Raw genomic sequence first — 56,961 nt, forward strand, 5'->3', positions numbered from 1 at the left:
CACTGGTACGTAGGCATCGGGATTGGTGCGGTTAAAGAGCCTCTGCCTGAGTCCTCCAGAGCCGGTCAGGGGAGTGCCTTTTTAGCTGCCCGGCACGCAGTAGATCGAGCCAAAGCAGCGGCAAAAAATATTCCCCTCGCGGTAGTCTCCAATGCTGCGCCCCAGCAAGCTGCCCATGCCGAAGCAGTCCTGCGTTTGCTGGGCCAGCTCATCGAGCGCCGCACGGCTTCGCAGTGGAACGTTGTTGACGCCCTCGCTGAGGTACGTCGTGGCACACTGGGACACCACGGGGAACAAAAAGCTGTAGCGGAGGCCTTAGAGATGAGCGAACAAGCGGTGAGTACGGCACTGCGCCGTGCAGCACTTACTGAAGAACTAGCTGCTCGCCCAGCAGCAGCGGCGCTTCTAACAACGGCTGATCAATTCTCAGCGAGCCGGGAGGGGCAGCATAAATGACCGCATTATGGGTTGCCGTGGCTCTGATCGTGGCGGGGTTTGTGGGGTGGCCGGTGACGGCCCTGATCTTCAAGCTCGCCCGCACCATTGACACGCATACTGCCGCGCAGGAACTAACGGCAGAGGAGGTCCAACCAGGAGTACAAAACGACGACGGCGCTACGGTCGCCGCAGAATCGGCACCAGCTGTGGACTCCGAGCAGATTCTGCGTGGCGGGGCGATTATCGGCGTCTTGGAGCGGTTGGCAGTTAGCCTCGCAATCCTTGGTGGTCAGCCTGTGGCCATCGCTTACATTGTGGCGATCAAAGGCCTAGGTCGGTTCGCTGAACTCAAAGAAACCCCCGCCGCATCCGAGCGATTTATCATCGGAACACTGTCTTCCATGCTGTGGGCTGCTGGGACAACGGCACTGATCAAGGTGCTCTTCCTGAGCTAGTTGGGATAGGTGATACTGGTTAGCTTGCACGCCCCATGGCGCAATTGGTGGTGCAGCCCACGCCGAAGTTTTGAGGGTAGTGGCCCATGGTGGATATAGGCTAAGTGCATGACTGTTTTCGCCGTGGACTACCAGTACGATTCCGCCACCGCAGCACTGCGGGATGAACACCGGCCCGCACATCGCAACTGGCTCAGCGCCCAAGCGGACCAAGGTTTGTTGTTGGCTTCCGGGCCGTACACAGACGGTACTGGTGCGCTTTTGCTGTTCTCCGTGGAGGATCAACCGCAATTAGAAGAGCTGGTTCGTCAAGATCCCTTTCAGCAAGCTGGAGCTGTAGCCCGCACCTCATCGCGCGAGTGGAACCCGATTATTGGGCAGCTCGCCGCGAGCGCATCCTAAGGAACTCCACAGCAATAACTACTGGCCGCGCCAAGCTTAACAACGGCCGGTTCCCACGTTTTCTTCAACCCAAGGAGCCACAGTGACCTCGGTCAGCCTGGGAATGCCCGCAGCACCACCGCCCGTACTTGCGCCTCGCCGCAAAACCCGCCAGATCAAGGTTGGATCGGTAGGTGTTGGTTCGGATTCACCCATTAGCGTGCAGTCAATGACCACCACGCCCACCACTGACATCAATGCGACGCTCCAGCAGATCGCTGAGCTGACGGCCAGCGGTTGCGACATTGTGCGCGTTGCCTGCCCATCAGCCGATGATGCAGAGGCCCTTCCGATCATCGCCAAGAAGTCGCAGATCCCCGTTATTGCTGACATTCACTTCCAGCCCAAATACGTGTTTGCGGCCATCGAAGCTGGATGCGCAGCGGTTCGTGTGAACCCTGGAAACATTCGTAAATTTGATGACCAAGTCAAGGAAATTGCGCAGGCAGCCAAGGACCACGGAACCTCCATCCGCATCGGTGTCAATGCCGGTTCCTTGGAGCCGTCCATTATGAAGAAGTACGGCAAGGCCACGCCTGAGGCCTTGGTTGAATCCGCTGTTTGGGAAGCTTCTCTCTTTGAAGAGCACGGGTTCCACGACTTCAAAATTTCGGTCAAGCACAACGACCCTGTGGTGATGGTTGCCGCATACGAGATGCTCGCCGAGAAGGGTGATTGGCCCTTGCACTTGGGCGTCACCGAGGCTGGCCCCGCTTTCCAAGGCACCATCAAGTCCGCCACGGCGTTCGGAGCGCTGTTGGCTAAGGGCATTGGGGACACCATCCGTGTGTCCCTCTCAGCTCCTCCGGTTGAAGAAATCAAGGTGGGCAACCAGATTCTGCAGTCTTTGAACTTGCGTCCTCGCAAGCTGGAGATTGTCTCCTGCCCCTCTTGTGGGCGTGCTCAGGTTGATGTTTACACCTTGGCTGAGCAGGTTACGGCTGGCTTGGAAGGTATGGAAGTACCTTTGCGTGTTGCCGTAATGGGTTGCGTTGTGAACGGCCCAGGCGAGGCTCGAGAAGCTGACCTTGGTGTTGCCTCCGGTAACGGTAAGGGCCAGATTTTTGTTCGTGGCGAGGTGATCAAAACTGTTCCTGAGGATCAGATTGTTGAAACCTTGATCGAGGAAGCCATGCGCATTGCCGAGGAAATGGGGGATTCTGATGGCGAAAACACCGCCACGGGCAGCCCCGTGGTTTCCGTTTCCTAGGGATCCGGCACGCGGGGAGCTGTTCCGGTCCGGATGGAACCCTTCCCGCTTACGGCTCTTGGGGCGTGAGGACCGTGATGAGCTGCGCGCCCTTGCGCTGGAAGATCCGGTGGCAAATGTTTTTATCCTCACCCAGCTTGATGACGCTGTGACGCCCTGGCCCCTTTCCGGGGCCAGGATCTATGGAACGTTCGACGCCGGAAAACTCACCGGTGCCTGTTGGGCGGGCGCCAACATAGTTCCGCTGAATTTTGATCCCGCATTCGCTGCGCAGTTGGCTGATGAACTGGCTGCAACGGGGCGGCGTTATGCCTCAGTATTTGGGCCAGCGGGCGCAACCTTAGCCATTGGCGGTGAGCTGCAAGCGCGCGGACATTTGGTGAAGGAGATCCGCGATTGTCAGCCGCTTATGACGATTTCTGCAGAGACGGAAGTTACTCCTGACCCTCGTGTGCGTATGAGCCACCGTGACGACTTTTCGGTTCTTTTGCCAGCGAGCGTGGCCATGTTCGAGGAGGAAGTTGGCTACTCGCCACTCACTGGCGGCGACTTCTATTCCAGACGCGTGGCGTACTTGATTAACCAAGGCCATTCAATGTCGTTCATCAGCCCGGAGGGAACCGTAGTTTTCAAAGCGGAGATCGGCGCATTAGCCGCCAGTGTTGCCCAAATTCAGGGCGTGTGGCTCAACCCCACGTATCGCGGGCAGGGCCTTAGCGCGGCATTTATGGCCGGTGTGGTGCATCTCGCGCGGGAGCTGGCACCCGTAGTGAGTCTGTATGTGAATGACTACAACACCCGGGCACTAAAAACCTATCAGCGCGTGGGGTTCGCACAGCAAGGAACATTCGCCACAGTGCTGTTCACTGCGAACTGAGCAGACCAGGCAACTCTCCAGTCAGGTACCGCTGAACCGATGGCCCCACCATAGCGATCACCTGATCGGCCGGCGCTGAAGCCAACGGCTCGAGTCCCACCACGTAGCGGGCTACCATCAAACCGACAATCTGACCGGCTGCAAGATTGGACCGGAGCGCGCGCTCAGCGTCACTGCCCGGTGCGTCCTTTATCAACCGGCTCAGGACTGATTGCACCACAAATTGCCGCATCAGGGCCGTCCTAGCGCGGGAGCCTAGAGTTCCCCGTAAAAAAGCCACCAGTGAGTGCTGGGCTGGCCCGTCCCACAGCCGCAACACCGCCCTGACGGCAGCCTCGCCCCGCAACTCAAACGGCACCTCCACTATTACCGAGAACACTTGCTCGGGGTCTATGGGAAGTTTGATGCTGTGGGCAAAGAGCTGTTCTTTGCTCTCGAAATAGTGGTGAACCATCGCCGCATCTACACCGGCGTCCCGCGCCACAGCCCGAAGGCTGGTTCCCTCGAAGCCGTGCTCCGCGAACAAGCGCGCCGCGGACGCTGTGATCTTTTCGCGCGTATCGCCAACGCCCCGCCGTCGTCCTCTGCGCGCTGTAGATTCTGCTGTCATTTGCTGCTCCGGCGCAACGTCAGTGAGGCAAACAGTAAAACGCCGACGGCGATCGCGGCAAGGAGCCAGGTGTCCCGCCAGAGCAGTGCTGTGGCCTCAGTGTTGGCCGCAATCTCCTGCAGTGCCTCCACTGAGAAGGTCAAGGGAAGCACGTTGGCCACGGCTTCAAGGACGGAGTTCATCTGGTCGCGAGCCACAAATAGTCCGCACAAAAGGATCTGTGGTACGACCACAACTGGCATAAATTGAATGGCCTGAAACTCGGTCCTAGCAAACGCTGAACACAGCAGACCCAAAGCAACGCCGAGCATGGCATTGAGGACAGCCACCAGCACCACAAGTAGCGGACTGCCTTTAACATCTAGCGCGAAGACCCAATATGCCACGGCGGAGGCAACAAGTGATTGGAGTGCTGCCATCAAAGAGAACGCGATCCCGTAGCCGAAGAGGAGATCAGTTTTGTGGATAGGTGTGGTGAGGAGGCGTTCTAAGGTGCCAGTGGTCCGCTCCCGCAGCATCGTGATGGAGGTGACCAAGAACATCACCACAAATGGGAAAATTGCCAGCATCATCAATCCCACCCGATTAAAGGTTCGGGGGTGACCCGGTGGCAGGGTTTCGTTCTCGTACAGGAAGTACACAGTAGCCAAGAGGAGCGCTGGCACCACCAAAATTAGTGCGATGCTGCGCCTGTCATGCCGGAGTTGGTTGAGTACTCGTCCCGCCGTGGCCAGGGTCATTCGAATGTTCACGGCTGGGACTCCACATTCGGTTCTGCTTCGCGAATAATGCGTAAAAAGGCACGCTCCAGATCCTCGCTGTGGCCTCTCTGGGCCAGTTCGGCCGGGGTGAGTTGGGCAAGAAGCAGTCCGTCACGTAAGAGCAAAAGGTGCTGACAATGACTTGCCTCCTCCATCACGTGACTGGAAATCAGAAGTGTGGTTCCGGCGTCGGCCATGGCGGCAAAGCGTTCCCATAACTCCGCACGCAGCACCGGATCCAACCCCACGGTAGGTTCATCCAAAACCAATAGCTGCGGTTTAGAGACTAGAGCGCATGCGAGAGACACGCGGTTGAGTTGCCCGCCGGAGAGTGAAGCGGTGAGCTGCTTGCTATACGGCGCCAGTCCGACGGCGTTAATCGCCTCTGAGGCGTCCGTCTTGTTCTGGCCATGCATAGTGCCGAAGTACCGAACGTTGGCTTCAACGGAGATGTCCGGATACACACTGGCGGATTGGGTCACGTAGCCCACACTGTCCCGGAGGGTGGCGTCCCCGGCGGGCCGGCCCAGGACGGTGACTCTGCCGGAGGTGGGCCGTTGGACGCCAACAATGGTGCGCATCAGGGTGGTTTTGCCACTGCCCGAGGGGCCCAAGAGTCCTGTGATCTGCCCGGCTGGGACGTTGAAGGATAGGCCGCGCAAGATGTCCAGTTGGCTGGAGCCGAGGTGGTGGCCTTTTGCGACTTTTAGTTCGGTGACGTTGATTGCTGGCGCGCCGGAGGTGTGGGGGAGTTCTTGCGAATTCGGTGCGGGAATTGCTACATGTGCCATAGAAGGCTCCTTCGCCGAGGGCACCAGAAATAATTCATCAGATGATGAATTAAGAGTAATTCCCAGCAAATTGGCAGTCAAGGACTCTTCCGCCCAGGTTGTGGCTGACGTATTTTCAAGCTGACCGTACCGATGAGGCGTGGGTCCCTCTAGAAAGGAACACACAATGGCTGTCAGCGTAGATCTAGCTAAAGCACTCGATAAAGACTTCGAGGACAAGTTCTTCGCCGTGGCCGGTGTTCTGGTAGCGCTCGAAGGCAAAACGAAGTACTAGTAGTTCTCGCCGGACGCTGATGCCCGGCCTGATATCCAGCACTGCCCGGAGAGCAGCCGTAGGCGACTGTTCGCCGGGCTGTGCTGTTCCCGGTTGGGCGCGTCCGGAGTCCAGCCGATAGATTAGTACCGAAGTCAATGTGTCCGTGTAACGGGCAACTTTTCAGACCTGCCCTAAGAAACGGAATACTTGCTGTGATTCTTCGCCTTTCGTCCTTGTTCCTGCGAACACTTCGCGAAGACCCTGTGGATGCTGAGGTGGCCAGCCACAAGCTCTTGGTTCGCGCTGGCTATATCCGCCGAGCTGCACCGGGCATTTACACGTGGTTGCCCTTGGGCTTGGCCGTTTTGCGTAAAGTCGAGGCCATCATTCGCGAGGAAATGAACGCTATTGGTGCCCAAGAAGTACATTTCCCGGCTCTTTTGCCTCGCGAACCTTACGAGGTCACCAACCGTTGGACCGAATATGGTGAGGGGCTGTTCCGTCTCAAGGACCGCAAAGACGCTGACTACTTGCTGGCGCCCACCCACGAAGAGGTTTTTACCCTCCTGGTCAAGGACCTCTACAGCTCCTACAAGGACCTGCCGCTGAGCCTGTACCAGATTCAAAACAAGTACCGCGATGAGGCGCGTCCGCGTGCTGGCCTACTGCGCGGCCGCGAGTTCATTATGAAGGACTCCTACTCCTTCGACATCGACGACGCCGGACTGGACGCAAGCTACGCCGCCCACCGCGGCGCCTACTTGAAGATCTTCGAGCGTCTGGGACTTGAGGTGCTACCTGTGTTCGCCACGGCCGGCGCCATGGGTGGTTCCAAGAGCGAAGAGTTCTTGCACCCCACCGAGATCGGCGAGGACACCTTTGTGCGCTCCGCGGGAGGCTATGCAGCCAACGTTGAGGCAGTCACCACTGTGGTTCCAGACGCTATCGATTTCACCAATGCACCGGCAGCACAGGTTCGCGAAACCCCTGACACACCCACGATTGACACACTCGTGGCCGCTGCCAATGAATTGGCACCGCGTTCAGAGTCCGACGGCGGCGCCTGGACTGCCGCTGACACTTTGAAGAACGTAGTCCTTGCCGTCACGCTACCGACGGGCACTCGCCAGCTGGTGGTTATCGGTGTTCCGGGTGACCGCGCAGTGGATCTCAAGCGGGTTGAGGCCAACATCTCTCAGTTCCTCGAAGTTGGCGGGGAAGTAGGCATCGAAGCTGCTTCGGAGGAAGACCTCAAAAAGCAGGAGCTTTTGGTTAAGGGATACATTGGCCCGGGCCTGAGCCTAGATGCACCGTTGCTCGGTGCTGAAGCGGCCAGCAAACTCCTCTACTTGGTAGACCCACGGGTGGTTTCTGGAACCTCATGGATCACCGGTGCCAACGCGGCCGGTAAGCACGTCTTTGGTCTCGTAGCTGGCCGTGACTTCACATGGGACGGCGTTATTGAAGCCACTGAAGTGCGCGACGGTGACCCTGCTCCGGACGGATCCGGTCCGCTTGAAACAGCGCGCGGCATCGAAATGGGTCACATTTTCCAGCTGGGCCGCAAATACGCCGAGGCGCTTGAGCTCAAAGTCTTAGACCAAAACGGAAAGCAGCAAGTGGTCACCATGGGCTCTTACGGTGTGGGTGTCACCCGCGCGGTGGCAGCACTGGCCGAGTCTAACCACGACGATCGTGGCCTGATCTGGCCGCGTTCAGTGGCACCTGCCGATGTCCACGTTGTGGCTGTTGGCCGAGGCGAAGAAATCTTCAACACAGCTGAGCAGATTGCTACCGAGCTCAACGCAGCTGGCCTTGAAGTGATTTATGACGACCGCCCCAAGGTGTCTCCCGGGGTTAAGTTCGGCGATGCTGAGCTGGTTGGTGTGCCCACGATTCTTGCTGTGGGCAAGGGACTGGCAGACGGCGTTGTTGAGATCAAGGATCGTCGCAGTGGCGTAGTTGAGAACGTACCCGTTGCCGAAGCAGTGGAATACGTGATTCGCGCCGTCCGTAGCTAGTGCTTTCTGGACTCGAAACCCTCCAGCCGCTCACCCTGATCCTGATAATTCTGGCGGGGTTTGCGGCTGGTTGGGTCGACGCGGTGGTGGGCGGCGGCGGGCTCATCCAGTTACCTGTGATGTTGATGGTGCCAGGGATTAGCCCCGTTCAGGCTTTGGCCACTAACAAAATGGGCTCCATCTTCGGTACCACCACCAGCGCCATCACCTATTACCGGCGGGTCAAACCTGACCTTAAGACGGCTGTCCCCATGGCGCTAGTGGCCTTAGTGGGCAGCTTCGCTGGCGCGTCATTGGCTGCCAACCTGCCCTCGAGCGTTTTCAAACCGATCATTGTGGTGGCTCTGATCGCCGTCGCACTTTTTACTGCGCTAAAACCGCAGCTGGGGGAGCTGACCTCGCTCCGCCATACTGGACAACGGCACTACCTCACGGCGTGCCTGATTGGGGCGGCGATCGGTTTTTATGACGGTTTGATCGGACCGGGTACCGGCTCCTTTTTGGTGATCGCTTTGGTGACTGCGATGGGATACGCCTTTATGGAAGCCAGCGCCAAGGCAAAAATCGTCAACATGGCCACGAACGCGGGAGCACTGCTGTTCTTTTTGCCGCACGGCTCGCTCTTGTGGGGTTTAGGTTTGGTCCTTGGTGCCGCAAACATGACCGGGGGATACCTTGGTGCACGGACCGCCGTCAGTAAGGGCAGCCGCTTTATACGCGTGGTTTTTTTGCTGGTGGTTGCCGCGCTCATCATCAAGCTTGGCTATGACGTTTGGAACGAAAACTTTAGGCACTAGTGACCCATCTGGTGCCACCTGTACGAACTAGCCCCCCGGCAACTAACACCCCTGCAAGTAGCACCCCGGAAACTAGGCTTCGCCGGGCTCGGGCAGGGTTAGCGCGGCGGGCAGGCCTGGGACTTGCCGGCCAGCCATTGTCCCGGCCACCCAGAGGGATCGCTGAAAGTCGCCACGGTGCGCTGGCTGCGAGGCGTAGCTCAGGGCGTTTTCCACTTCGCGAACTATTGCCCATTGCCTGGAAACGTCAGGATCAAGCCCGGCAACCAGACTAAAAACTTCGCAGCGTTCCACTAGAGCAGCCTCGGGGCCAGCTGGGCTGAGGTCACCAATTCGATTCCACAAAAGCGGCGCCACGCCGAATTCTGCTTCACCGATCATCGCTTGGGGATCTATTGCGAGATAGTCCTCTACGGCCGGGCTGCCGGAGTCCTGAACCCGGGCCAGAATGTTCAAATAGTGGAAATCTGTATGGACTAGTACGTCTTTGCTGAAGCGCCTGCCCACGGCACCCCGGGTCTGACAAACCTCCAACGCCGCCTCGAGTAGCCAGCGCGGAAAAGGTCTGCCCAGCATCTCCCAATCGGCGGGGAGCTCGTCACTGAATCGCTCGGCTAAAGCGGCAATGTGCTCAAATTCGTTCCACTCAGGCCGGTGATCCGGCACCAGCGATAGCTGGCGTACCAAGCCGCCCCACACCTGAGCCGCCAGGTCCATCGGTGCTTTTTGGAGTGACCACTCGGCGCCAAGGCGTTCAAGGAGCAAGGTGCAGGACGCTGGGTCTTCGCGCAGCAAGCGCACGGATCCGTTGCCGCCCCACAAGCGCAAAGCTGCTGCCTCTACCGTGGCCTCAGCATGCGGGAAGGCGATCTTCAAAACTGCGGTGCCGTCGTCGTCGTTCCTTTTCTCTTTTACCGGAACCACCAACGCCCCGTGACCGTTCCACGGCAGCTGACCCGGAACCAAATCAAGCTCAAGGTCCCACTCGGTTAAGCGAGCCTCAACCAGTTCCGGTACCCGGGCAAGCCAGTCCCGTCCGCCGCTGATCCGGGAGATCCGGCGGGAGAAAGAATCGGGGATCGGGATGGTACTCAGGCCCATCGTGCGGCTTTTCCAGAGGCAGCCATCGCTATGGCCCAAAGCTTGGGAGAGCTGGCAAAGATTTGACATCTACATTCAGCCCGGGGAGTGCTTCTTGTGTGCCGGCCCAAGCACTGCTGCGCTGATAGCTCGCATACAAGATTGATTCCGCCCATTCCCGGGTGCTGCCCTCGGAGAGCGCCACAGCGTCGACGTAAGGCTCCAAAGCGGCTTTCTCTACTCCCGCCAAGCCCTGAACTGGGTCTGCAGTGAAGCCGGACGGCAAGGCGTAGCCCGGCTGAGTGGGGGAGGGGATAACACATTGCGCCGTGGCCAGAGCGAGTGCTTGCTGGAGCGTCTCTTGGTGTGCGGTCAAGCCTTTCTGGGCGTAATTCTGCATTTCTGATGCTAACCGGGTGAGTGCCACTTGGTATAGATAAATGCTGCGTTGTTCACTTTGCACCGCCGAAGCAATGGCAGCCGCGGCACCCGTAGCTGCAGGTGCCGCCACTGGGGTTCCGCTGCACGCCGGAACTTTAGTGAAGCCTGCAAAACGTGGGTCACTGACGTTTGAAAGTTTGGCCAGTTTCGCCAGCGTTAGCGAGGCATAAGATCTCGAAACACCGGCAGAAGCGAAGGTCCGCGCCATTCCTGGTTCTTGGCCCAATGATTCCTTGAGCAAATTGGCTCCGGAATTGCGGATGGCCACCACAAGTTCACCGGGGGTCTTGTATTTGGCGGCAAAAGCGGTGGGGCTTGGTGTGGACCCGTTGCTTTCTAATCCAGCGTCAAATCGTTCCTGATCAAACTCGGGACCATTGGGTTGGAGCAATGCGCGGGCCTGGACCTCGAGCAAATCTGCCATCTCTTGCCACGAGGAGCGCGTCAGGGCATCCAACGCCGTTGACTTGTCCTGCGCCCATGCGCGGCTCTCGAGGCTGAGTTCGCGGGACTCGTTCAAAGCCGCCAAACGTTGTGTTTCTGGAGTGGAAAGTGGCTCAACAAGAGGATGAGCCGGGCGGGTGAGGAAGGTGCCAACACTCACCGTAACCATGGCAACCGACGCAAAAAGAACAAGGCACTTCCATAGAGCGAAGCGGCGCTTGTTGCTTGCAGTGGTATTCACAAGAATCGATGATGCCATGAACGTCACACACCCGCTGACACTTTCCATGCACCATGTGGCCCAGATTCTCGATAGTGTATATACACAACTAATCAACATGGGAGGCGGCCGACCAATGAGCGACGCAGAATCCGGGGCAAACGGCACCACCGCTGCCGAATCACTCCGCCTCAGAGAATTGCTTGAGCCTTCCGTGCTGGCCCAGCGTCTTTTTCTTGAAGACGTCATCATCCACACCGGCGGAACCAATCGCACGGTTCACGTAGTGGTGGACTTGCCTGAAGAAGAGACCGGTGGCGTGAGCTTGGACGCTATCGCCGAGGTCTCTCGAGTTTTGTCCGAGGCACTAGACAATGACCCGCACGATGACGGCCAGCCCTATGACTTGGAAGTTTCTTCCCCGGGTGTGGGCCGTCCGCTGACCGAAGTTCGCCACTGGCGCCGAGCCAAGGGACGTATGGTGCGGATCAACCTAGTAGAGGGCGAGAAGTTGTTGGGCCGTATCGTTTCGGTCGCCGACAGCAACGTCACGGTTATCCCGGAAATTGAAGTCAAAAAAGGCATGAAAGCCAAACAAGGCGAAGCCACGAGTATCCCGTTTACGAACATTCGTAGCGGAAAAGTAGAAGTCGAATTCAGCCACCTCAACGAGGACGAGCTGATTGAAGAACCCAACCTTGCTTCTGAGGAGGCCTAATGGATATTGACATGAGCGCGTTGAGGCTCCTAGAGCGAGAACGCGAAATTCCGCTGGACATGCTCATCCCCACCATCGAACAAGCACTTTTGGTGGCCTATCACAAGACCTCCGGTGCCTTCGAACTAGCTCGCGCTGAGCTGGATCGCAAGACCGGTCACGTCACCATTTGGGCCGCTGAAATCGACGACGACGGCGAGAAAATCGGTGAGTTCGAGGACACTCCGGCTGGCTTCGGCCGTATTGCTGCGAGCACTGCTCGTCAGATCATTCTGCAGCGCTTGCGCGATGTAGAGGATGACAACGTTCTTGGCGAATTCAAGGGCCGCGAAGGTGAACTCGTTGCCGGTCAGATCCAGCAGGGGCACAACCCGCACATGGTGCAGGTTAACCTCGGTGTTGTTGAAGCCCTGTTGCCACCGCCCGAGCAGGTTCCTGGTGAAAAGTACATCCACGGTAACCGCTTGCGTGCGTTCGTTGTTGACGTTCGCCGTGGCCAAAAGGGTCCTTCCATCACCCTGTCACGCTCGCACCCTGGCTTGGTTCGCAAGCTTTTTGAATTGGAAGTTCCGGAAATTGCTGACAAGTCTGTAGAGATCGTTGCCTTGGCACGCGAAGCCGGACACCGAACCAAAATGGCTGTTAAAGCTAAGACCCCCGGCATCAATGCCAAGGGTGCTTGCATTGGCGAAATGGGTTCACGCGTCCGCGCAGTAATGACTGAGCTCAACGACGAGAAGATCGACATTGTTGACTTCAGCGACGACCCGGCAACATTCATTGCCAACTCGCTTTCACCTTCACATGTGAACTCCGTCACCATTATTGATGAGGCGGCTCGCTCTGCTCGAGTAGTAGTCCCGGACTACCAACTTTCCTTGGCGATCGGCAAAGAGGGGCAGAATGCCCGGCTGGCAGCCAAGTTGACCGGCTGGCGCATTGATATTGTCTCTGACGCCGCGGTGGCCAAGCCAGAGTAGTTACTAAAAACGGGTCCTAGTCCAGCGGCTAGGGCCCGTTTTTATCGCCCACGTCCTAATTCATCAATTCGGGCGCTAGTGCAACAAGCGCTAGACTGGTTGAGGCTGAGTTCCCCGGCCGGTATCCAATGTAGGGCCATTAGTGCCCAAGAGTTCGCGCAAGGCGGCAAGTGTGCCTGAAGAAGTGACATCGCCTGAACGGACTTGTATTGGTTGCCGTGGTCGCGAGGCTCAGCATCGGCTCATTCGACTTGTAGCCGTCAATAGTGATTCGGATTCTTCCGCGATCACTGTGGACGTCCGCCGTCGTATGTCCGGAAGGGGAGCATGGCTGCATCCCCGCCAAGAGTGTTTTGCTTTGGCAAACAAAAAACGAGCTTTCGCCCGGGCCCTTAATGGGGTTTCAGACGTCAAGGCCGTCCAAGAGTTCTTGGCACAAGAATTACTTGCAGACCCGGCACCTGCCGAGTCCGTAAGAACCGTCCAACCTGAAAGCGGGTCTGAAATCTGATGGAAACCCGATGAGTTCCCAGCGATGAGTAAGCAACGATGACAACTTTGTTGCGCTCTGCAAAGACCCTTTTTGCCAACAATTTGGTGAAGGGTCGCAGTAAGTATTAGACGGTTCGTGCCTGGCTCGGTGCGGACCGAGACAGGAGAAATGTGGCCAAGGTCCGCGTACACGAGCTCGCCAAAGAGCTCGGCATAACTTCCAAAGACGCAGTTGCTAAACTGCAAGAGTTGGGAGAATTCGTTCGTTCCGCCTCGTCAACAATCGAGGCACCCGTTGTGAAGAAACTTCGCGACGCATACCCGGGTGCAGCAGCTGCACCCGCCGCTGCAAAGGCAGCACCCAAGTCGGCGCCTTCACCGGCACGCCCGGCGACGCCGGCTGCAAGTGCGCCGGCAACCCCTGCGGCACCTGCTGCCTCCAGCCCTGCAGCGCCTGCCCCGGCAGCCTCCAGCAGCGCCCCAGCAGTATCGCCTAGCCCCGCAGCCCCCGCTGCGAGCACACCGGCCGCATCGGGCGCCAAGCCCGGCGCACGTCCGGCGCCGCGTCCGGCAGCAGAGGCTCCTAGCCGCAACGAAAACCCACGCAATTCCGAGTCCTCCCGTCAGGGTGGGGCTCCGCGTCCGGGCGGTCCCCGTCCCGGTAACAACCCCTTCGCAACCTCACAGGGCATGCCCCGTGGCGGCCGCGATTCCGAGCGTGCACCTCGTCCCGGTAACAACCCCTTCGCTCAGTCGCAGGGTATGCCGCGTCCGGGTGGCTCACGCAACGAAGGCGAACGCCCCGGTGGTCCCCGTCCCGCTGCTGGTGCCGGTGGACCTCGTCCAGGTGCACCGCGTCCGGCTGGTGCTCGTCCCGCCGCAGGCGCTGGTGGACCTCGTCCTGCTGGTGCCGGTGGAAACCGTCCCGGTGGAGCTGGCGGAAACCGTCCTACTCCGGGCATGATGCCGAACCGTACCGAGCGTCCGGCTCCGGCTGGCGCAGGCCGTCCGGGTGCACGCCCGGGTGGACCGGGCCGGCCAGGCGGAGCTCCGGGTGGAGCTCCCGGTGCCGGTGGCGGCGCTCCGGCAGGCGGTGGCTTCGGTAAGGGTGGTCGCGGTCGCGGCGGAACCCAGGGCGCCTTCGGTAAGGGTGGCGCAGGTCGCGGTAAGCAGCGCAAGTCCAAGCGCGCAAAGCGTCAGGAACTTGAGCAGATGAGTGCTCCGTCGCTGGGTGGAGTATCCGTACCCCGCGGCGATGGCAACACTGTGGTGCGTTTGCGCCGCGGTTCCTCGATCACTGACTTCGCTGACAAGATCGAGGCAAACCCCGCAGCATTGGTGACAGTGCTTTTCCACTTGGGCGAGATGGCAACTGCCACCCAGTCCTTGGACGAAGAGACCTTTGCCCTCTTGGGTGAAGAGCTCGGCTACAAGCTTCAGGTTGTTTCCCCTGAGGACGAAGAGCGCGAATTGCTCTCCGGCTTCGACATCGACTTCGATGCTGAGCTTGAGGCTGAAGGCGATGAAGAACTTGAGGCTCGTCCTCCAGTAGTTACCGTGATGGGTCACGTTGACCACGGTAAGACTCGCTTGCTTGATGCCATCCGCAACTCTGACGTTGTTGCAGACGAGCACGGTGGTATCACCCAGCACATCGGTGCCTACCAGATCACCACTCCTCACGAGGGTGTAGACCGTCAGATCACCTTCATCGATACTCCGGGTCACGAAGCGTTTACTGCTATGCGTGCTCGTGGTGCAAAGGTTACTGACATCGCCATTTTGGTGGTTGCAGCGGACGACGGCGTTATGCCTCAGACTGTTGAAGCCCTCAACCACGCGCAGGCAGCTAACGTGCCGATCGTTGTGGCAGTGAACAAGATCGATAAGGAAGGCGCTAACCCGGATAAGGTCCGTGGTCAGCTGACCGAATACGGTTTGGTTCCTGAAGAGTACGGTGGCGACACCATGTTCGTTGAGGTCTCTGCTCGCCAGAACCTGAACATCGACGAGCTGCTCGAAGCTGTTCTGCTCACCGCAGATGCCGCTTTGGACATGCGCGCCAACCCGGACAAGGACGCTCGCGGTATTGCTATCGAGGCGAACTTGGACAAGGGCCGCGGTGCTGTTGCAACCGTTCTGGTTCAGTCCGGTACCTTGCGCGTTGGTGACACGATCGTTGCGGGCACGGCTCACGGCCGCGTTCGTGCAATGTTCGACGACGACGGTAGCGCCATCTCCGAAGCCGGTCCTTCGCGTCCGGTGCAGGTTTTGGGTCTGTCCAATGTCCCGCGTGCAGGTGACACCTTCTTTGTGACCGGTGACGAGCGCACGGCACGTCAGATCGCTGAAAAGCGTGAAGCCGCTGACCGTAACGCAGCACTGGCCAAGCGTCGTAAGCGCATCAGCCTTGAAGACTTCGATCAGGCTGTTGCTGATGGCAAGATCGACACCCTTAACCTCATCCTCAAGGGTGACGTTTCCGGTGCCGTGGAAGCCTTGGAAGACGCATTGCTCAAGATCGACGTTGGAGAAGGCGTGCAGTTGCGCGTTATCCACCGCGGTGTTGGTGCCATCACGCAGAACGACGTCAACCTGGCAACAGTGGACAGCGCCGTTATCATCGGCTTCAACGTCAAGCCTGCTGAGCGTGTTGCTGACTTGGCTGACCGTGAAGGCGTTGACATGCGCTTCTATTCGGTCATCTACGCGGCCATCGATGACATTGAGCTTGCACTCAAGGGCATGCTCAAGCCTGAGTACGAGGAAGTTCAGCTCGGTACTGCCGAGGTGCGCGAGGTATTCCGCTCTTCCAAGTTCGGCAACATTGCCGGTTCCATCGTGCGTACGGGTGTTATCCGCCGTAACACGAAGGCCCGCATCAGCCGTGACGGCAAGATCATCGGTGACAACCTCACGGTGGAGACGCTCAAGCGCTTCAAGGACGACGCCACTGAGGTCCGCACGGACTTCGAGTGTGGTATCGGTCTTGGTTCGTTCAACGACATCAACGAGGGCGACATCATCGAGACCTTCGAGATGCGCGAAAAGCCGCGCGTCTAAAGGCTCTGGAGCCACAAGGGTGAACGGTAGTACCACGTGCGGGGCCGCGGGATTTTTCCTGCGGCCCCGCCGTGGCGTATCTCATTGAATTAGTTTTCCCAGGAGGAATCATGGCCGATCCGGCCCGCGCCGCGAAGCTGGCGCAACGTATCAAGGTTGTAGTTGCCGAGGCACTTCGCAAGGTGGTTAAGGACGAACGAGTTCTCAACGTCACCATCACGGACGCACGTGTGACCAATGACCTGCAGCACGCAACGGTTTACTACACGGCTTTCGGCGACGAAACAGCCCAACAGGACGCCTCAGCAGCATTGACCAAAGCAACCGGCATTTTGCGCCGCGAAGTAGGACGCAACATTACGGTTCGTCTCACCCCAACCCTTGAGTTTGTGGCTGACGAGATCCCGGTCAACGCATCCAACCTTGAAGCTCTACTCCGGGTTGCCAAGGAACGCGACGCCGAGCTGGCTCAACTAGCCGCTGGTGCCGTGCACGCAGGCGACGCAGACCCGTACAAGTCCGCCATCGATGACGCTGACTTTGACGACGAGGACGACGAGGACGACGAGGACGACGACGAGGACCAAGAAAGCGCAGAATCACCGCGCTCCTAGTTCTGCCTTAGTCGGTACATTCCTTCCAGGCTTATAGGTGCGCAGGCTCCCGGGCCTGTGCACCTATACTGGAAGGCGTGCTTTCTGGACTCGTAATCGTTGATAAACCGCAGGGCTTTACTAGCCATGACGTGGTGGCGAGGATGCGGCGGCTGGCCGGCACTCGCAAGGTGGGCCACGCCGGAACGCTAGACCCCATGGCCACCGGAGTCCTGGTGATTGGAGTCAACAAAGCAACTCGATTGTTGACCTACATCGTCGGCACTACCAAAACATATACCGCCACCATTCGTTTAGGGCAGAGCACCATCACGGACGACGCCGAGGGCGAGTTCACCTCCTCAGCCTCCACGGTGAATATCACCGAAGAAGCGGTCCGGGCGCAGATTGCCGTACTCAGTGGCGAGATCCAACAAGTACCCAGCAGCGTGAGTGCCATCAAAGTCAACGGCGAACGTTCATACGCACGCGTGCGTGCTGGCGAAGAAGTGCAACTGGCAGCCCGCCCGGTGACCATCCACCGATTTGAGCTCCATTCCTTCACCAGACCTGATGGAGAAGACGTTGTTGACCTGGATGTCACAGTTGAATGTTCTTCGGGAACCTATATCCGGGCTTTGGCCAGAGACTTGGGGCAGGCGCTGAACGTCGGCGGACACCTGACGGCACTACGCCGCACCCATGTTGGGCCGTACAGCATCGAGCAGGCAAGCACTCTTGAAGAGCTAGCAGAGGAGTTCAAGCTCCTTGATATGTCTGACGCTGCTCGTGCACTGATGCCTAACCGAATTCTCACTGCCGAGGAAGTCACGGAGCTCTCCTTTGGCCGCCGAATCGCAGCATCGGCTGATTTTAGTAGCTATGCAAAGGTGTCTACGGCGGAAGAGCCTGTGGCTGCTTTTGCACCGGACGGGACGCTCATTGCTTTGTTGGCTGATTCCGGCAAATATGCCAAGCCGGTACTTGTTTTTGAACCCGGCAACGGTGGTTCGTCCGCAACGGAGGAAAAAAACTAAGTGGACGGTTATTTTTATGCCATTCTCGCCGTCGGACTGTGCTCCACTCTGATTTGTCTTGGGGCGGGCATTATGCGCAAGGCCCCCAACGACGTCACGCTATTGTCTGTTGTGGCTGTAGAACTGAGCATGTTCGTTTATTTGGTGGGCTCAATTGTCCGTTCCATTGCGGGGGAGCACATCGCAGGGGAACAGTGGGAGTTCTGGGGTTACATGCTCACAGCACTGCTGGTTCCCGTTGCGGCTGTCTATTGGGCAGTCCTTGAACGCACCCGGTGGAGCAATTTTGTTTTGGCGGCGGTGGGTATCAACTCGCTGGTGATGGCCGCGCGTATGAATCAGATCTGGTACTAGGCATGCAGGAAGAACAAGCTATGGAGCACCACAACAGCGCCGCCAGCAAGCAAGAGAGCAACAAGCCGGAGACCAACAAGCCGGAGACCACCGAGCCGGAGACCAACAAGGCAGAGAGTGGTCAGGCAGTGTCTAACACCAGAAACACCGGACCTGGCCGTCTACTGATTGCCGTCTATGGGATTTTTGCCCTCGCCGCCACAGCGCGCGCCGGCTACCAAATCGCTACCAAGTTCAGCGAAGCTCCCGTGGCCTACTCGCTTTCGGCCTTCGCGGCGATTGTGTACATCGTTGCCACAATCTCCTTAGCCAAAGCCGGTACAAACTGGTTTAAAGTTTCGCTGGTGGCACTGATCGTCGAATTGCTCGGCGTCCTTGTTGTGGGTTTCTTGAGCATCGCCGACTCTGTGGCCTTCCCTCACCAAACTGTTTGGTCAGGCTTTGGTCAGGGCTACGGATACGTTCCGCTGCTCTTGCCGATTATTGGACTCATCTGGCTCTACCGCCGCAGGCCTGCAGCTCACTAAATTCTCGGCTATTGGCTGTTTAGATCTTTTGTCACGAGCACAAGTCGAGGCAAAAAACGCCCTTGCTGAAACCAGAACTTCTGGGTTTCAGCAAGGGCGTCTTTTATGGTTCCTAGTGCTATGTCATTCAGCGCCTGTTACCTCAGCGCCTGTGACTTCAGCGGCTATTTGTTGCCGAAAAGTCCGCCGAGCAAACCGCCAAGACCGCCCTGCTGGTTCTGCTGATCCTTAGTTGGCGCAGGATCGCCTTCGGGAAGATCAACGTTGATCACCTCACCCGGCTGTAGGTCTGCGCCATTGGGTGCCTCCGACTGCTCCGGGGTAGTCGGCGTCTGAGTGTCTTGATCGGAGAAGTTGGGGTCAACGGACGTGCTCTGGTCCTGGGCTTGTTGTGAGGAATCTTGCGCTTGGCCACCGCCAAGGATGTTGCCCAAAATATCCCCAAATCCGCCTTGGCTGGCCTGGCCCGGGGCAGCACTACCACTGCCACCGCCGAACATTCCGCCAAGGGATCCGAGGATGCTACCAAGCACACCACCGCCGGCGCCACTACCGGTGGAGGCACCCTGACCTCCGCCCAACAAGCCACCCAGAATGGAACCTAGGTCAGTTCCACCAGCCTGAGTTGTTCCGGCATCCGTGGTTTGACCCTGTTTCTGGCCCAAGTATTTAGACGCCAGCCATGACATCACAATCGGTGCCAGGATCGGAAGAACCTTGCTGATCAATGTTCCGCCCGCACCGCCGAGGTTGGCTGCGCCGGCTAGTTGGCTAGCCACCTGATCTTGCTGGCCCCCAAAAACGTGGCTCACAATCTTTTCGCCGTCTGTGGTGTCCACCTGTGCAGCGTCGATCTCACCGTCAGAAAGATCATTTTGGTGCTGAGTCAATGCTGACTCCAGGTTCGCTGCAGCAGAGGGATCCTGGGCATTGTTTTGCATTCCAGCGAGCAAGGTAGGTACGGCGGCCTCTACGGCAGCCTGAGCACTAGCGGAGTCCGTCCCAAGCATCTGGGCGATCTGATCGATGGGAAGCTTTCCCAGAATGTCTTCAAGCGCAGTCATAGCTACTCCTTTGGCCAGCAGATGCCAGCATTGGCGAAAACTGAACGCTGCCGTACTGGCAGCCATTGCTCTTGCATCGTAGCCCCGGCAAAGTCGTGGCGGAAGTAACTCGGCACGGACAAACGGCTTAAAGGTGTGGTTGCCGCACCCGTCAATCGCGGTCCCTCCGCTGCGCTGCGCACATGGTTGCCAGCCACAGCGGGTAATCTTAGTGAGGTCCGCCGTCGGTCTCTGATCGGCACCGGTCTGTGCCAAAGGGTCACACCGTTGGCACATAGATGAGCTGTCACACGAGGAGCGCAGGGCACTATATATGGTTCAGATCTGGAGCGATCTCGCGGAAGTTCCCGAGGGCTACGGGCCATCGGTAGTAACCATAGGCAATTTTGACGGCGTCCATCAGGGCCATCAACAAGTCCTTGCCCAGTTAGTTGGGGTTGCTCGGGATGCGCACGCCAAGGCTGTAGCGGTAACTTTTGACCCGCATCCTTCGCAAGTGCACCGGCCGGAAAGTGCACCCGAGCTCATTATGGGTTTGGAAGACCGGCTCGAAGTACTTGCTGACAACGGACTCGACGGCGTACTGGTGATGCACTACACCCTTGAACTGGCGGCCTTAACGCCCAGTGATTTTGTTCGCTCTGTGCTCGTTGATACTTTGCACGTCTCCCATGTGGTGATTGGGCGAGACGTACGCTTTGGCAAAAATAACTCCGGTGATCTGAGCACCATGCAAGAGCTCGGAGCTGAATTCGGGTTCGACGTTGTTGTCACCACAGAATTCGGTTCCCCAGAGAGTCACGACATGCATGGGGAGGGGCGCCGCTGCTCCTCAACGTGGGTCCGCGAAGCACTTTCAGAGGGAGATGTGGCTACTGCCTCATCCGTCTTAGGACGACCGCACCGAATGCGCGGAGTGGTGGTGCACGGGGCAGCCCGCGGGCGTGAACTCGGTTTTCCCACGGCAAACCTTGCTACTGATGCGAGCGGCTACATTCCGGGTGACGGAATCTACGCGGGCTGGCTCACCGACGAGACCGGCAAAAAATGGCCGGCGGCCATATCGGTGGGTTCAAACCCCACCTTTGAAGGCGTGAGCCGGCAGGTGGAAGCTCACGTGATTGATCGTCCCGCAGAAGCGGTGGAGGACTTTAACCTCTACGGACAAGCAGTTGTCCTCGAATTCGTCACCCGGTTGCGCGGCATGGTGGCCTACCGCGGCCCTGAAGCGCTCGTGGAACAAATGCGCCTGGATGTCCAGCAGGCACGAACAGTTTTGGAGAACTGATGAGTGTCGAGAAAAATACTCGCGATTTGGACCAAGGAATCGTCAAGGATTTCAGCTCCACCATGAGCTACGGCTCCTACCTGCAACTAGGTACGCTGCTCTCAGCACAGCAACCAGTCAGCACTCCGGAGCACCATGATGAAATGCTGTTTATCATCCAGCACCAGACCACGGAGTTATGGCTCAAATTGGTTCTGCATGAATTACGCAGTGCCAAAGAACAACTGCGCCAGGACCACTTGGCCGGCGCGCTCAAGGGCATTGCCCGGGTTAAGCACATCCAAAAGACCCTGACTGAACAGTGGTCCGTCTTGGCCACGCTCACTCCCACCGAGTATTCGGAGTTCCGTGGTTTCTTGGGGAAGTCCTCGGGATTCCAGTCAGCCCAGTACCGGGCTGTTGAGTTCATTTTGGGCAACAAGAACCGGGCAATGCTAGAAGTCTTTGCTTCTGATCCGGACTCATACGCCATGCTTGAAGACCTTCTAAACTCGCCAAGCATCTATGACGAGTTTTTGGGGCACCTCCACCGCCAGGGTCACAGCATCCCTACCGCTCTGCTGGAGCGCGACGTCACCCAAGCCCATGTGTTCACGGCCGAGCTTGTCCCTGTTTTCAAAAAGATTTATGAAGACGCCAATACCTATTGGGCCGCCTACGAGGCTTGTGAAGAACTCGTGGACTTGGAAGATAACTTCCAGCTGTGGCGTTTCCGGCACTTGCGTACCGTGCAACGAACCATCGGGCTCAAAACCGGTACGGGTGGATCCAGCGGCGTCAGCTTTTTGCAAAAGGCCCTCGAACTAACCTTTTTCCCCGAGCTTTTTGCGGTCCGCACAGAGATTGGACGCTAGCCGTGAGCCAGGAACTTCAAAGCCTCAACCAAGCCGCACAGGAGTTGGATTCCGCTGACCCGCTAGCCGAGGTTCGCAAGGAGTTCATTGGCAGTGAGACGCCGTTGAGCTACCTCGACGGCAATTCCTTGGGCCGGCCCTTGCGCCGAACGGCCGAGGACATTAACGCCTTTATCCACCATTCTTGGGGCGGCAGGCTTATTCGTGGCTGGGACGAACAATGGCTCGAATTGCCTCAAGTCATTGGAGATCAGCTTGGCTCGGTGGCGCTCGGTGCAGCGCCGGGACAAACCGTCATTGCCGATTCCACCACGGTGATTTTGTACAAGCTAGTCAGGGCAGCTGTAGCGGCTACACAAAACCATGGAGCTGGAGGAGCGCCCTCGAGAACCGAGTTGGTTGTAGACACCGATAATTTCCCCACGGATCGCTATGTGATGGAAGGAATTGCCGAGGAACTCGGTATGACATTGCGGTGGATTCAAGCTGATCCGCTGAGCGGAGTGAGCCTTGAACAGGTGCAAGCGGTCGTCGGCGCCAGCACCGCCGTCGTCCTTCTTAGCCACGTTAGTTACCGTTCCGGATATATTGCTGACATGGCTGCGATCACCGCCGCCGTGCACGACGCCGGGGCACTAGTGGTGTGGGACCTATGCCATTCCGTGGGCGTACTAGAGCTTGCCCTGGACGAATGCGGGGTGGACTTCGCTGCTGGGTGCACGTACAAATACCTCAATGGTGGTCCAGGGTCGCCAGCCTTCGCGTACGTCAACCAGAGGCATTTGGCAACGCTGAAACAGCCAATCTGGGGTTGGATGGGACGCCGTGATGCCTTTGAGATGGCCCCTGGCTACCAAGCCGCCGACGGCATTCGAAGCTTCCTGAGCGGCACACCACCGGTATTTGGCATGCTTGCCGTCCGTGGAACCCTAGAGATCCTCGCTCAGGTGGGTATGCCAGCCGTGCGCGCCAAAGCCATAGAGCTGACCGAATTTGCGCTGCGCTGTTCTGAGCAGTTACTTGCCCCCTTGGGAGTTACCGTGGGCACACCCGGTGACCCAGCCCAGCGTGGTGGCCACATCACCATTAGCCACCAAGAATTTAGGGGCATGCTGGGTGGATTGTGGGAAGTCGATGTGATTCCGGATTTCCGTGCTCCGGATGCGCTGCGCATTGGACTATCACCGTTGAGCACTTCCTTTGCCGAAGTCTTGCGTGGAATGGTGGAAATCCGTGACCGACTGCACTTGCTGACTTCGACAACTTCGGGCCCCACCCTGTAAACTGGCATGTGGATCCGGCTGCAGTCCGTGGTTGCCTGATCCTGCATTTGCTATAAGCCGCTTTGGCGGTGGCAATGCAACCCGGCAGTGATCTACTGATCCGGGCCTCACGGCACAACTCTAGGAGTTATTGTGGCACTTGACGCCGCCATCAAGCAGCAGATCATGAAGGAATACGCAACGGGCGAAGCCGACACCGGCTCACCCGAGGTTCAGATTGCTGTGCTGTCCAAGCGCATCTCTGACCTGACGGAACACCTGAAGATGCACAAGCACGATCACCACACCCGCCGTGGCCTTATGGGCTTGGTAGGTCGTCGTAAGCGCATGCTGCGCTACCTGCACGACACTGACATCACGCGCTACCGTACGCTCATTGAGCGCCTCGGCCTGCGTCGCTAGTTAGACTGAGGGCGGTTCTTTCCCCATGGGGAAAGACCGCCTTCTTTCGCAGCACGGATAGCTTTCCGAGCTAGTAATTCAAAAAATCAATAGGAGTTTCAACCAGAAATCGCGCATTCGCGGTCCTCGGTAGTGATCTCCGGGAAGTGCTGGCCCGCTGGGCAGCACATAGGCCCGTGGATCTCGATCGAAGACCGGGTGTTGTACAGGCAGAACGTTCTGATCCTGGGCTGATTATGGTGGCTCCGCTAAGCAGAAACGGAGGTGACTCTCTTGGAGGGTCCCGAAATCCAGTTCTCAGAAGCCGTCATTGACAATGGCCGCTTCGGCAAGCGCGTTATTCGCTTTGAAACAGGCCGTCTTGCCAAGCAAGCAGCCGGTGCAGCAATGGTGTACATCGACGATGACACCGCGCTGCTTTCCGCAACCACCGCAGGCAAGTCCCCGCGCGAAGGGTTCGACTTCTTCCCGCTGACCGTGGACGTCGAGGAGCGTATGTACGCTGCTGGCCGTATCCCGGGCAGCTTCTTCCGCCGCGAAGGTCGCCCGTCCACGGAAGCCATTTTGGCTTGCCGTTTGATGGACCGCCCGTTGCGCCCGGCATTCGTCAAGGGCCTGCGCAACGAAGTACAGATCGTTGTTACCGTGTTGGCCATCAACCCGGACGAGCTCTACGACGTAGTAGCTATCAACGCATCCTCGATCTCCACCCAGCTCTCCGGTTTGCCGTTCTCGGGTCCCATCGGTGGTGTTCGTGTTGCACTCGTAGCTGACGAGCAGGGTTCACAGTGGGTCGCTTTCCCCAAGCACTCTCAGCTGGAGAACTCGGTCTTCAACATGGTTGTTGCCGGCCGCGTTGCCGGTGATGACATCGCCATCATGATGGTTGAAGCCGAAGCTACTGACAATGCTTGGAACCTCATCAAGGAACAGGGCGCAACTGCTCCTACCGAAGAAGTTGTTTCTGAGGGTCTCGAAGCTGCAAAGCCGTTCATCAAGGCGCTGTGTGAAGCACAGGCAGACTTGGCTGCTCGCGCTGCCAAGCCCACCGTTGAATTCCCGGTCTTCTTGGACTACGAAGATGACGTCTTCGCCGCTGTTGAGTCCGCTGCAGCCGAAAAGCTCGCCAGCGTCTTCCAGATCGCTGACAAGCAAGAGCGGGACAACGCCTCTGACGCGCTCAAGGACGAGGTCATTTCTGGCCTAGCCGCTGAGTTCGAAGGTCGCGAGAAGGAACTCTCCGCAGCATTCCGCTCGGTCACCAAGAAGGTTGTGCGCCAGCGCATCCTCAAGGACCAGATCCGTATTGACGGCCGCGGCTTGACGGACATCCGTCAGCTCACCGCCGAGGTTGAGGTTCTGCCGCGCGTACACGGTTCGGCAATCTTCGAGCGTGGCGAAACCCAGATTATGGGCGTCACCACCTTGAACATGCTCAAGATGGAACAGCAGATCGACTCGCTGTCTCCCGTCAAGACCAAGCGCTACATGCACAACTACAACTTCCCGCCGTACTCCACCGGTGAAACCGGCCGCGTTGGTTCCCCCAAGCGCCGCGAAATCGGTCACGGTGCCTTGGCAGAGCGTGCACTTGTGCCGGTATTGCCTTCACGTGAAGAATTCCCGTACGCCATCCGTCAGGTCTCCGAGGCACTCGGATCCAACGGTTCCACCTCCATGGGTTCGGTCTGCGCCTCAACGCTGTCCTTGCTCAACGCTGGCGTTCCGCTCAAGGCACCGGTTGCCGGTATCGCAATGGGCTTGGTTTCTGACCAGGTCGACGGCGAAACTCGCTACGCTGCTTTGACTGACATCCTCGGCGCCGAAGATGCCTTCGGTGACATGGACTTCAAGGTTGCCGGTACTTCTGAATTCGTTACGGCTATCCAGTTGGACACCAAGCTGGACGGTATCCCCGCTTCGGTTTTGGCCGCCGCACTCAAGCAGGCTCGTGAAGCCCGCTTGCACATCCTCGAGGTTCTCAACGCAGCGATCGATACCCCTGACGAGCTCTCTGAGTTCGCTCCTCGTGTTATCGCAGTGAAGATCCCCGTGGACAAGATCGGCGAGGTCATTGGCCCCAAGGGCAAGATGATCAACCAGATCCAGGAAGATACCGGCGCTGACATCTCGATCGAGGACGACGGAACCGTTTACATCGGTGCCACCAATGGTCCTTCGGCAGAGGCTGCACGCTCCGCTATCAACGCGATCGCCAACCCGCAGGTTCCGGAAATTGGCGAGCGTTACCTCGGTACGGTTGTCAAGACCACCACCTTCGGTGCATTCATCTCCTTGACCCCGGGCAAGGACGGCCTGCTGCACATCTCCGAACTGCGTAAGCTCGCCGGTGGCAAGCGCGTGGATAACGTGGATGACGTTGTTGGCGTTGGTCAGAAGATCCAAGTGGAAATCACCAAGATCGATGACCGCGGAAAGCTTTCGCTCTCTCCTGTTGTTGCTGAGGAAGAAGGCGCAGCGGTTGAGACCGAGCGCGTTCACTCCGAGGACGCTGCAGAAGGCGAAGACGCGTAATACATGACAATCATTCATTTGCCGCTGACCCCTGGCCACCACGGAGAAAGCACTGACGGCTCAGCCGTTCAAGGCCACTCCAGCCTGATCCACGGAGAAGCCGGTGGCGCACAAGTGCGTCGCTCGGTCCTCCCCGGTGGAGTGCGTGTCCTCACTGAGGCCATGCCAGGTCAGAGGTCAGCGACAATTGGATTTTGGGTTGGTGTTGGCTCGCGGGACGAAGCCGCGGGCCAACACGGCTCAACCCATTTCCTTGAGCACCTGCTGTTCAAGGGCACCAAAAAGCGCACAGCGCTAGAAATTGCCTCGGCTTTTGACGAGGTTGGTGGCGAATCAAACGCAGCCACCGCGAAGGAAAGTACCTGCTACTTTGCTCGCGTTTTGGATTCTGATCTGCCCATGGCCATTGATGTTATTGCGGACATGATCACCTCCGCGGTTTTGGATCCGGAAGAGCTTGAGCAAGAGCGCGACGTCATTCTTGAAGAGATCGCCATGGATAGTGACGATCCCACCGACGTTGCTCACGAAAATTTTGTTGCAGCAGTACTCGGTGCACACCCCCTAGGACGCCCCATTGGCGGAACGCCCGAGGCCATCAAAGCGGTTGGCCGCGAGGCTGTGTGGGAGCACTACCAGCGTTACTACCGGCCGGAAGAGCTAGTTATTACTGCTGCTGGTGGCCTAGACCATGATCAACTGTGTCAACAGGTCTTGGAAGCACTGCATCAAGCCGGTTGGAAGCTTGATCCTCAGGCTGCGCCAGTAGCCCGCCGCTCCACTGAGCCCGCTACTGTGACGGGTACCGAAGGTATGCACGTTATCAAGCGCCAAGTTGAGCAGGCCAACATCATTATGGGTTGCCCTTCAATTGTGGCCACTGACAGTCGCCGCTACGTGATGAGTGTGCTCAACGCTGTTCTGGGCGGCGGAATGTCTTCACGCCTTTTCCAAGAGATCCGCGAGAAGCGCGGTTTGGTTTACTCGACGTACTCCTTTGCGTCCGCTTACGCCGACGCTGGTTACTTTGGAATGTATGCGGGTTGCTCCCCAGCAAAAGTCCGCCAGGTGATTGAGCTTCTGGGCGTTGAGCTGGATAAGCTTGCCGAGCATGGCATTACTGGCGAGGAACTCCGCAAAGCTGTGGGGCAGCTCAGTGGCGGTATTGTTTTGGCCCTAGAAGATACCGGATCACGTATGTCCCGTTTGGGGCGCGCCGAGTTGGTTTCCGGTGAGTTCCAAGACATCGAAGAAACCCTCAGCCAGATCCGGGCCGTCACCGTTGAACAGGTGCAAGAGCTGGCGCAGTGGTTGGCTAAATCGCCGCGCACTGTCACTGTGGTTGGACCGTTCGAGGAAACTGAAGACTTCGGCCTCTAAGCCGAGTAGCCCTACTTTCGCTTAGCCGCCCGCAAAGGGCGGTAAAACATCAACCGTGTCATCGGCGTCGAGCATTATCTGATGGTGACGCGTTGCCACGCCGTTGAGCAAAAAACTGCTGCGCGCAAGCACCGTAGAAAGTGCCGGAGCGTTTGGGTCCTGAACGGAACGTTCGACGCCGAGGATCGCCTTCAAGAGGCCCTCCAAGGAGGTGCCACTAGGCAATTCCAGACGTTCTTCATCCGTGCCGGCGGCAGCGCTGGCCGCGGCAAAGTATCGAATCAGCACGTGCTAACCACCAATCGCGCTCATCGAGCGGTCAGGTTGTACAAATTCAGTGTCCCCAAGGCCCGTGTGACCCATACCGTGAGCCTTGGGTTTGGACCACATAGCGTTTTGCCACACGGCAGCTACGTCCTCATCCGAGGCACCAGAACGCAAGTGGGCCATCAGGTCGGTTTCCTCGCGGGAAAACAGGCAGCTCATGATTTTCCCTTCGGCAGTGACCCGAGTGCGTCGACAATCGGCGCAGAACGGTTCGGTAACCGAGGCAATAATCCCAACGGTCCCTAGAAGATCACCACCGGTGGTATCACTAGCACCTCGACGATGCCGTACCTCATACCGTTCGGCGGGGGCGCCGTCGCGCTCTCTTGGGTCCGGGCTCAAAACAAAGTCTTGTTCTAGTCCGCCACGGATTTCAGCGGCCGTAATCATGTCCGTCCGTGTCCAGCCGTGATCTGCATCCAGAGGCATCTGCTCAATAAAACGAAGTTCATAACCACGCTCCAGTGACCACTGCAGTAGCTCAGGGGCTTGAGCGTCGTTGATCCCGCGCATCAGCACTGCATTGATTTTGATCGGGCCCAATCCTGCGTCGCTGGCAGCCTCAATCCCCGCTAATACCCGGTCCAGAACGGGCCTGCGGGTGAGTTCAGCAAAGGTTTCGGCATGAATTGAATCTAAGGAGACGTTGATTCGGCTCAGGCCAGCGGCTTTGAGCGCTACTGCTTTGCGGTCCAAACCCACAGCATTGGTAGTCAGAGAGATCGGCAACTCCGGGTGAGCGTTCCGTAAACGCGTGATAATTTCCACGAGGTCAGCGCGCACCAGCGGCTCCCCACCGGTGAGGCGCAATTCGCGCACACCCAGCATCTCCACACCGATCCGGACAAGGCGCACAATCTCATCCGCGCTGAGAACGGCCTCGCGTTTGAGCCAATCTAGGCCTTCCGCGGGCATGCAGTAGGTGCAGCGCAAATTGCATTTATCCGTGAGCGAGAGGCGCATATCAGTGGCCTTGCGGCCAAAGCGGTCAATGAGACCGGCGGAAAGCTCTCCCGCAGTGCGCTGTATGTTCATCACTTCAGGCTACGCCACTTGCTGCCAAGGTGACCGGTGTGACGAGTTCTACCGGAAACTGCCATCACAGATTCACATCCTCCCATCAGCTAGACGGAGCATAGTGTTGTTTTATGCACAAGATCCCAACCGCCCGGCTGAAAAGGTGGGCCGCCGTGTCCGGAGTGGTAGCAGTGGGTGGGGGTGTTGCCGTTGGAGAGCTCGTGGCGGCGATTTTTTCGCCGTCACTCTCGCCGATCACAGCCGTAGGTGGGGCAGTGATCGATTCTTTTCCTCCTGGGGTTAAAGACTGGGCTGTTGGGCTTTTTGGCACCGCTGACAAACTTGTTTTTATTATGGTTCTTTGCGCTGTGCTGCTGGGGATGGCAGTTATCGCGGGGGTGGCCGAGTTCTCGCGCCGGTGGGCGGGGGTGGCCATTGTGGCCGTTTTTGGGGCCATTGGAATCGCGGGTGTTGCTTCACGGTCAGGAAGTAGCGCGCCCAGCCTGCTGCTACCAGTGCTCGACGCCGTGCTTGCAGCAGTGCTATTAACCTACTTTTCTCGTGCGGCACAACGGTCGGGAATGGCTCTGGGTGACGGCTCCGCTCCTGCCGTTTCTGCAGCACCAGCTCCCGCGGCAGCTACTGCTGCACGGCGGAAGTTCCTTGGTTCGCTCGCGTTTGCAACGGCAGCGGGTGCTGTGGCGGCTATTGCGGCGGGGACTGTCCGTTCAGCTGGGGCTGTAACAACATCTGCCAGAAACCTCATCCGGCTCCCTAAGCCGGCAGTAGCCGCGAAAGCACCGGCGGTGAGCGCAAATATTAACCTCCCCGGGTTAACTCCTTTGGTGACTGACAACGCTAATTTCTACCGGATAGACACTGCCTTGGTAGTGCCGTTTGTGAATCCTGATGGGTGGAAATTGCGCATCACCGGGATGGTTGATCATCAATTGGAGTTCACCCTGGACCAGATTTTGGCCATGCCGATGATCGAGCAGTACATCACTATCGCGTGTGTCTCCAACGAGGTGGGTGGGGACTTGATTGGCAATGCGCGCTGGTTAGGTGTTCCCGTTAAGAGTTTGTTGGCACAGGCCGGAGTGCAGCCGGGCGCAAACATGATTTTTTCCACGAGTGTTGACGGTTTTACAGCCAGTACTCCGCTCGAAGCTATGACGGATGGACGCGCGGCTGTCCTGGCGGTGGGCATGAATGGGGAGCCATTGCCAGCGGAGCATGGGTTTCCAGCCCGACTTATTGTGCCGGGTCTTTACGGCTTTGTCTCAGCCACCAAATGGATCAGTGAGATCAAGGTCAGTAGCTTTGGCAAAGATGTGGCCTATTGGTCCACACGTGGTTGGTCAGATCACGGGCCCATCAAAATGTCCTCGCGGATTGACACACCACGCCCGGGAGCTGTTGTTACTGCCGGGGAACTAGTCCTAGGCGGGATGGCGTGGGCTCAAGGAGACGGCGTATCTGCTGTGCAAGTCCGGGTGGATGGCGGCGAATGGATCGATGCGGTTCTTGCTACCGGCATCTCCAAAAACACTTGGGTTCAGTGGAGAGCCACCGTAACCTTGGCTGTTGGTGCACATAACGTTCAAGCGAGGGCAAAAAACGTCAGTGGGCAGTGGCAGATTGAAGCTGAGACGCCGGTAGCACCAGACGGTTCAACTGGCCTCCATACTGTCAACGTCACAGCAAAATAGAGCACAACAAGTTAGACCACCAGCAAATTTGATCATTCGAGCTGCCGGCACCCCGGCTACAGTGGAATCGAAATTATGGTGCTGAATATTTGAGAGGCTCGGTCCATGCGCACAGTCCTAGAGCACAGCACCGCCGTGCTTGAGCTTTTGAGTTCCCTTCCCAACAAGCTGGGGACTCAACAGTTACCGCTGGTTCAGGCTTTGGGACGTGCGCTGGCAAACGACGTCCACGCGCCAGTGTCCTTGCCACCTTTTGATAACTCACAAATGGATGGGTACGCCATCCGGGCCGCGGATCTGGGCCCCGATGGTGGCCCTTTGCCCCTAGTTGCCACCATTGCGGCAGGGACGGCAGCGTCAGATTTGCCGGCAGGTTACGCGGCACCGATTATGACTGGTGCCATGATGCCACCAGGTGCTGATGCGGTGATCCCCGTGGAAGCGGCCGCCCCCAATACCTTCGATTTCCTGAACGGGACTAATGAGGGCCTCACGGTAAGCCTGCCTCCTGTTACACGTGGTGCTTTTGTGCGCGAGCGCGGTGGTGACATCTTGGCGGGGGATGTGGCGTTGCGCGCCGGAACAGCTCTGGGCGCTGCCCAATTGGGGCTCCTCGCAGGTTTAGGTATTGCCACGGTTGAGGTCACAACCCTGCCCACAGCGCTGCTTTTGGCCACGGGAGATGAAGTTGTCCAGCCCGGCGGTGAACTCAATGCAGGTCAAATCTTTGACGCCAATTCAACCCTCTTGGCCGCGTCCATGGAGGCTGCTGGAGTGAAAGTTATCCAGTTGCGCGCTAGTGCGGATAACCCCGATGCCCTGCGAGCCCACTTGGATGAGGCCTTGGATGGTGTGGAGCTGATCGTCACAAGCGGTGGGATCAGCAAGGGTGCGTTTGAAGTGGTTCGCCAAGCGATGGCGGGGGATTCCGCCGTCGTAGACTTTGTCAGCGTGGCCATGCAGCCAGGCGGGCCGCAGGGCCTAGGCACGTACCGAGGGGTTCCGTTGCTGGCTTTCCCCGGCAACCCGGTGAGTTCTTTGCTTTCCTTCGAGATGTTTCTTCGCCCGGCCCTGACCTCACTCTTTGGCTCGCCAGCGCCGCGACCTGTGGTCCGCGCCAAACTTCGCGAACCGCTCAGCTCGCCCCGGGCAAAACACCAATTGCGGCGGGCCGTCTTGCACGCGGATGGCACAGTGGAAGTTATGGGCGGGCCGGGTTCACACCTGCTGAGCGCAGCCGCTGCATCCAATGCTGTGGTTCATGTCCCGGTGGATGTTCAGGAGCTTAAGACCGGCGCCGACGTGGAAGTATGGATGTTGTGAAGCCAGCAGATTCCTCCCGAACTCCAGCAACGCAGCCGTCGTTGACGCATCTGCGTGCCGACGGCAGCGCGCACATGGTTGATGTGAGCGCCAAAGCCGCCACAACGCGCCAGGCCACCGCGCAGGCAGTGGTGAACACTACCGTCGAAGTGTTGAGCCTGCTCACCAGCGGCGGGCTTCCCAAGGGGGATGCGTTGTCCGTGGCTCGGATCGCCGGCATTATGGCAGCGAAAAAGACTCCCGAGCTGGTTCCGCTGTGCCATCCTCTGCCATTGAGCAAAGTCACTGTGGACTTTGAAACCGGCGAAACCTCGGTGACTGTTTTGGCCACCGTCAAGACCTTGGGTGTGACAGGTGTTGAGATGGAAGCGTTGACGGCCGCTAGTGTTGCAGCGCTGAGCGTTTACGACATGATCAAGGCCGTGGATAAACATGCAGTGATCACCGACATTTTGGTCCAGGCAAAAAGCGGCGGCAAAAGCGGGGATTGGAAACTATGAACAGCACCATCAGGCGCGCTGGCGTTGTGATCGCCTCCACTCGAGCTGCGAGCGGTCAGTACCAGGATCTCACCGGGCCGGTGATTGTTGACTGGCTAGTTGAGCACGGTTTTGAGATCCACGCACCAGTTGTAGTGCCCGACGGCGGGGCGGTGGGTGCTGCTCTTCGCGGACTTTTGCTAACTAAACCCTCGGTGATTATCACCAGTGGCGGCACGGGCTTGAGCCCGGATGATCAAACCCCGGAGCAAACGTTGCCTCTCATTGACCGCCAGATCCCGGGCATTATGGAGGCGCTACGAGCTGCTGGGCGTGAGAACACACCGATGGCTATGTTGAGCCGCGGCTATGCCGGAATGGCGGGGAACTGTTTTGTAGTGAATCTGCCTGGCTCCCCGCACGCAGTAATGGATGGGCTCAGTCTGTTGGACCCCGTTTTAGCGCATTTGTGTGAGCAGGTGGACGGCAGTCATGAGCACTAACGTTGCACACGCTGTTTTGTCAGCAGAGCCCATTTCCGTTGATCAGGCTAGTGCCGCCGTCGCGCATTCCACGGCTGGTGCAGTGGTTGGTTTTTCGGGTGTGGTCCGCAACCACGACGGCGGCAAAGCCGTCACACGTCTGGCGTACAGCGCCCATCCCAGCGCCGAAGCCGTGCTTGCCAAGGTTCTGGCCGAAGTGGTTGCAGAAGCCGGAGATGGAGTCCGCATTTGGGCCGCCCACCGGGTGGGCGATCTGGAGATTGGTGACACTGCTCTGGCGTGTGCTGTCTCGGCGGCGCACCGTGGCGAGGCCTTCCGTTGGTGCTCCGAATTGGTTGATCGGATCAAGGCCGAAGTGCCCATTTGGAAGCAACAATTTTTTGCGGACGGCACCCAAGAGTGGGTAGGCGTAGGGGAGTAGTTGAGCTCGACGGTAGGCTTGGAACCATGAGCAAAACGATTTCCGTGGCCCTGCTTGGTGCCTCAGGACGAATGGGTGCTGAGGCCGTTAAGGCCATCGAAGCAGCACCGGATCTGAACTTAGTTGCAAGCTTGGGGCGCAACGATTCGCTGGAGTCTATTCTGGCCAGCGGCGCCACCCACGTGGTGGACCTTACCGTCCCGGAAAGCACTGAAGCTAACGTTCGCTTCGCTGTGGAGCACGGGCTCCACGCGGTGGTTGGCACCACGGGATGGGACGCCAAGCGCTGCGATGCCCTGCGTGAATTACTGGCAGAACACCCAGAGACCGGTGTGCTCATCGCCCCGAACTTTGCTCTTGGATCGGTGTTGGCTTCAGCATTTGCAGCCAAAGCCGCGCAATACTTCGAATCAGTTGAAGTGATTGAACTACATCACCCCAACAAGGTAGACGCACCTTCTGGCACAGCCGTGCGCACCGCTCAGTTGGTGGCTGCAGCGCGTGCCGAGGCGGGGGTGGCCAAGAGCCCCGATGCCACAACCAGTGACCCTGACGGCGCACGTGGGGCCGAAGTGGATGGTATTCGGGTCCACAGTGTTCGCTTGCGCGGACTCGTGGCCCACCAAGAGGTTCTTTTAGGTTCAGCCGGAGAACAACTGACCATTCGTCACGATTCCTTTGACCGTGCCTCATTTATGCCAGGCGTCCTGCTGGGGCTTCGTGAAGTCGCAGCTCACCCCGGTCTAACCGTGGGCCTAGATGGCTACTTGGATCTGGGCCTCTGAGGCGTGAGTACTATTCTGGAAACTTTTAAACGGAACCGCACCAAAATTTGGGTAGGAGCCATCACGCTCTTGCTCGCGTTCTATCTGGTGGTGACCTTCCAACGGGCTGTGCTGTTTTTGTTGGATCCTAGCTGGATCGCCAAAGCCATTGGTCTTGCGTACCTACTGTTACCCATTGTTGGCGTTTGGGCGTTGGCTCGTGAACTAATCTTCGGTGCCCGCACCGAGCAAATGGCTCGCATCCTTGAAACAGAGGGTGGGCTGCCGGTGGATAACTTGCCGCGTACCCCCGGTGGACGAATTGTGCGAGCAGCGGCAGACGCCGAATTTGCCAAATATCAGGCAGAAGCTGAAGCAGATCCAGACAACTGGCGCTCTTGGTTCCGGCTCTCGTGCGCGTACGACGCCGCAGGGGACCGTAAGCGTGCCCGTTCGGCGATGCGTGACGCCATCAAACTCTTCCGTAACTAGCACTACCCTCGGCAGGCTCAGAGAAGATCGGGCCGAACATCAGTAATATGACACATTCGGGCATGCTTTGACGTGGATCACGTGTGCCCCATTGCCGCATCTGAGCAGATTCAAGGTAACGTTTTTTACATGGCCGAATCTAATCTCCGCACCCACACCTTTGGAACCTTGGCGACCGCAATGGTCACCCCGTTTTCTGAGGACGGAACCGTTGATTACAAACAAGCCCAAGAGCTCGCCACCAAGCTTGTCGACGACGGCTGCGACGCCTTAGTGGTTACCGGAACTACGGGCGAGACGTCCACTCTGACGGATGAAGAAAACCTGGGTATGTTCCGGGCTGTTAAAGAAGCAGTTGGTTCTCGCGCCACCATTATTGCCGGTACAGGTACCAATGACACTGCACACTCCGTTCATTTGTCCCAAGAAGCGGCAAAGCTCGGTGTGGACGGTCTGCTCATTGTCACCCCTTACTACAACAAGCCCAGCCAAGCCGGTGTCAAAGCACACTTCGAGGCTGTGGCCTCGTCCACTGACCTTCCTGTGATGGTTTATGACATCCCGGGCCGTTCCTCCATTGCCATCGCTCCGGAAACAATGATCGCCTTGTCCAAGCACCAGAACATCGTGGCCGTCAAGGATGCCAAGGCTGACTTTGCCGCTGCTACCCGCGTGATGGCAGAAACGGATCTGGACTTTTACTCGGGCGACGACGGACTGACCCTGCAGTGGATGGCCCTAGGCGCCGTCGGCCTTATTGGTGTCACCACGCACGTAGCCACCGCGAAGTTCCGTCAGTTGATCGATGCGATCAACGCGAACGACCTTGCCACGGCCCGTACGCTAAATTTTGAACTGGAACCCGTGGTGCGTGCCACCATGACGCGAGTCCAGGGCGCTGTAGCCGCCAAACAGATTCTCAAGTGGCAGGGAGTCCTGCCCAACTCGGTTGTTCGATTGCCCCTCGTGGAGCCGGACGAGACTGAGACAGCAATCATCCGCGAGGACTTGGCAAGTGCCGGTTGGGTGTTGGGCGAATAGTCCAGCAGCTGGCCAGCTACTGCCTGGAAAGTAGCCAAATATGACTCAAACTGCCCTGCCTAGTCTGACGACCCCACCCAAACTCAAAAACGGCACTCTACGAATTGTGCCGCTGGGTGGTCTCGGCGAGATCGGCCGCAACATGGCTGTATTCGAGATCAACTCCAAGCTCCTGATTGTTGACTGCGGTGTGCTCTTCCCCGAGGAGACACAGCCCGGTGTTGACCTGATCCTGCCGGACTTCTCCTACATCGAAGACCGCCTCGATGACGTAGTGGGTGTTGTTCTGACTCACGGTCACGAGGACCACATCGGCGCTGTTCCGTACCTTTTGCGCCTTCGCAAAGACATCCCGCTCATCGGCTCGCAGCTGACCCTGGCCCTGATTGAGGCCAAGCTTCAAGAACACCGGATCAAGCCGTACACCTTGACCGTTGAAGAAGGCCAGATTGAACAGTTCGGTCCCTTTGAATGTGAGTTTGTAGCGGTTAACCACTCCATCCCGGATGCTCTCGCTGTGTTTATCCGCACCGAGGGTGGCACAGTGCTGCACACTGGCGACTTCAAGATGGACCAGTTGCCTCTTGATGGCCGCATCACCGATCTGCGTCACTTTGCCCGATTGGGTGAAGAAGGCGTTGACCTGTTTATGGCTGACTCCACCAACGCTGACGTTCCTGGTTTCACCACGGCCGAACGCGAGATTGGCCCCACCCTGGATCGTCTCTTCGGCGAGGCCAAAAAGCGGATCATTGTGGCATCGTTCTCTTCACACATTCACCGTGTGCAGCAAGTCCTTGACGCTGCTGCAAAGCACAACCGCTCGGTAGCCTTTGTGGGCCGTTCCATGGTCCGCAATATGCAGATCGCCGCCAAGCTGGGCTACTTGAACGTACCCAAGGGCATCTTGGTGGACCTCAAAAACGTGGACAACCTTCCAGACCACAAAGTGGTTCTGATGTCTACAGGTTCACAGGGTGAGCCCATGGCCGCACTCTCCCGTATGGCATCCGGTGAGCACCGCGTGAACGTTGGCGAGGGGGACACTGTCATCCTGGCCTCAAGCCTGATCCCGGGTAACGAGAACGCCGTCTACCGTGTTATCAACAGCCTGCTCAAGCTTGGTGCTGACGTTATTCACAAGGGCAACGCTAAGGTTCACGTCTCCGGCCACGCCGCCGCAGGAGAGCTCCTCTACTGCTACAACATCCTTGAACCGCTCAACGCTATGCCGGTCCACGGTGAAACCCGCCACCTGATTGCCAACGGCAAGATCGCCGAAGTGTCTGGTGTTCCTGCCGAGAGCGTGATCCTCGGCGACAACGGAACCGTTGTAGACCTTCGAGATCACGAGGCCAACATTGTTGGTCAGGTTGAAGTCGGGTTTGTCTACGTGGATGGATCCAGCGTTGGCGAAATCACTGATGCAGACCTCAAAGATCGTGTCATCCTCGGTGATGAAGGCTTCATTTCGGTGATCACGGTCATCAACCGGACCACCGGCCAAATCTTGTCCGGTCCGGAGATCCACGCCCGTGGTGTGGCAGAGGATGATTCGGTCTTTGACGAGATCATCCCCAAGATCAACCAGGCTCTGCAGGAGGCAGTACTCGCGCACAACGATCACACTGCGCACCAATTGCAGCAGGTTGTTCGCCGCGTTATTGGCACCTGGGTAAACCGCCGTTTGCGCCGCCGTCCGATGATCATCCCGGTGGTTCTCGAAGCATAAAACTACTCTGCGAGGAGTTCAGCTCTCCGCTTAGCTGTGGCAACACAGCCGCCCAATGGCCCTGAAATCCGCGGATTTCAGGGCCATTTCCGGTAGCGTGGCGAGTATGGCGACTCGTACTTCCTCCGCGCCAAAGGGAAATCCACGCGGCAAAACCAGCACCACCCCAGCTCGGAGCCGCTCCGGCGCCGGGGCTAAAAGCGGTGCCCCCACGGCTCGCACGCGCCAAGTGGCCGTCGTCGAACCTCAATCAAATGCACTGGTCAGAGGCATAACCGGCGCGTGGCGGGGCCTTGGCCACGTCATTGGTGCCGGTGTGCGCAGGATTGGGCATGACGTTAGCGGGATTGAACCGAGTGAACGCCGCGATGGTGCAGCCCTCTTCAACCTCGTGCTAGCTGTTTTTATCGCCACCTTTGCATGGTGGGGCTTCACCGGATGGTTTGCCGAGGCAGTTGGAAATATTGTTGAGGGCACCTTCGGCTGGATGTCACTTGTGTTGCCCTTGATACTCCTAGTCTGCGCTTTCCGGTTGTTCCGCAAGCCACAGGACGGCCGAGGGAACAACCGCATCGGCATCGGTTTTTTGGTCATGACCGTTTCGGGGACCGGAATAGCCCACATGATCGGTGGCCAACCATCTGTTGCCGATGGCTTTGCAGGATTGCGCCAAGCCGGAGGTATCCTCGGGTTCTTGGCGGCCTCGCCCTTTGCCGCGATCCATAGCGTTGTGCCGTATGTGATCTTCATTGCGCTGGCATTTACCTCGTTGCTGATTGTGACGGCTACTCCTTTTGGAGCCATTCCACGCCGTATCCGTGAGGGCTACGAGCACCTGATGGGCTTGGACTTGGAGGAGCCCAACCCGGATGAACACGATCGTAGTTACCTCGAAGAGCACAGCAATCGCGGATCCAAGGTCAAAGCTCCGCGCAAAAAGATGCGCCTCTTTGGCAGGGACCAGGACATTGACCCAGCTTTGGATGGCTACGTGGGTGATGAGGCCTTCGAGCGTGCCGTTATCGAGGAGGCTGAAGCAGCGGAAGCTGCGAAAGAGCCTCAGGTTGCGCCCGGTGTTCGCCGTCCTACCCAGGCGGAGATCGCCGTGGAGAAGATCAAAGCGGCCCAAGGGTTGGGCAAGGTCAGTTCAGCACCGGCACCTGTTGACCCGGACGCCACTGCAGCAATTCCCATTGTTCCTGGCGCAGTACCGGTGGTTCCCTCCACACCGGTGGCACCAGTGCCACCTACTCCCATTCCGCAACGCACCGAGCAACTTTCCTTGGCTGGGGACGTGACGTACACCCTGCCTGACTCAGAAATTTTGGTGCCGGGAAGTGCCCCGAAGGAACGCACCGAAGCCAACGACGCTGTTGTGGCTGCTCTCACGGACACTCTTGAGCAGTTCAACGTAGACGCCAAGGTCACCGGATTTAGCCGTGGACCAACCGTGACTCGCTACGAAATTGAGCTGGCCCCGGGCACCAAGGTGGAGCGTGTGACGGCGCTGTCCAAGAACATCTCCTATGCCGTTGCCTCAAGTGATGTTCGTATCTTGAGCCCCATCCCCGGCAAATCAGCCATTGGTATCGAGATTCCGAACACGGACCGTGAAACGGTGTCCCTGGGTGACGTGCTGCGAAGCCACAACGCGCGCCGAACTGATCACCCCATGGTGATGGGTGTGGGTAAAGACGTTGAGGGTGGTTTTGTTGTAGCCAACCTTGCCAAGATGCCGCACTTGCTGGTGGCTGGTGCTACTGGTGCAGGTAAGTCGTCCTTTGTGAATTCGATGATCACCTCGTTGCTGATGCGCGCCACACCGGACGAAGTCCGAATGGTCATGGTGGACCCCAAGCGAGTGGAACTGACAGCCTATGAAGGTGTTCCGCACCTGATCACGCCGATCATTACCAACCCCAAAAAGGCCGCCGAAGCACTCCAGTGGGTTGTGCGCGAAATGGACGCCCGGTACGACGACCTCGCCAACTACGGCTTCAAACACATTGATGACTTTAATAAGGCAGTGCGCGCAGGGAAGGTTCACCCGCCGGTGGACTCCAAACGTGTCATCCGCCCGTACCCTTACTTGCTCGTGATTGTGGATGAGCTTGCGGACTTGATGATGGTTGCGCCGCGCGACGTTGAAGATTCGATTGTTCGTATCACCCAGCTGGCGCGTGCTGCAGGTATTCACCTAGTTTTGGCTACTCAGCGCCCGTCGGTGGACGTAGTAACGGGTCTGATTAAAGCCAACGTTCCCTCCCGTATGGCTTTCGCAACCTCATCCGTCACAGACTCCCGAGTGGTCTTGGACCAGCCGGGTGCTGAGAAACTCATCGGTCAAGGTGATGCCCTGTTCTTGCCTATGGGCGCGTCCAAAGCTATGCGTGTTCAAGGCGCGTGGGTTACGGAATCGGAAATCCACCAGGTGGTTGAGCACGTTAAGGGTCAGCTGAAGGTTAGCTACCGTGAAGACGTTGCCGTCGAGACGCAAAAGAAACAGATCGACGACGACATCGGAGACGATCTGGACGTGCTCCTCCAAGCCACTGAGCTTGTGGTCACCACCCAGTTTGGTTCCACCTCGATGCTGCAACGCAAGCTCCGTGTTGGTTTTGCCAAGGCCGGACGTCTGATGGACCTGCTGGAGTCTAGGGGAGTGGTTGGTCCTTCTGAAGGTTCCAAGGCCCGGGACGTGCTTGTTAAGCCCGATGATCTGGCGGCTGTGATGGCCGCGATGCGAGGAGATGATGCTCCGGCAGCTGCTGCGGCACCTGACGCAACCACCGCCGCGCTGCAAGACAACGCCAACGCCAACCACCAAACCGGTGGCTACGGTGAGGACCTTGTGGCTCAGGATCTGGAAGCTCGCGCACAAAGCGTTCAATATTACGACGGCGCCGACGACGATGATGAGTCCGGCGAAGACGCTTGGTCACTCACCGGCCGCTAATCGGTCAGTTCCAGCCCAACAAGCAAAGGTAGCCTTGAGACGTGAGCACTAGCGAGACTTCCCCCGCAAAGATCTGGAACCTGCCGAATATTTTGACCATGCTGCGCATTGCACTGGTGCCATTTTTTGTGTGGTTCCTACTTGCCGATGCGCCGGGCGGGTCACCCATGCACGGCGGATGGCGTTGGGCGGCTGTTGTGGCGTTTGCGGTGGCCATCTACACCGATAAGTTGGACGGCGATATTGCCCGAAGTCGTGGGCTTGTGACCGACTTCGGTAAAATCGCAGATCCCATTGCGGACAAACTGCTCATTGGCTCAGCGCTGGTAGTGCTCTCGATCCTGGCTGAACTACCCTGGTGGGTCACGATCGTTATTTTGGTCCGGGAGTGGGGCATTACGGGCTTGCGCTTTTTTGTGATCCGCTACGGTGTTATCCCAGCTTCCCGCGGTGGCAAGCTTAAAACGGTTGTCCAAACCATCGCCATTTTCTTGTACATCATGCCCTTGGGCTCGATCGCATCGTGGCTCGGTGTTGTGGCGTTTATCGTGATGCTGGTGGCAGTACTGATCACCGTGTGGACTGGTGTGGAGTACGTGGTGGCAGCAATGCGTTTACGCGCTGCCGGAAAGGCAGCCGCAGCCGCCGGCCCTGCTCCTCAAACGAAGGACGGCGAAGCGTGAGTTTGAGCGCCGTAGATCAACTAGCCGCCGACGTCGTTCTTTCTGCGGTGCGTCAAAATCTGACCATCGCCACGGCGGAATCCCTCACGGCCGGCCAAGTCGCAGCGACCCTTGCCAATATTTCTGGTGCATCAGCGGCCTTTCGCGGAGGTGTGGTCGCCTACCACAACGACGTCAAGGCGAAGATCCTCGGAGTTGATTCAGAGTTACTGGCTACCGCGGGCTCCGTGGATCCGAACGTAGCGCTGGCTATGGCAGCTGGCGCCCGTGAGGCGTGCGGGGCAGATCTAGCGGTCAGCACTACAGGCGTTGCGGGGCCGGATCCACACGATGGCAAAAGTGTGGGGACAGTTTTTATAGCGGTGGCCTCGGCAACCAGCGCGGAAGTATTCGAGTACATGTTCGACGGCGACCGGGGCCAGATTCGTGCGGAAAGCACAGAGGCAGCGCTTCGGCGTCTTGTTCAGGCGCTGGATGGGGCACTAGATAACGCCTGAAACCGAGGGTAGAGTCTTTGGGAACAAATCTTGCACGCCGTTAGTTGTTACATTGTGTCGCTTCTAAGAACCGAAGCGATCTAGGATGAAACCAAGAAGTCGTACCGCAAACGAGCGGACGATGTGTCAGAGGAGCAAGACGATACAGATGGTAAAGCAGCCCGTATCCGTAAACGGCGTGGTGCGCTGGAAGGATGTGGGTTTGGCTCAGCAGACTAAAAGCGAGCAGAAGGAGCGCAAGATGGTAGTGCTACGTCACGAGATCGGTGATGTTCTCCGGGATGTCCGCCAACGTCAGGGCCGTACCCTCCGCGAAGTCTCCCACAGTGCCCGCGTGTCCTTGGGGTATTTGAGTGAGGTAGAACGCGGCCAAAAGGAAGCATCCTCGGAATTGTTGTCCTCAATCTGCACCGCACTGGATGTTCCCTTGTCCACGATGCTGCGTGAAGTGAGTGACCGTGTTGCGGTGGCCGAAGGCGTAGCTGTCCCGGACACCGTTCCTCAGGAATTCGCACGCCGCTACGGCCATGACCTCAACGCTGAACTGCGTGAGGAACTGGATAAGAACCTGGTGACGTCCGTCCGCTAACAGTTCCGGGACTTATTCGTCCCGGCTGAAGCCGTCGCGCTCGTACAAGGTGTTGAGCTTGGCCATGTGCTGAGCCAACGCCTCGAGCTCGACGACGGGCCACTCACCCAAACGCTCTCGAAACACTTCTCGCCGAGCGTCTTGTACATGGTGCATTTTCTCCTCACCGGATTCGGTGAGGCTGATGGTCTGCGCCCTGCCGTCGAGCGGGTCCGCCCGCTTAACCACCAGGCCAATCCGCTCCAAGAAAGTGATTTGCCTGCTGACGGATGGTTTTCCAACACCCAAATAGGCTGCGAGCTCAGTGAGGCGCATGGGCCCCTCTTTGCGCAAGATGGTCAACAATCCATAAGCGGCGGGGTCCATATCAGGATGAACCTGACGCGAGAGCCTGTGCGAGATGGACCTGCCTCGACGCCACAAAACACTCAGCTGTTGTTCTACTGAACGGACAATGGCGTCCCGAGCTTCATCGCTTTCACCGTTGCCAGTTGGTTCGCTTGGCGGCATGCTGGCGGCGGGCGTGGATGAATTGCTCATACTCACCATTCTAAAGTGGCGTGCCGTGAGAGACTGACTCAGTGCGAATGAGTGAGTTTTGGCGATTGATGGATGACGAATTTGGTGCAGGCTACTCTCGTGTAGTGGCATCGACCATAACTCTCGCTGCTTTCCCCGGGAAGACCGCTATGGAAGCCCTCGCAGCGGGGGAGCGCCCCAAAAGTGTTTGGTTGGCAGTGTGTGACGTCCAAGACGTCCCCGCCTACCGCCGGCTCGGCCGGGACATAAAACCAAAGGATATCTAGGCCTGACCTTTGACACGCCCAGCGGATTGTTCGAATATCTGTTCGGATAGATATATGCTCCTTGAGAGAAGTTGAACCACGGACTCCGCGAGATTTTCCAAGAAATTTTCGACGTTTATCCACATAGGGAGTCTGGGCCGTTCAAATTGTCTTAGGCCGCGGATAGCTTCGGTTAGGACAGCAAATACAAGGATCGCCGCTGCGGCGCTGGTCCAGAGCAGAAAGCATTAGAGGTGGACCATGGCGGCAGCACCAGATCGTGAAAAAGCGCTTGAAGCAGCGCTTGCACAGATTGATAAGCAGTATGGCAAGGGCTCAATCATGCGGCTCGGTGATGAGATTCGTGCGCCCATTGAAGTGATCCCTACCGGTTCCATCGCCTTGGATGTGGCTCTGGGTATAGGTGGCCTGCCTCGCGGTCGTGTTGTAGAGATCTACGGCCCGGAGTCATCAGGTAAAACCACTGTGGCTCTTCACGCTGTGGCCAACGCTCAGCGCAATGGTGGAATCGCCGCATTTATTGATGCCGAGCATGCCCTAGATCCCGAATACGCTGCCAAGCTTGGTGTGGACACTGACGCACTCTTGGTCTCTCAGCCTGACACCGGCGAGCAAGCACTTGAAATCATGGACATGCTTATTGGTTCAGGTTCCTTGGACATTGTGGTCATTGACTCCGTAGCGGCCCTTGTTCCTCGCGCTGAAATCGAAGGCGAAATGGGTGACAGCCACGTTGGTCTGCAGGCCCGCTTGATGTCGCAAGCGCTGCGTAAGATCACCGGTCGTTTGAGCCAGACCAAAACCACTGCAATCTTTATCAACCAGCTGCGTGAAAAGATCGGCGTTTTCTTTGGCTCCCCGGAAACCACCACCGGTGGTAAGGCGCTGAAGTTCTACGCCTCGGTTCGCATTGACGTTCGTCGAATCCAGACCTTGAAGGAAGGCGCCGATTCGGTCGGTAACCGCACCAAGGCCAAGATCGTTAAGAACAAGATGGCCCCGCCCTTTAAGGTCGCCGAGTTCGACATCATCTATGGTTCCGGTATTTCCCGTGAGGGCGGCATCATTGATATGGGTGTTGAGCATGGTTTGATCAAGAAGTCCGGCTCATGGTTCACCTATGACGGTGACCAGCTGGGCCAAGGTATGGAAAACTCTCGCCGCTTCTTGCGTGACAACCCCGAGCTGGCAGATGAGCTTGAGCGTTTGATCAAGGAAAAGCTGGGTGTTGGAGTGAAGCCCGTCGCTGCTGACGAGGGCAAAGACAACCCTAAGCTGAAGGCCGTTGACGGCTTCTAAGGACTGGCGAAAGCCAGTAGAGCTGGATGAAGATGCGGACCCCGTTGCGGTAGCGCGCGCCATCGTTTTACGTCAGTTGACCGCGGCTCCTCGCAGTCGCGGTCAACTGGCTACGAAGCTTGCGCAGCGCGGTGTTCCAGAGCATGCTGCCGAGCAAGTTCTTGACCGCTTTGAAGAACTAAAACTTATTGATGACGCTGAGTTTGCGCAGTTATGGGTTCGAAGCCGTTCTGAGCATCGTTCTCTAGCCAAAGGCGCCCTTCGCCGCGAGCTTGCGGATAAAGGTATTGCTCCCGAACTCGCCGAAGAAGCACTGGGGCAACTCAGTGACGAGCAAGAAGTACGGCAAGCCAAGGAGCTGCTGACGCGCAAGCTCCGTTCAGCGAAGGCCCCGGAGGGGCGCGAGGAGCGGGACAAATTGGTTCGTAGACTCGCCTCCATGCTTGCCCGCAAAGGCTACGCTCCCGGCATGGCCTTCCAGCTCACGAATGAAGCCTTACAAAAGTGGCAAGGCAGCGAACTTTAGGCCTCAGATAAGCCGGTACCCTTAATGGGTGAGTTTGACCCAGCCTGAAACCATGACCGAATCTTCCGAAGCTACGTTTATTCAAGCCGTGACGGATGCAGCAGCCTCCGCTGGCCAAGAGCGCCAACGCACCTATCAAGTGCGCACTTTCGGCTGCCAAATGAACGTCCACGATTCCGAGCGTATGGCCGGCCTTCTCGAAGACGCAGGTATGGTGGCCTCCACCGATGACGTGGCTGACGTTGTGGTTTTTAACACCTGTGCAGTACGCGAAAACGCTGACAACAAGCTCTACGGAAACTTAGGAATGCTGGCCTCGGTCAAGGCCGCTAACCCAGGCATGCAGATTGCCGTGGGTGGGTGCTTAGCCCAGAAAGACCGCGACACCATCTTGCGCAAAGCCCCTTGGGTAGACGCAGTATTTGGAACGCACAATGTTGGCGCCCTGCCCACGCTCTTGGAGCGGGCCCGCCACAACAACGAAGCGCAACTGGAGATCCTCGAATCCCTCGATGTTTTCCCCTCCACCTTGCCCACTAAACGTGACTCGGTCTACTCCGCGTGGGTTTCCATCTCGGTTGGCTGTAACAACACCTGCACGTTCTGCATTGTCCCTTCGCTGCGAGGCAAAGAGAAAGACCGTCGCCCCGGGGAAATCTTGGCAGAAATTCAGGCACTCGTTGATGACGGTGCCATCGAAGTCACTTTGCTGGGACAAAACGTAAACTCTTATGGCGTCGAGTTCGGTGAGCGCGATGCTTTTAGTAAGCTCTTGCGAGCCTGCGGCGAGATCGAGGGTCTAGAGCGGGTGCGCTTCACTAGTCCCCACCCGGCTGCCTTCACAGACGACGTGATTGATGCCATGGCTGAAACTCCCAACGTGATGCCGCAACTGCATATGCCGTTGCAATCTGGCTCGGACAAAATCCTCAAGGACATGCGCCGGTCCTACCGTTCCACCAAGTTCTTGGGCATCTTGGACAAAGTCCGCGAGCGTATGCCTGACGCTGCCATTTCCACGGACATCATTGTGGGTTTCCCCGGAGAAACGGAAGAGGATTTCCAAGCAACTTTGGACGTGGTGGAAAAATCCCGGTTCGCCACAGCCTTCACCTTCCAGTACTCCAAACGTCCTGGAACACCTGCCGCAGAGCTCGAAAACCAGCTGCCCAAGGCAGTGGTGCAGGAGCGCTTCGAGCGCCTTACGGCCCTGCAAGACCGTATTGCTGCAGAAGAGAACGCAAAACAAGTTGGCAAGCGCGTAGAAGTTATGGTGACGGCTCACGCGGGCCGTAAGTCTGAGCAAACCCACCGCTTGACTGGCCGTTCCAAAGATCAGCGGCTTGTTCACTTCTCTGTACCGGAAGGCGCTGAACAGCCCCGCCCGGGCGATCTGGTGACAGTGACCATCACGGACGCCGCTGCCTTCCACCTGGTTGCAGATCCGGCCAACGCCTCCGAATACACTCTGCGGCGTTCCCGTGCAGGCGACGCTTGGGACCGTTCGCAAGCAGATTCATGTGGTGTCCCGGTTGCCCCCGGTACTCCGTCAAACGCAACGCGCAAGGGCGTTTCTTTGGGAATGCCGTCGCTGCCAGCACCCCGCAGGTGAGTACAGCCGCACCAGAGGTGATTGCCGTCGTCGGACCTACCGGCTCTGGCAAGTCCGATCTTGGGGTGTCCTTGGCGCTGGAACTCGACGGCGAGGTGATTAATGCTGACGCCATGCAGTTCTACCGAGGTATGGACATCGGCACAGCCAAAATCACCATAAAAGAACGCCGAGGGGTCCCACACCACTTGCTGGACATCTTGGACATTCGCTCCGAGGCGAGTGTGGCGGACTATCAAAGCTCCGCACGCGCGATTATTGAGGACATCCATTCCCGCGGTAAGCGTGCCATCTTGGTGGGTGGATCCGGCCTCTACATCCGTGCTGCTTTGGATCATCTTGAGTTTCCTGGTCATGATCCTGAGGTCCGCAAAAGACTTGAAGCGGAACTGGAATCCGAAGGGCAAGCAGCACTGCTGGATCGCTTACGTAAGGTGGATGCGGTCTCGGCTGAACGCGTGGGCGATGCTCGGCGCATCATCCGCGCACTAGAGGTTTTTGAAATCAGCGGCCGGCCGTTCAGCTCCTACATGCCCGAACGCAACTATTTCCAAGCGGCGATACAGATTGGGCTCAACACCGAGCGCGAGCTGCTCCGCGAACGCCTTGGTGCCAGGGTCCACGCGATGGTGGATGCAGGGCTCCTCGAAGAAGTTCAGCGCCTAGATGCGCTTGGTCTGCGCGAAGGAAAAACGTCATCCCGCGCTTTGGGGTATTCACAGTTTTTGCAAGTGATCGACGGTCAACTGAGTGTGAGTGAGGCTATCGAGCAGACCATTGTGGCAACACGCCAATTTGCTCGCCGTCAATCAACCTGGTTCCGCGCTGATCCTCGTATTAATTGGCTCGACTGGCGAGATCAGAACCTTCTGCACAAGGCCCTAGCTGTAGTCTTAAGGGCATGACTTTAGAGCCGACTCCCATGACCTCAAGTACTGAGCTAGAAGCATTGCGCGGCCTTGCTTTTTCCAAAGGACATGGCACCGGCAATGACTTTGTTCTGGTCTCAGATCCTGAAGGAACTACGGAGATCTCAGCCAGCGCTGTAGCAGCACTATGCGATCGCCACATCGGGATCGGAGCGGACGGACTCATCCGGGCCGTACCCAGCGCCTTGATCGCTGAAGGTCAGCAGCTCCTAGCGTCTAATCCTGCCGCCCAATGGTTTATGGACTACCGCAACGGTGATGGCTCCATCTCCGAAATGTGTGGCAACGGCGTCCGGGTATTTGTGCACTTTTTGACCGTCCAGGGCTTAGTGGAACTGGCGGTGGGGCAATCGCTCACCATTGGTACCCGGGCCGGGGTGCGCGAGGTTGTTCGCACCGCCACAGGTTACGCCGTTGACATGGGTGCTTGGAGCTTTATCGCACCCGATGAAGCTGATGCCAAGGGCATGGATGCCATGGTCACCGCACACGGTTTGGACGTGGCCCGGCCAGCCCTTTCCGTCAGTATGGGCAATCCACACACGGTAGTGGCACTTGCTGAGAACAAAGAACTCGAAGCTCTTGAACTTTTCACCGCACCAGGCGTAGATCCTGTTCCTGTTGCCGGAACCAACGTGGAATTCGTGGTTCCCGCCGAGCCGCTAGTTCACGATGGTGTAGGCCACATTTCAATGCGTGTTTTCGAACGCGGTGTGGGCGAAACACAGTCATGCGGTACCGGTGCCTGCGCAGCGGCAACGGCAATTCGTTACTGGGCCGGTGACGGCGCCCCGGATCATTGGAGCGTTAAAGTTCCCGGCGGCGTTGTAGCTGTGAAGTTCTTTGCTGTGCCAGGTGATAGCGAACACGTAGAGCTCAGCGGCCCGGCCGTGATTGTGGCTAGCGGGACAATCGCGTAACGCGTAAAACGCGGAAAGATTTCGACGTCGACGCGCGGCTAACGCTGAACTCCTCACCAAGATCATCGGCTAGCCAGCGTTGCAAGGAGTCAGCACCCAAATTTTTCTGCACCACCAGCCATGCATTGCCTTCCGGTGCCAGTCTTGGCAGCCACAAACGCAAAAGCGAGTGCAGCTCCTCTTTCCCAATCCGGATCGGGGGATTGGACCAGATGGTGTCAAAGCGAAGCTCTGGATCAACCTCATCTGGAAGGCTCGCCTGGACGTTACTCAGGCCCAACGATGCAGCATTTTCTTGGGTTAGCGTGACGCAACGGTTATTAACGTCCACTGCGTAGACCTGGGCCTCGGGGGAGTGCAATGCCAAACTCAAGGTGATGGGGCCCCAGCCACAACCAATGTCCAGCAGGTTCCCGGTGCTCGAGGGCGGTGGTACGTCAGCCAAGAAAACGGCTGTACCTTTGTCGATCGCATCGGGGCTGAAAATCCCAGAAGACGTCTGTAGATGACGCTCTTCACCGAGCAAAGTGACAGTCAATGGCTTGCGAATAAAGGGACCAGCCGGTTCGGCGCTGAAGTAATGTGCGGACTCCATAATGCGCCCACAGTATCGCCTTGGCAGTCCTTAGTGCACCTTGGGAGCGTTCACGCGGAGCGAAGACTTGCCCTAATGCTGATCAAGTGTCGGTAGAGAAGACTACGATGGAATGCACACCCCTCTAAGGAGAATATGACCAAGCAGCACGATTCCGGCATGAATTCGGCCCCTCAAGATCTCGGACCTGATGAGATTCAGGCCGTCATCGACCGGATCCTGTCCACTGGACCTAAACAGGCCATCACCGTTGAAGATGATGCCCGTTCAGTGTTCGGCACCAAGGCTCAGGCGCTTTCCGCCTCCAGCCGTGAGCACTCTGATTTTGACGGTGAACAGCAAGACCTGGCAGAGCGGCGGGCACTGCGTCGCGTAGCCGGTCTCTCTACCGAGCTAGAAGATGTCACAGAAGTTGAATACCGCCAATTGCGTCTTGAGCGTGTGGTCTTGGCTGGCTTGTGGACCGAAGGCACACTCGCCGATGCTGAGAATTCTTTGCGTGAGCTAGCCGCCCTTGCAGAAACGGCTGGCTCTGAAGTTCTAGACGGTATTGTTCAACGCCGCAGCAAACCGGACCCCGGCACCTTTTTGGGTTCGGGTAAAGCCGTGGAGCTAAAAGACATTGTGGCAGCCACCGGTGCGGACACCGTAGTGGTTGACTCCGAACTTGCTCCTTCGCAGCGACGCGCCCTCGAGGACATCGTTAAAGTCAAAGTTATTGACAGAACTGCCCTCATTTTGGACATTTTTGCTCAGCACGCCAAGAGCCGCGAGGGTAAGGCGCAAGTTGAACTAGCGCAGCTCGAGTACTTGCTGCCGCGCCTGCGCGGCTGGGGTGACTCTATGTCCCGCCAGGCTGGTGGCCAGGTGGGTGGCGCCGGCGCAGGTATGGGCTCACGTGGTCCTGGTGAAACCAAAATTGAGTTGGACCGTCGGAAGATCCGCAACCGGATGGCCAAGTTGCGCCGCCAAATTGCGGGAATGAAACCAGCTCGTGAAGCTAAGCGAGCCAACCGCAAGCGCAACGAAATCCCCTCGGTAGCCATTGCCGGCTACACCAACGCCGGTAAGTCCTCATTGCTGAACCGGCTCACTGAGGCCGGGGTATTGGTGGAGAACGCCTTGTTCGCCACCTTGGACCCTACGGTTCGTAAGGCACGTACGCCGGATGGCCTCACTTACACCCTCGCAGACACTGTTGGTTTCGTTCGCGCCCTGCCCACTCAGCTAGTTGAAGCGTTCCGTTCAACGCTTGAGGAAGTCGCTGACGCAGACCTGATACTGCACGTTGTTGATGTCTCGCACCCGGACCCGGAAGGCCAGATTGCGGCAGTTCGCACTGTGTTCAGTGAGGTTGATGCACGCAAGGTTCCAGAGATTATTGTGCTCAACAAGGCCGATGCGGCTGACCCGTTTGTTGTTGAGCGCCTACGCCAGCGCGAGCCGCGGAATGTTGTTGTCTCCGCCCGGACAGGTGAAGGAATCGACGAGCTGCTAGCCATGATTTCGGCAGCTATTCCGCGCCCCAGTGTCAGCCTAGAACTACTGATTCCGTACAGTCGTGGGGCGATGCTCAACAAGTTGCATGAATCTGATGCTGAAATTCTGCGCATTGATCACGTTGAGGATGGCACTCGAGTGAGCGTGAGAGTTCGCGAAGGTCTTGCAGCGGAGCTGGCTGAGTTCGTTATCGATGACTGATTCTTCGGGGGAGCTGATGGAAGCGAGCACAGGCGAGCAGGAAGCCATCGCTGTCCTCGATAAAGCTGTGGAAGCGATGGGCGGACAGAGCCGTCCGGGGCAGCACGAGATGGCACGTCAAGTGGTACGTGCCATTGAATCGGGGGACCACCTTTTGGTCCAGGCTGGCACCGGCACCGGTAAGTCTTTGGCGTACCTCGTGCCGCTCATTTTGCACTCCTTGGAGAGCGAAAAGCCGGCTCTGGTTTCCACCGCAACCCTCGCCCTGCAAGCACAGATCGTAGGCCGAGACTTGCCTCGCTTGCTTGAATCGATCACGGATAAGTTGTCACGGCCCGTAAAAGTCGCCTTGGTCAAGGGCCGCGCCAACTATGTCTGCCAGCACAAGCTCGACGGCGGGTTCCCCAGTGACGAGCCCAGTGAAGGCGCACTGTTTTCGCTCGGTGAGGACACCTCCGTCCCGCATCTGCCCGCCGCTAGTGGGGGCCCGGCGTCGGCCCTTGGTAAAGAAGTGGTTCGGCTCCGTGAGTGGGCGCACCAGACTGAGACGGGGGACCGGGACGAACTGGTCCCGGGTGTGACGGACCGCGCATGGCGTCAGGTTTCCGTGACTTCTATGGAGTGTTTGGGCGCGCAAAAATGTCCTATGGCAGATGAGTGCTTCAGCGAATTGGCGCGCCATCGCGCTGCCGAATCAGATGTAGTGGTCACCAATCACGCAATGCTGGCCATCAACGCCTTTGAAGGTCTGGCAGTTCTCCCGGAACACGATGTTGTGGTGGTTGATGAGGCTCATGAGCTTCAGGACCGAGTGACGGGTGCTGTTTCCGGGCAGCTCTCAGCGGCCATGTCCCACGCTGCAGCTACGAGCGCGCGCAGACATACCGGTATCACCGTTGACGCGCTACACGCAGCCACTGAAGCTCTTGAGATGGCCCTTGCGGGAGTCCCCAGCGGACTCTTGCCATCTGGACTAAACGATGATCAGCTCGCGGCAGTTGAGGCGCTACGTGAAGCCAGCCGTGCGGCGCTGTCAGACTCGAAGGGTGATGGTTCTCAGTCGGCCGATGGCGGCCGGCAAATTGCCCGTTCTCGACTGATGGCCGTACTGGAGCTATCCGAGCGGCTTCTAGCTGCCAAAGAGAACCGTGAAGTGGTGTGGATCTCCCGAAACAGTTCATTTGACCCGGTGCAGGGTTACAGCCAGCCGGATGATTCGATGCCTGCCCTCATTAACGTTGCCCCGCTCAGTGTGGCTGGCCGGCTACGTGAGGGATTGTTCGCCGACCACACAGTGATTCTGACCTCCGCGACCTTGGCCATCGGATCAGCATTTGAACCCGCGGCAGGAGGACTCGGCTTGTTGGGCGACGGGGCACCGTCCTGGACTGGGATCGATGTTGGATCACCTTTCGATTACCCACGCCAAGGCATGCTGTACGTGGCAAAGCACTTACCTAAGCCCGGCCGTGGAACCTCCGCTGAGGCTTTGGATGAGCTCGAAGAACTCATCAAAGCATCAGGTGGTGGCGCTCTCTGTCTGTTTTCTTCGCGTCGTGCTGCCGAGGATGCAGCTGAGGCGCTTCGGCCGCGGATTCCCCACAGCATTTTGTGTCAGGGTGAATCAACCATGACAGCTCTTGTGAAGCAGTTTGCCGATGAACGGGACACTTGTTTGTTCGGAACCATGTCATTGTGGCAAGGCGTGGATGTTCCCGGTGATTCATGCCGGCTTGTGGTGATTGACCGGATCCCTTTCCCGCGTCCTGACGATCCACTGATGACAGCGCGTTCTCGTGCCGTGGCCCAGGCGGGCGGGAACGGGTTTATGAGCGTTTCAGCCACGCATGCAGCAGTCCGCTTAGCCCAAGGCGCTGGACGCTTGATTCGTTCAACCGGGGACAGGGGAGTTGTAGCAGTTCTTGATTCAAGGCTTGCTACGGAGCGGTATGGGGCTTTCCTTCGGGCAGCACTGCCGCCCTTTTGGTCCACCGTGGATCAAACGACAGTGTTAGCTTCGCTCAAACGCCTAGCTGTAGGAACATCCGAAGCAACGGCGCAGACAACTTAGCAGTGGGATTTGGGCCAGGCCGCGTCCTGGCTGATGGAGTTTGCTAGGAATCTAGAGAGAGCGCAGTACCGAAACTACCTTGCCCATGATGGTGGCGTGGTCGCCGAGAATGGGCTCGTATTGCGTGTTCTGAGGTAGCAACCACGTGTGCCCGTCACGCTGACGGAAGGTCTTGACGGTGGCCTCATCATCCAAGAGTGCCGCCACGATGTCTCCATTGTGGGCATCGCTTTGACGGCGGACCACCACCCAGTCACCGTCACAAATGGCGGCGTCAATCATGGAATCACCAGCTACTTTGAGCATAAAGAGCTCACCGTGGCCCACCAACTGCCGAGGCAGAGGCATAACGTCTTCAACTGATTGCTCAGCCAAGATGGGACCGCCAGCGGCAATCCGGCCAACCATGGGCACCATGGCCGCTTCCACGGAGGAGGAGAGCTCTGTAACGCTTGCCGAATGGCTCGTAGCCGCCGGGTGCGGGGAGTGGCTACTGGTGCCGGCCTGACCATTTGAGCCTGGACGATCATGCGGTCGAGATCGGTTCTGGCGCAAAACTGTTGGAGCAGTCAACTCCTCTGATTTCGGACCTACAGCGTCTTCGTTGAGGGCAAGAGGAATCAGAACTTCCATGGCGCGGGGGCGTTTCGGATCACGGCGGAGATAGCCCTGGCGTTCTAACTGGCTCAACTGGTGGGTCACGCTCGAGAGCGAGGCCAGCCCTACTATGTCACCGATTTCCCTCATGGACGGCGGGTAGCCCTTAGACGAGACCGAACGCTGAATGCACTCCAAGATGCGCTCTTGACGCGCGGTTAGAGCCTTCGCAGCGCCACGTGACGCTGGACCTTCAGACGCTTTCGGTGCCATGTGCCGTCTTCCCTCGCTGCTTCGTGTGGCCCTTTGACTTCGGTTCTCAGCAGAGGACCAAAGGGGCAAAACCAAAAATGTCAGACCCTGCTGTTGTACTGATTTTGCACTGGCCCGCTTCTCAAAGGTAAGCGAGTCGAACATAGTAATCAAACATTTGTTCTAGCGAGTCTCGACAAAATTCGTAGATAAGTGCTAAAAATGAATCAGAACATTCGAAGATGTCTTCGAGTAAAGAGCTTGTCAGGCGGTCTATTCGAACATCGTGTTCGAATACGGAGCTTGCCGTGGGCTCGCACCGAGCACACATCAAGACAGTCAGTAGCAAGGAAAGGCGCAGGACATGTCAGCAGTAATCGCAGCACCTGTCTCCCTGGGCGGTACCTCCTCTCAGCGCAAAGTTGCCGCCCCGGCCGGTGGTACAAAGCTCACCCTCACTCGGCGGGGCCGCGCCATTTTCATCGGCGCCCCACTGATGCTGTTGGCAGTTGTGGTCTTGATGTTCGCCGGAATGCTCTTGCAGCCCGCCAAGGCCTCTGAAGGGGCGGGATCCTTGCAGCCCACTTCGGCTGTTCAGGTGACTGTGCAACCCGGCCAGTCTTTGTGGTCCATTGCCGCCAAAGTTTCTCCGGAGCGGGACCCGCGCGATGTAGTGACTGAAATCCTGCAGATCAATAACTTGCGCTCGGCTGAGCTCAGTGCCGGTCAGCAAATCTTTGTGCCTAGCGCACGCTGACCGACTCTAGGCTCGTCACAGTTTCTTGGCAGCGGGTCTGCGGACTTAAACTGCTGAGGTGAGTGAGCAACTGGAACGACTTGGAAAACTGCCGCTGCGAGACAATCTTCGCGGGATCAGCCCCTATGGTGCACCCCAAATAGATGTCCCCGTTCTTCTCAACGTTAACGAGAACACTCATGGTGTCCCGGTAGACGTCCAAGAGGCTATAACCAAAGCGGTATCTGAAGCTGCAGTGTCGCTGAATCGGTACCCTGACCGTGAGTTCACCGAGCTCCGCACGGCGCTGGCTGAATACCTTGGCCATAATTTAGTAGCCGATCAAATCTGGGCTGCCAATGGTTCAAACGAAGTGCTCCAGCAAATTCTTCAAGCCTTCGGTGGCCCAGGACGGTCCGCATTGGGATTCCCTCCCACATATTCCATGTATCCGCTCCTTGCGAGTGGCACTGACACAAGCTACATCGCTGGCACACGAGAAGCGGACTACGCGTTGTCAGCTGAATCAGCCGCACGGCAAGTAGCCGAACTGGCACCGAACATTGTGTTCCTGTGCTCGCCAAATAACCCCACAGGAACGGGCCTTGGTCTGGACGTTGTGGAAGCGGTTTACGAGGCCGGCGAGGCTAGTCAGACCATCGTTATTGTGGACGAGGCATATCACGAGTTCGCCCACCAGGGCACCCCCAGTGCCCTGACGCTGTTGCCCGGCCGTGAACGGCTGATTGTCTCGCGCACCATGAGTAAAGCCTTTGCTCTGGCCGGCGCGCGGATTGGTTATATGGCTGCTGCTCCCGAGGTCACCGACGCTTTGCGGCTTGTTCGATTGCCGTACCACTTGTCCGCCATTACGCAGGCAACGGCTTTGGCAGCACTGCGTCACCGGACGGCTTTGATGGCCGATGTTGAGGACATCAAGGTGCAACGTGATCGGATTGTCTCCGAGCTCACCCGTATGGGGCTAACACCTGCCGCGTCGGATTCAAATTACGTATTCTTCGGTGGACTTGAGGACTCACATACCGTGTGGCAAGGGCTACTGGATGCTGGCGTGCTAGTTCGCGATGTTGGGATCGCAGGTCACTTGCGTGTCACAGCCGGAACCGAGGCCGAGACAACTGCCTTTTTGGTGAAGCTAGAAGAACTGCTGAATTCGGCACCGAGCAGCAACTAATAGACTAGGGGTATCCCAAACTGGGCATCGCTCCGCGGTGCAAGGTGACGAGGACTGCCTCGCGCAACAATTTCTGTATCAAAGGACGCATCCACATGAGTGAATCTGTTTCGGCCACGGCTGATGCACGAACGGCCACGATTGAACGCAGCACGAGCGAATCATCCGTGTTCGTTTCGATCAACCTCGACGGAACAGGTAAAACGGACATCAGTACCACAGTGCCGTTCTACGACCACATGCTCACGGCTTTGGGTAAGCACTCATTGATTGACCTCACCGTTAAGGCCACCGGCGACACTCACATTGACGCGCACCACACCGTTGAAGATGTAGCGATCAGTTTCGGTGAAGCTCTGCGTATTGCACTGGGGAACAAGGCTGGAATTCGACGTTTCGGTGATGCCACAGTTCCGCTGGATGAAGCCTTGGCACACGCTGTTGTTGACGTTTCTGGCCGCCCGTACTTGGTCCACTCAGGTGAACCTGCTGGCCAGGAGTATCACCTGATCGGGGGCCACTTTACTGGCTCGCTCACGCGCCACGTTTTTGAAGCCATTACGCTTCACTCAGGAATTTGCCTGCACATGAACCTGCTCGCTGGCCGGGACCCCCACCATATTGTTGAAGCACAGTTCAAGGCATTCGCCCGCGCCCTGCGCTCAGCCGTTGAATCGGATCCCCGGGTCGAGGGCATCCCGTCCACTAAGGGCCTCCTATGAGCGAACACGTCCTCAACGACGGTGCTGTGGAGGACGCTGCGCTGAGGCGTAAACCCGTCTCAGAAGCAGGCGTACCCACTGTCACGGTGCTGGATTACGGCTCTGGTAACGTCCGGTCGGCTGTGCGTGCTCTTGAAAGAGCTGGCGCTCATGTGATTCTGAGCTCCAAACCAGAAGACGTTTTGAACGCCGATGGTCTGGTGGTGCCCGGAGTTGGTGCTTTTGAGACAGTGATGAAGGAACTCAACGCTGTTGATGCAGTTCGGATGATCGGCCGCCGCGTTGCTGGTGGACGGGCAGTGCTGGCAATTTGTGTTGGCCTGCAGGTTCTTTTTGAAGCCGGTGTAGAACACGGTGTCGCCTCCACTGGAATGGGCGAATGGCCCGGAACCGTTGAATTGCTTCCAGCACCCGTAGTTCCGCACATGGGATGGAATACCGTTGACGTTCCCGAGGGGTCGGTTTTGTTCAACGGCGTGGAATCCGAGCGCTTCTACTTTGTGCACTCGTATGGAGTGCAAAAGTGGGACTTTGACGTGGTCCAGCCGCTGATGGCACCGCCCCTAGTGACTTGGTCTGAGCACGGTGCGCGCTTTATTGCTGCGGTGGAAAACGGACCTCTATGTGCTACCCAGTTCCACCCGGAAAAGTCTGGCGACGCTGGTGCGCGGCTCCTGAAGAACTGGGTCGATTCCCTCAGGAAGGTTGCCTGATGTGGTCTGTAGTTCTGATGGGCGTCGGCGGCATATTGGCCGGCGGTGGAATTTCCTTTATGCAACAGCGGAAGCCCAAATGGCTTTCGGTCTCCTTTTTTGTGCTCGCAGCCATGGCGTTGCTAGCCGCGTTCTTACTCACTCTTCCTGGAAACTGAGGTTTCGTTAATGACCAGCGCACCCATGCCCGTTCTTGAATTATTGCCCGCAGTGGACGTTGTTGACGGCCAAGCGGTTCGCTTGGTGCAAGGCGAAGCCGGCAGTGAGACGAGCTACGGGACGCCCTTGGACGCCGCGCTGAACTGGCAAAATGCTGGAGCTGAATGGGTGCACCTGGTT

Annotated in this window: 59 protein-coding genes (2 of these 59 running past the window's edge); 48 read left to right on the forward strand and 11 right to left on the reverse strand. The window is 57.9% G+C overall.

Annotation, left to right across the window (positions count from 1 at the left end):
• The 5 genes from ACQR35_RS08145 to ACQR35_RS08165 form a co-directional block, all read left to right on the forward strand.
• On the forward strand, positions 1-456 hold the 3' portion of the coding sequence (locus ACQR35_RS08145; RefSeq protein WP_430269751.1) for a MarR family transcriptional regulator. The gene continues 189 nt to the left of window position 1, outside the view; only the last 456 of its 645 coding nucleotides appear in the window; its start codon lies beyond the left edge, outside the window; its stop codon occupies positions 454-456.
• Positions 453-893 carry a hypothetical protein gene (locus tag ACQR35_RS08150; RefSeq protein WP_430269752.1) on the forward strand — a complete coding sequence of 147 codons (441 nt, stop codon included), beginning with the start codon at positions 453-455 and terminating at the stop codon, positions 891-893. The genes ACQR35_RS08145 and ACQR35_RS08150 overlap by 4 nt, the downstream gene beginning before the upstream one ends.
• A gap of 108 nt (positions 894-1,001) precedes the next feature.
• Positions 1,002-1,295, forward strand: coding sequence for a YciI family protein (locus tag ACQR35_RS08155; protein WP_430268429.1), 294 nt, complete (start codon positions 1,002-1,004; stop codon positions 1,293-1,295).
• Between the two features lie 82 nt (positions 1,296-1,377).
• Positions 1,378-2,544: a flavodoxin-dependent (E)-4-hydroxy-3-methylbut-2-enyl-diphosphate synthase gene (ispG, locus tag ACQR35_RS08160; protein ID WP_430268428.1), complete on the forward strand. Its 1,167-nt coding sequence runs from the start codon at positions 1,378-1,380 to the stop codon at positions 2,542-2,544.
• A complete protein-coding gene (locus ACQR35_RS08165) occupies positions 2,498-3,421 on the forward strand; it encodes a GNAT family N-acetyltransferase (protein WP_430269753.1) in 924 nt (307 codons plus the stop codon). Before ispG ends, ACQR35_RS08165 begins: the two co-directional genes overlap by 47 nt.
• On the opposite strand, the gene ACQR35_RS08170 is transcribed toward ACQR35_RS08165, so the two are convergent.
• Genes ACQR35_RS08170 through ACQR35_RS08180 form a run of 3 tightly spaced genes read right to left on the reverse strand, consistent with a single transcriptional unit; the run spans position 3,408 to position 5,583 of the window.
• The gene (locus ACQR35_RS08170) at positions 3,408-4,031 is read right to left on the reverse strand and encodes a TetR family transcriptional regulator (protein ID WP_430269754.1); all 624 of its coding nucleotides are present in this window, start codon (positions 4,029-4,031) and stop codon (positions 3,408-3,410) included. The genes ACQR35_RS08165 and ACQR35_RS08170 overlap by 14 nt on opposite strands.
• Positions 4,028-4,771 (reverse strand): ABC transporter permease, encoded by a 744-nt coding sequence (locus ACQR35_RS08175; protein WP_430268491.1) that lies wholly within the window; start codon positions 4,769-4,771, stop codon positions 4,028-4,030. Before ACQR35_RS08175 ends, ACQR35_RS08170 begins: the two co-directional genes overlap by 4 nt.
• An 8-nt stretch (positions 4,772-4,779) precedes the next feature.
• Complete coding sequence (locus ACQR35_RS08180) at positions 4,780-5,583, reverse strand: ABC transporter ATP-binding protein (RefSeq protein WP_430268425.1); 804 nt, start codon at positions 5,581-5,583, stop codon at positions 4,780-4,782.
• Positions 5,584-6,051: 468 nt separating this feature from the next.
• Between ACQR35_RS08180 and ACQR35_RS08185 the strand changes: the two genes are divergently transcribed.
• Both ACQR35_RS08185 and ACQR35_RS08190 read left to right on the forward strand, forming a co-directional pair.
• Complete coding sequence (locus ACQR35_RS08185) at positions 6,052-7,860, forward strand: proline--tRNA ligase (protein WP_430269755.1); 1,809 nt, start codon at positions 6,052-6,054, stop codon at positions 7,858-7,860.
• On the forward strand, positions 7,860-8,657 hold the full coding sequence (locus ACQR35_RS08190) for a sulfite exporter TauE/SafE family protein (protein ID WP_430269756.1): 798 nt from the start codon (positions 7,860-7,862) through the stop codon (positions 8,655-8,657). The genes ACQR35_RS08185 and ACQR35_RS08190 overlap by 1 nt, the downstream gene beginning before the upstream one ends.
• Positions 8,658-8,729: 72 nt before the next feature.
• Here ACQR35_RS08190 and ACQR35_RS08195 read toward each other — a convergent pair whose 3' ends face one another.
• The gene (locus tag ACQR35_RS08195) at positions 8,730-9,758 is read right to left on the reverse strand and encodes an aminoglycoside phosphotransferase family protein (protein ID WP_430269757.1); all 1,029 of its coding nucleotides are present in this window, start codon (positions 9,756-9,758) and stop codon (positions 8,730-8,732) included.
• 28 nt (positions 9,759-9,786) lie between these two features.
• Positions 9,787-10,863: a DUF4439 domain-containing protein gene (locus tag ACQR35_RS08200; RefSeq protein WP_430269758.1), complete on the reverse strand. Its 1,077-nt coding sequence runs from the start codon at positions 10,861-10,863 to the stop codon at positions 9,787-9,789.
• 115 nt (positions 10,864-10,978) lie between these two features.
• On the opposite strand from ACQR35_RS08200, the gene rimP reads away from it, so the two are divergent.
• From rimP to ACQR35_RS08240, 8 genes are all read left to right on the forward strand, one after another.
• Positions 10,979-11,560 (forward strand): ribosome maturation factor RimP, encoded by a 582-nt coding sequence (rimP, locus tag ACQR35_RS08205; protein ID WP_430268420.1) that lies wholly within the window; start codon positions 10,979-10,981, stop codon positions 11,558-11,560.
• The gene (gene nusA / locus ACQR35_RS08210; protein ID WP_430268419.1) at positions 11,560-12,540 is read left to right on the forward strand and encodes a transcription termination factor NusA; all 981 of its coding nucleotides are present in this window, start codon (positions 11,560-11,562) and stop codon (positions 12,538-12,540) included. The genes rimP and nusA overlap by 1 nt, the downstream gene beginning before the upstream one ends.
• 172 nt (positions 12,541-12,712) lie before the next feature.
• On the forward strand, positions 12,713-13,051 hold the full coding sequence (locus ACQR35_RS08215; RefSeq protein ID WP_430269759.1) for a YlxR family protein: 339 nt from the start codon (positions 12,713-12,715) through the stop codon (positions 13,049-13,051).
• A 152-nt stretch (positions 13,052-13,203) separates the two neighbouring features.
• Entirely contained in the window at positions 13,204-16,095 is a 2,892-nt protein-coding gene (infB, locus tag ACQR35_RS08220; RefSeq protein WP_430268417.1) for a translation initiation factor IF-2, read from the forward strand.
• 110 nt (positions 16,096-16,205) lie between these two features.
• Positions 16,206-16,709, forward strand: a complete 504-nt coding sequence (gene rbfA / locus ACQR35_RS08225; protein WP_430269760.1) for a 30S ribosome-binding factor RbfA — start codon at positions 16,206-16,208, stop codon at positions 16,707-16,709.
• Positions 16,710-16,786: 77 nt separating this feature from the next.
• Positions 16,787-17,725, forward strand: a complete 939-nt coding sequence (gene truB / locus ACQR35_RS08230) for a tRNA pseudouridine(55) synthase TruB (RefSeq protein ID WP_430269761.1) — start codon at positions 16,787-16,789, stop codon at positions 17,723-17,725.
• Entirely contained in the window at positions 17,726-18,079 is a 354-nt protein-coding gene (locus ACQR35_RS08235; RefSeq protein WP_430268414.1) for a hypothetical protein, read from the forward strand.
• A 2-nt stretch (positions 18,080-18,081) separates the two neighbouring features.
• Positions 18,082-18,606: a hypothetical protein gene (locus ACQR35_RS08240; RefSeq protein ID WP_430269762.1), complete on the forward strand. Its 525-nt coding sequence runs from the start codon at positions 18,082-18,084 to the stop codon at positions 18,604-18,606.
• A gap of 164 nt (positions 18,607-18,770) precedes the next feature.
• On the opposite strand, the gene ACQR35_RS08245 is transcribed toward ACQR35_RS08240, so the two are convergent.
• The gene (locus tag ACQR35_RS08245) at positions 18,771-19,670 is read right to left on the reverse strand and encodes a DUF937 domain-containing protein (RefSeq protein WP_430269763.1); all 900 of its coding nucleotides are present in this window, start codon (positions 19,668-19,670) and stop codon (positions 18,771-18,773) included.
• A gap of 313 nt (positions 19,671-19,983) precedes the next feature.
• Here ACQR35_RS08245 and ACQR35_RS08250 point away from each other — a divergent pair, with 313 nt between their 5' ends.
• The 6 genes from ACQR35_RS08250 to ACQR35_RS08275 all read left to right on the forward strand — a co-directional run bounded on the left by ACQR35_RS08250 (position 19,984) and on the right by ACQR35_RS08275 (position 27,412).
• Entirely contained in the window at positions 19,984-20,958 is a 975-nt protein-coding gene (locus ACQR35_RS08250) for a bifunctional riboflavin kinase/FAD synthetase (protein ID WP_430268753.1), read from the forward strand.
• On the forward strand, positions 20,958-21,812 hold the full coding sequence (gene kynA / locus ACQR35_RS08255; RefSeq protein WP_430269764.1) for a tryptophan 2,3-dioxygenase: 855 nt from the start codon (positions 20,958-20,960) through the stop codon (positions 21,810-21,812). The genes ACQR35_RS08250 and kynA overlap by 1 nt, the downstream gene beginning before the upstream one ends.
• 2 nt (positions 21,813-21,814) lie before the next feature.
• Complete coding sequence (locus ACQR35_RS08260) at positions 21,815-23,095, forward strand: kynureninase (protein ID WP_430269765.1); 1,281 nt, start codon at positions 21,815-21,817, stop codon at positions 23,093-23,095.
• Positions 23,096-23,227: 132 nt separating this feature from the next.
• Positions 23,228-23,497 carry a 30S ribosomal protein S15 gene (rpsO, locus tag ACQR35_RS08265; RefSeq protein ID WP_430268750.1) on the forward strand — a complete coding sequence of 90 codons (270 nt, stop codon included), beginning with the start codon at positions 23,228-23,230 and terminating at the stop codon, positions 23,495-23,497.
• 273 nt (positions 23,498-23,770) lie between these two features.
• On the forward strand, positions 23,771-26,032 hold the full coding sequence (locus tag ACQR35_RS08270) for a polyribonucleotide nucleotidyltransferase (protein WP_430268756.1): 2,262 nt from the start codon (positions 23,771-23,773) through the stop codon (positions 26,030-26,032).
• Positions 26,033-26,035: 3 nt separating this feature from the next.
• Positions 26,036-27,412 (forward strand): M16 family metallopeptidase, encoded by a 1,377-nt coding sequence (locus tag ACQR35_RS08275; protein WP_430268749.1) that lies wholly within the window; start codon positions 26,036-26,038, stop codon positions 27,410-27,412.
• A gap of 21 nt (positions 27,413-27,433) precedes the next feature.
• Here ACQR35_RS08275 and ACQR35_RS08280 read toward each other — a convergent pair whose 3' ends face one another.
• On the reverse strand, positions 27,434-27,700 hold the full coding sequence (locus tag ACQR35_RS08280; RefSeq protein WP_430268748.1) for a MoaD/ThiS family protein: 267 nt from the start codon (positions 27,698-27,700) through the stop codon (positions 27,434-27,436).
• Positions 27,701-27,703: 3 nt separating this feature from the next.
• Positions 27,704-28,774, reverse strand: coding sequence for a GTP 3',8-cyclase MoaA (gene moaA, locus ACQR35_RS08285; RefSeq protein ID WP_430268747.1), 1,071 nt, complete (start codon positions 28,772-28,774; stop codon positions 27,704-27,706).
• 113 nt (positions 28,775-28,887) lie between these two features.
• Between moaA and ACQR35_RS08290 the strand changes: the two genes are divergently transcribed.
• From ACQR35_RS08290 to ACQR35_RS08350, 13 genes are all read left to right on the forward strand, one after another.
• Positions 28,888-30,468 carry a molybdopterin-dependent oxidoreductase gene (locus tag ACQR35_RS08290; protein WP_430269766.1) on the forward strand — a complete coding sequence of 527 codons (1,581 nt, stop codon included), beginning with the start codon at positions 28,888-28,890 and terminating at the stop codon, positions 30,466-30,468.
• Positions 30,469-30,573: 105 nt separating this feature from the next.
• Complete coding sequence (locus ACQR35_RS08295) at positions 30,574-31,791, forward strand: molybdopterin molybdotransferase MoeA (protein WP_430269767.1); 1,218 nt, start codon at positions 30,574-30,576, stop codon at positions 31,789-31,791.
• Entirely contained in the window at positions 31,779-32,291 is a 513-nt protein-coding gene (moaC, locus tag ACQR35_RS08300) for a cyclic pyranopterin monophosphate synthase MoaC (protein ID WP_430268744.1), read from the forward strand. The genes ACQR35_RS08295 and moaC overlap by 13 nt, the downstream gene beginning before the upstream one ends.
• Positions 32,288-32,773 carry a MogA/MoaB family molybdenum cofactor biosynthesis protein gene (locus ACQR35_RS08305; protein ID WP_430268743.1) on the forward strand — a complete coding sequence of 162 codons (486 nt, stop codon included), beginning with the start codon at positions 32,288-32,290 and terminating at the stop codon, positions 32,771-32,773. Before moaC ends, ACQR35_RS08305 begins: the two co-directional genes overlap by 4 nt.
• Positions 32,763-33,194, forward strand: a complete 432-nt coding sequence (locus ACQR35_RS08310; protein ID WP_430268742.1) for a molybdenum cofactor biosynthesis protein MoaE — start codon at positions 32,763-32,765, stop codon at positions 33,192-33,194. The genes ACQR35_RS08305 and ACQR35_RS08310 overlap by 11 nt, the downstream gene beginning before the upstream one ends.
• Positions 33,195-33,220: 26 nt before the next feature.
• Positions 33,221-33,979, forward strand: a complete 759-nt coding sequence (gene dapB, locus ACQR35_RS08315; RefSeq protein WP_430268741.1) for a 4-hydroxy-tetrahydrodipicolinate reductase — start codon at positions 33,221-33,223, stop codon at positions 33,977-33,979.
• Positions 33,980-33,982: 3 nt separating this feature from the next.
• Positions 33,983-34,450, forward strand: coding sequence for a hypothetical protein (locus tag ACQR35_RS08320; protein ID WP_430268740.1), 468 nt, complete (start codon positions 33,983-33,985; stop codon positions 34,448-34,450).
• 129 nt (positions 34,451-34,579) lie between these two features.
• A complete protein-coding gene (gene dapA / locus ACQR35_RS08325) occupies positions 34,580-35,491 on the forward strand; it encodes a 4-hydroxy-tetrahydrodipicolinate synthase (RefSeq protein WP_430268739.1) in 912 nt (303 codons plus the stop codon).
• 40 nt (positions 35,492-35,531) lie between these two features.
• Positions 35,532-37,223 (forward strand): ribonuclease J, encoded by a 1,692-nt coding sequence (locus ACQR35_RS08330; protein ID WP_430268738.1) that lies wholly within the window; start codon positions 35,532-35,534, stop codon positions 37,221-37,223.
• Between the two features lie 106 nt (positions 37,224-37,329).
• Positions 37,330-40,179 carry a DNA translocase FtsK gene (locus tag ACQR35_RS08335; protein WP_430269768.1) on the forward strand — a complete coding sequence of 950 codons (2,850 nt, stop codon included), beginning with the start codon at positions 37,330-37,332 and terminating at the stop codon, positions 40,177-40,179.
• 41 nt (positions 40,180-40,220) lie between these two features.
• Positions 40,221-40,862: a CDP-diacylglycerol--glycerol-3-phosphate 3-phosphatidyltransferase gene (gene pgsA / locus ACQR35_RS08340; protein ID WP_430268736.1), complete on the forward strand. Its 642-nt coding sequence runs from the start codon at positions 40,221-40,223 to the stop codon at positions 40,860-40,862.
• On the forward strand, positions 40,859-41,359 hold the full coding sequence (locus ACQR35_RS08345) for a CinA family protein (protein WP_430269769.1): 501 nt from the start codon (positions 40,859-40,861) through the stop codon (positions 41,357-41,359). Before pgsA ends, ACQR35_RS08345 begins: the two co-directional genes overlap by 4 nt.
• Positions 41,360-41,507: 148 nt before the next feature.
• A complete protein-coding gene (locus ACQR35_RS08350; RefSeq protein WP_430268734.1) occupies positions 41,508-41,948 on the forward strand; it encodes a helix-turn-helix domain-containing protein in 441 nt (146 codons plus the stop codon).
• 12 nt (positions 41,949-41,960) lie between these two features.
• On the opposite strand, the gene ACQR35_RS08355 is transcribed toward ACQR35_RS08350, so the two are convergent.
• The gene (locus ACQR35_RS08355) at positions 41,961-42,488 is read right to left on the reverse strand and encodes a MarR family winged helix-turn-helix transcriptional regulator (protein ID WP_430268733.1); all 528 of its coding nucleotides are present in this window, start codon (positions 42,486-42,488) and stop codon (positions 41,961-41,963) included.
• Positions 42,489-42,529: 41 nt separating this feature from the next.
• Between ACQR35_RS08355 and ACQR35_RS08360 the strand changes: the two genes are divergently transcribed.
• From ACQR35_RS08360 to dapF, 6 genes are all read left to right on the forward strand, one after another.
• Positions 42,530-42,754 carry a DUF3046 domain-containing protein gene (locus tag ACQR35_RS08360; protein WP_430268732.1) on the forward strand — a complete coding sequence of 75 codons (225 nt, stop codon included), beginning with the start codon at positions 42,530-42,532 and terminating at the stop codon, positions 42,752-42,754.
• Positions 42,755-42,994: 240 nt separating this feature from the next.
• The gene (recA, locus tag ACQR35_RS08365) at positions 42,995-44,053 is read left to right on the forward strand and encodes a recombinase RecA (RefSeq protein ID WP_430269770.1); all 1,059 of its coding nucleotides are present in this window, start codon (positions 42,995-42,997) and stop codon (positions 44,051-44,053) included.
• Positions 44,040-44,579, forward strand: coding sequence for a regulatory protein RecX (locus ACQR35_RS08370; RefSeq protein ID WP_430269771.1), 540 nt, complete (start codon positions 44,040-44,042; stop codon positions 44,577-44,579). The genes recA and ACQR35_RS08370 overlap by 14 nt, the downstream gene beginning before the upstream one ends.
• A 52-nt stretch (positions 44,580-44,631) precedes the next feature.
• Positions 44,632-46,191, forward strand: a complete 1,560-nt coding sequence (gene miaB / locus ACQR35_RS08375; protein WP_430269772.1) for a tRNA (N6-isopentenyl adenosine(37)-C2)-methylthiotransferase MiaB — start codon at positions 44,632-44,634, stop codon at positions 46,189-46,191.
• Positions 46,188-47,096, forward strand: coding sequence for a tRNA (adenosine(37)-N6)-dimethylallyltransferase MiaA (gene miaA / locus ACQR35_RS08380; RefSeq protein ID WP_430269773.1), 909 nt, complete (start codon positions 46,188-46,190; stop codon positions 47,094-47,096). Before miaB ends, miaA begins: the two co-directional genes overlap by 4 nt.
• Positions 47,093-48,040, forward strand: coding sequence for a diaminopimelate epimerase (dapF, locus tag ACQR35_RS08385; protein WP_430269774.1), 948 nt, complete (start codon positions 47,093-47,095; stop codon positions 48,038-48,040). Before miaA ends, dapF begins: the two co-directional genes overlap by 4 nt.
• Here dapF and ACQR35_RS08390 read toward each other — a convergent pair.
• Entirely contained in the window at positions 48,021-48,635 is a 615-nt protein-coding gene (locus tag ACQR35_RS08390) for a class I SAM-dependent methyltransferase (protein ID WP_430268726.1), read from the reverse strand. The two genes, dapF and ACQR35_RS08390, sit on opposite strands and share 20 nt — an antisense overlap.
• Before the next feature lie 135 nt (positions 48,636-48,770).
• Here ACQR35_RS08390 and hflX point away from each other — a divergent pair, with 135 nt between their 5' ends.
• Both hflX and ACQR35_RS08400 read left to right on the forward strand, forming a co-directional pair.
• Positions 48,771-50,336 carry a GTPase HflX gene (gene hflX / locus ACQR35_RS08395; protein ID WP_430268725.1) on the forward strand — a complete coding sequence of 522 codons (1,566 nt, stop codon included), beginning with the start codon at positions 48,771-48,773 and terminating at the stop codon, positions 50,334-50,336.
• Between the two features lie 16 nt (positions 50,337-50,352).
• A complete protein-coding gene (locus tag ACQR35_RS08400; protein ID WP_430268755.1) occupies positions 50,353-52,407 on the forward strand; it encodes an ATP-dependent DNA helicase in 2,055 nt (684 codons plus the stop codon).
• Positions 52,408-52,458: 51 nt separating this feature from the next.
• Here the strand turns inward: ACQR35_RS08400 and lexA are convergent, their stop codons facing one another.
• Entirely contained in the window at positions 52,459-53,277 is an 819-nt protein-coding gene (gene lexA / locus ACQR35_RS08405; RefSeq protein ID WP_430268724.1) for a transcriptional repressor LexA, read from the reverse strand.
• Between the two features lie 343 nt (positions 53,278-53,620).
• Between lexA and ACQR35_RS08410 the strand changes: the two genes are divergently transcribed.
• The 6 genes from ACQR35_RS08410 to priA all read left to right on the forward strand — a co-directional run.
• The gene (locus tag ACQR35_RS08410; protein WP_430268723.1) at positions 53,621-54,013 is read left to right on the forward strand and encodes a LysM peptidoglycan-binding domain-containing protein; all 393 of its coding nucleotides are present in this window, start codon (positions 53,621-53,623) and stop codon (positions 54,011-54,013) included.
• 58 nt (positions 54,014-54,071) lie between these two features.
• On the forward strand, positions 54,072-55,187 hold the full coding sequence (locus tag ACQR35_RS08415; RefSeq protein WP_430269775.1) for a histidinol-phosphate transaminase: 1,116 nt from the start codon (positions 54,072-54,074) through the stop codon (positions 55,185-55,187).
• Positions 55,188-55,282: 95 nt separating this feature from the next.
• Positions 55,283-55,909, forward strand: a complete 627-nt coding sequence (gene hisB, locus ACQR35_RS08420) for an imidazoleglycerol-phosphate dehydratase HisB (protein ID WP_430268721.1) — start codon at positions 55,283-55,285, stop codon at positions 55,907-55,909.
• Complete coding sequence (hisH, locus tag ACQR35_RS08425) at positions 55,906-56,622, forward strand: imidazole glycerol phosphate synthase subunit HisH (RefSeq protein ID WP_430269776.1); 717 nt, start codon at positions 55,906-55,908, stop codon at positions 56,620-56,622. Before hisB ends, hisH begins: the two co-directional genes overlap by 4 nt.
• Positions 56,622-56,780 carry a hypothetical protein gene (locus ACQR35_RS08430; protein ID WP_430268719.1) on the forward strand — a complete coding sequence of 53 codons (159 nt, stop codon included), beginning with the start codon at positions 56,622-56,624 and terminating at the stop codon, positions 56,778-56,780. The genes hisH and ACQR35_RS08430 overlap by 1 nt, the downstream gene beginning before the upstream one ends.
• Positions 56,781-56,790: 10 nt before the next feature.
• Positions 56,791-56,961, forward strand: the 5' end (the start) of a protein-coding gene (priA, locus tag ACQR35_RS08435) for a bifunctional 1-(5-phosphoribosyl)-5-((5-phosphoribosylamino)methylideneamino)imidazole-4-carboxamide isomerase/phosphoribosylanthranilate isomerase PriA (protein ID WP_430269777.1). The gene runs 573 nt beyond the window's last position; only the first 171 of its 744 coding nucleotides appear in the window; its start codon is at positions 56,791-56,793; its stop codon lies beyond the right edge, outside the window.

The organism is Pseudarthrobacter sp. J1738, from assembly GCF_050490315.1.
Classification (GTDB): domain Bacteria; phylum Actinomycetota; class Actinomycetes; order Actinomycetales; family Micrococcaceae; genus JBNPEO01.

Coding starts and splice junctions, on each gene's coding strand:
- ACQR35_RS08150 (WP_430269752.1), top strand. CDS start 453: ATGACCGCATTATGGGTTGCCGTGGCTCTGATCGTGGCGGGGTTTGTG.
- ACQR35_RS08305 (WP_430268743.1), top strand. CDS start 32,288: ATGAACAGCACCATCAGGCGCGCTGGCGTTGTGATCGCCTCCACTCGA.
- ACQR35_RS08335 (WP_430269768.1), top strand. CDS start 37,330: ATGGCGACTCGTACTTCCTCCGCGCCAAAGGGAAATCCACGCGGCAAA.
- ACQR35_RS08310 (WP_430268742.1), top strand. CDS start 32,763: ATGAGCACTAACGTTGCACACGCTGTTTTGTCAGCAGAGCCCATTTCC.
- ACQR35_RS08400 (WP_430268755.1), top strand. CDS start 50,353: ATGGAAGCGAGCACAGGCGAGCAGGAAGCCATCGCTGTCCTCGATAAA.
- moaC (WP_430268744.1), top strand. CDS start 31,779: ATGGATGTTGTGAAGCCAGCAGATTCCTCCCGAACTCCAGCAACGCAG.
- ACQR35_RS08195 (WP_430269757.1), bottom strand. CDS start 9,758: ATGGGCCTGAGTACCATCCCGATCCCCGATTCTTTCTCCCGCCGGATC.
- ACQR35_RS08390 (WP_430268726.1), bottom strand. CDS start 48,635: ATGGAGTCCGCACATTACTTCAGCGCCGAACCGGCTGGTCCCTTTATT.
- ACQR35_RS08350 (WP_430268734.1), top strand. CDS start 41,508: ATGGTAAAGCAGCCCGTATCCGTAAACGGCGTGGTGCGCTGGAAGGAT.
- ACQR35_RS08290 (WP_430269766.1), top strand. CDS start 28,888: ATGCACAAGATCCCAACCGCCCGGCTGAAAAGGTGGGCCGCCGTGTCC.
- hflX (WP_430268725.1), top strand. CDS start 48,771: ATGACCAAGCAGCACGATTCCGGCATGAATTCGGCCCCTCAAGATCTC.
- moaA (WP_430268747.1), bottom strand. CDS start 28,774: ATGAACATACAGCGCACTGCGGGAGAGCTTTCCGCCGGTCTCATTGAC.
- lexA (WP_430268724.1), bottom strand. CDS start 53,277: ATGGCACCGAAAGCGTCTGAAGGTCCAGCGTCACGTGGCGCTGCGAAG.
- ACQR35_RS08155 (WP_430268429.1), top strand. CDS start 1,002: ATGACTGTTTTCGCCGTGGACTACCAGTACGATTCCGCCACCGCAGCA.
- ACQR35_RS08410 (WP_430268723.1), top strand. CDS start 53,621: ATGTCAGCAGTAATCGCAGCACCTGTCTCCCTGGGCGGTACCTCCTCT.
- ACQR35_RS08180 (WP_430268425.1), bottom strand. CDS start 5,583: ATGGCACATGTAGCAATTCCCGCACCGAATTCGCAAGAACTCCCCCAC.
- ACQR35_RS08275 (WP_430268749.1), top strand. CDS start 26,036: ATGACAATCATTCATTTGCCGCTGACCCCTGGCCACCACGGAGAAAGC.
- ACQR35_RS08295 (WP_430269767.1), top strand. CDS start 30,574: ATGCGCACAGTCCTAGAGCACAGCACCGCCGTGCTTGAGCTTTTGAGT.
- ACQR35_RS08430 (WP_430268719.1), top strand. CDS start 56,622: ATGTGGTCTGTAGTTCTGATGGGCGTCGGCGGCATATTGGCCGGCGGT.
- ACQR35_RS08240 (WP_430269762.1), top strand. CDS start 18,082: ATGCAGGAAGAACAAGCTATGGAGCACCACAACAGCGCCGCCAGCAAG.
- kynA (WP_430269764.1), top strand. CDS start 20,958: ATGAGTGTCGAGAAAAATACTCGCGATTTGGACCAAGGAATCGTCAAG.
- miaB (WP_430269772.1), top strand. CDS start 44,632: ATGACCGAATCTTCCGAAGCTACGTTTATTCAAGCCGTGACGGATGCA.
- ACQR35_RS08355 (WP_430268733.1), bottom strand. CDS start 42,488: ATGAGCAATTCATCCACGCCCGCCGCCAGCATGCCGCCAAGCGAACCA.
- ACQR35_RS08245 (WP_430269763.1), bottom strand. CDS start 19,670: ATGACTGCGCTTGAAGACATTCTGGGAAAGCTTCCCATCGATCAGATC.
- ACQR35_RS08170 (WP_430269754.1), bottom strand. CDS start 4,031: ATGACAGCAGAATCTACAGCGCGCAGAGGACGACGGCGGGGCGTTGGC.
- ACQR35_RS08250 (WP_430268753.1), top strand. CDS start 19,984: ATGGTTCAGATCTGGAGCGATCTCGCGGAAGTTCCCGAGGGCTACGGG.
- nusA (WP_430268419.1), top strand. CDS start 11,560: ATGGATATTGACATGAGCGCGTTGAGGCTCCTAGAGCGAGAACGCGAA.
- dapF (WP_430269774.1), top strand. CDS start 47,093: ATGACTTTAGAGCCGACTCCCATGACCTCAAGTACTGAGCTAGAAGCA.
- ACQR35_RS08330 (WP_430268738.1), top strand. CDS start 35,532: ATGACTCAAACTGCCCTGCCTAGTCTGACGACCCCACCCAAACTCAAA.
- dapA (WP_430268739.1), top strand. CDS start 34,580: ATGGCCGAATCTAATCTCCGCACCCACACCTTTGGAACCTTGGCGACC.
- hisB (WP_430268721.1), top strand. CDS start 55,283: ATGAGTGAATCTGTTTCGGCCACGGCTGATGCACGAACGGCCACGATT.
- hisH (WP_430269776.1), top strand. CDS start 55,906: ATGAGCGAACACGTCCTCAACGACGGTGCTGTGGAGGACGCTGCGCTG.
- rimP (WP_430268420.1), top strand. CDS start 10,979: ATGAGCGACGCAGAATCCGGGGCAAACGGCACCACCGCTGCCGAATCA.
- rbfA (WP_430269760.1), top strand. CDS start 16,206: ATGGCCGATCCGGCCCGCGCCGCGAAGCTGGCGCAACGTATCAAGGTT.
- ACQR35_RS08165 (WP_430269753.1), top strand. CDS start 2,498: ATGGCGAAAACACCGCCACGGGCAGCCCCGTGGTTTCCGTTTCCTAGG.
- dapB (WP_430268741.1), top strand. CDS start 33,221: ATGAGCAAAACGATTTCCGTGGCCCTGCTTGGTGCCTCAGGACGAATG.
- recA (WP_430269770.1), top strand. CDS start 42,995: ATGGCGGCAGCACCAGATCGTGAAAAAGCGCTTGAAGCAGCGCTTGCA.
- ACQR35_RS08175 (WP_430268491.1), bottom strand. CDS start 4,771: ATGACCCTGGCCACGGCGGGACGAGTACTCAACCAACTCCGGCATGAC.